We start from the raw sequence: 44,579 nt of genomic DNA on the forward strand, positions 1-44,579 counted from the left end.
CGAAGGTGGGTTCCGCTGCGCTGAAAACTGCCCAGTTCGTCGTCATACGGCGAGTGTCCCGCCGATACCCGACACCTTCTGTCCGGCATGGCGCACCTATTTCCGCCCGGCCTCGCGCCCCGACTGCGCACTCTCTTCACAGGCAGCCCCTGTCTTCCTGCGCTGACCGGCGGTAACTTCCGCTCCGTACAGCCAGAGATGGAGGACACATGCAGGCGCCCACACCGATACCCGTCGAGCGGTTGCAGTTCGCGATGCCGCCGGTGCACGACTCGCCGGCGGACGAACGGCGCCACCGCAAGGAACGGCTCGCCGGAGCGCTGCGGATCTTCGGGCGGCTCGGATACGAGGACGGGGTGTCGGGGCACATCACCGCGCGGGACCCGGAGCACGAGGACTGTTTCTGGGTGAACCCCTTCGGTATGCCCTTCAAGCACATCACCGTGGGCGATCTGGTCCTCGCCAACGCGGAGGGCCAGGTCGTCGAGGGCCGCCACCACGTCAATCAGGCCGCCTTCACCGTCCACGCGCAGGCGCACCTGGCGCGGCCCGACGTCGTCGCCGTCGCGCACTGCCACTCGCTGCACGGCCGGGCTCTGTCCACGCTCGGCGAACTCCTCGACCCGATCACCCAGGAGTCCTGCGCCTTCTACGAGAGCCATGCGCTGTACGACGGCTACACGGGCGTCGTCGTGGACGCGGACGAGGGCCGGCGGATCGCCTCCGCGCTCGGCGACCACAAGGCCGTCATCCTGCGCAACCACGGACTGCTCACCGTCGGAGACTCCGTCGACGCCGCTGCCTGGTGGTTCCTCACGATGGAACGCTCCTGCCAGGTCCAGCTGAGCGCCCGGGCCGCGGGCCGCCCGATCCTCATCGGCCACAAGCAGGCGGTGGCGACCCGCGAGCAACTCGGCAGCGATCTCGTGGCGTGGATCAACTACCAGTCCCTGTGGCAGGACATCAGCCGCAGCGAACCGGATCTGCTGGCCTGAGCCTGTTACCGAGCCGACAACTCCCGCCGTCAACACGCGTACGGCTGAATCACCCTCGCTGACCTGACCCGAGGAACCTGATCGTCTCCTAGTACGGCACAATCCCCTTTCATCGCAAGGAAGTTCACGTTTCGGTGGTCGAACCAGGGTGGGAAAGGCGGCGTACGCGGTGGCGGTGCAGGAGGCGCGCGACGGCGCACACGGGGGCGGCTGCACATGTGGCGACTGCCCACACGGCGCGCGTGAGGGGCATCGGCGTGCCGTGGCCGCATTCCTCGCCAAGCGCGACGAGCTCGCGGCGGGACAGGGGTTGCCCGCGGCAGTCGCCCATTCGGCGGGCGCTTCCCGGCAGTGGGTGTCGGACGAGCTGACCCAGTCCGCGTACGACGTAGCCGAACGCGGCAGGGCCGAGGGCCAGGCCTGGCTCGCCCACCTCTGGCGCCGCACGGCCGCCGTGGTCTGGGTGGGCGTGGGCGTCCTGCTCCTGGTCCAGGCGCTCACCGCGATCGGCGCCGGGTGGACCCTGGCCCGGACCGCCGGCGTACTCGCGGCCGCGGTCGTCGCCGCTCTGCTGACCGGCGCCGGATACGCGCACCGAGCGCGCGGCGGCATCCTCGCCCCACTGATCGGTGAGGACAACCGCCTCTCCACCTCCCGTGCCGTGGCCGCCTGTTGGGTCCTCCTCCTCGTCTTCGCCGTACTCGTCCTCGTCGGCGAACTCGCCGGGGCGTCGGGCCACCGGGAGCGGGACGAGCTGATCGCCGGGCTCGACCTCTCCCGCGCCGCCGGTGCCGTGACCGTCCTCGCCGTGGTCTGCGGGGTCGCCGTGCTCGTACGTCGCGTGGTCGGTCTGCGCGTCCTCGGCCAGCGGCTGCAGAAGGTGCCCGCCGACCGGCCCCGGGCCGCCGATCTGCTCACCGACGACGCGGGCCGCGGCAGCTTCGCGGACGCGCAGTACGTCCTGGTCAGCGCCGTCGCCATGATCTTCGCCGCCGTACGCCTCGCGCGCCGTTCCGAGCAGCTGCCCGACCTGCCGTGGGGTCTCGCCCTCCTGGTCCTGGTGTCGGCGGCGACATACCTCGCGGGCAAGTACGCCGAGGGCGGCCGGCCCGTGATCCTCTCCGTGGTGCGGGCCCGGGAGGCGGGCGATCTCGACGCCCCGATCCGCACGGGCGATGACATCGAGATCCGCGGCGCCGGTTTCGTGCCCCCGGGCGGGCAGACCGCCGATCGTCTCGCCCGGATGGTCGTTCGCATCGGGACCGTGCACGTCCACGTGCCGCTCGTTCCCGTGCCGGGCGGGTTCACCAACCCGACCGACGCTTCCTTGACCGTCCCCGTCCCGGTCGACGTGGAGCCCGGGCGCGTCGACGTCCAGGTGATCACGGCCGCGGGCGTGGAGACGAACCGCTGCACGATCGACGTCACGGACTGAGTGCCACCACCCGGCTTCGGGCCGGGCATCGCGAATTCGGTGCAAGCCACTGAGCAGCGCCCCCTCTTCGTACGTATCGTCAGATGACGGGTCAATGGGCGAGGCGGGTCACGGGAGAGGCGGCGAGAGCGATGGCACACGGCATGCGTACCGACAGCCACACCAGCTACGTCAGAAGCAGCGGCTGGCGGGAGAGCGCCTCCCGATACGCCCTGCTGCCGCTCCGGATCTTCCTCGGCGTCACGTTCATCTACGCGGGCCTGGACAAGCTCACCGACAGCGCCTTCATGTCCGCCAGCGGTGACGGTTCCATCGGCCAGCAGATGGAGAGCATCCGAGACATCTCCGCCATCCCCGAACTCGTCGACCTCGCCCTCAAGAGCCCTGTCGGCTTCGGCTACGCCATCGCCCTCGGTGAACTGGCCGTCGGCATCGGCACCCTCATCGGCCTGTTCGCCCGGATCGCCGCGCTCGGCGGAGCGCTGATCTCGCTCAGCCTCTGGCTGACCATGAGCTGGTCCACCGAGCCCTACTACTACGGCAACGACCTGATCTACCTGATGGCCTGGCTCCCGCTGATCCTCGCGGGTGCGTCCGTCTTCTCGGTCGACGCGATGCTCGCGGAACGGCGCAGGCACGCCTCGGGACTCGCCTGACCACCGCCCGGACGGCTAGGCATCCGTGGAGCCGCCAGCCGGGCGGTCCGCCGCACGAGCCGTGGGCCGGCCGCGTATGCCGTACGACACCGCTGCCGCCGCGCCGCCGAGGAGCAGACCCGCCAGCAGGAGCGGGAAGGCCAGGAACCACGGGGTGTCCCATATGCCGCCCGCGTCGCCCGCGTAGGCGATGGCCGCTATCAGCAGGAACAGGCCAAGGACCAGCTTGCCGGGATGGAACTCATGGCGTAGCACGGGTCACGTCCACCTGTCCGATGCCCACTTCGACGTGCAGCTCGAGCGTGCCGCCGTCCTTGCTGCCCGCGACCGGGTCCAGCGTCACAGACTTCTCCTTGCCCGGAGCGATGTCGACGTCCTGCTTGCCGTCGTCCGGCAACTGGATGTCGCCGACGCCCACTTCCATGTCCAGCTTCACCGTGCTGTCCTTCGGCACGATCACCTTCAGCTGCCCCGCTCCCACCTCGGCACGGGTGCTCACGGTCTGCCCCTTGCCGGGGCCGGCCCGGGTCAGGTCGAGCGTGCCGACGCCCGTCCCCAGCTCGTACTGCGACTGGACCTGTCCGGCCGCGGTCGGTGCCCACTCGGTCTCCGCCCAGGTGGTGCTGATGTCCTTGGGCAGCGCGGCCGAGCCTGCGAGCAGTCCCGCCGTGATCACCGCGAGGATGATCGAGCCCACGCCGGTGCGCCCGAGGAAGGCACTGAGGGCGATGCCTGCGCCGAACACCCCGAGCGCGAGGGCGAGGCCCGTCTGCAGGCTGGTGCCGAGCGACTGCTCCTCCCATGTGAGGCCGGTGCCGAGGCCTCCGGCCAGCAGCGCTGCCAGGAGGACGAAGCCACCGATCCAGCGTGGACCCCGCGGCTTGGGCTGTGGGGGCGCCTCGGGGGCCCGCTGCCGCGGCTGCCCGTGCGGGGGATCGGGCTGGTACTGGACGGCCACTCCCTCGGGCCCCCAGAAGTAGCCCGAGATCCCGTCATGCGTGCCGTCCTTGATGATCGGGTCCCGCCACCATGAGGGGGCGCCGGCCACCGGCGGTGCCTTCGCCTCGGGCGGCGCGTCCGCCACGGCCTGGGCCGCCACCGGGTCGGGATCGGTCGTGCCGCGCTGCTGCGACCAGTACCCCGCGCCCGCGAGGAGCAGCGCGAGGACGGCCGCGAAGGTGAGCGCGCCGCCGTTGTTCAGCAAAGAGAGGAAGACTCCGCAGCCGACGAGCGCGAAGAGCACGGCCGTCAGTGCCTGACCGTCCACCCGGCCGGAGAGGAGCCTGCGCGCCTCGTTCTCCTCCTCGTCGTCGAAAGGGACGAACAGCCACGCGAAGCCGTAGAAGACAAGGCCGAGACCGCTGGTGAGGGAGAGGAGCGCTAGCCCGATCCGGAAGATCACCGGATCCATGTCGCAGTGCTGACCGAGCCCCGCACACACGCCGCCCAGCCTTTTGTGCCGGCGGTCGCGGCGGAAGGCCAGCACGACCATCGGCCCGCCCGGCTCGTGCGCCGAGGCGTACTGAGGATCGCGGGGTGCGGCCTGCGGGCCCGACCCGGCGGGCTGCTCGTCTGTCATGTGTCCATGGTGACGGGCCGGAGGCCGCCGCGGCAGTCGGGACAACCCTGGCCGAACCCTGAGATCGCCCCTGACACACCCCTGCCCTGACCTCCGCGGCCTGACGTCCGGGGCGGAGATCAGGGACGTCTCGGGGGTCGACCCTGATGCCCGTGCCCGCGTACGCGTGTGAATATCGGAGACATGCCGGAAGCCGCAGCAGTATCCATCGAAGACGAGCGGCCGCTGCGAAAGCTCTATCGCAGCGGTGACGGCCGTTGGCTCGGCGGTGTCGCGCGCGGCCTCGCCGGTCATCTCGGTCTTCCCGTCGTCTGGGTGCGGCTGATCTTCGTCGGCCTGTTCATGGCGGACGGGCTCGGCGGCTTGTTGTACGCGGCGTTCTGGTTCTTCGTGCCGCTGGGCGTCGGCGGGGTCGACGCGATGCGCCCGCCCTCGGCCGTCACCACCGAGACGGCGCCCGACGGACGCCGCAGACTCGTGGCCCGCAAGCCTGACAAGGGCCAGCTCGTCGCGCTGCTCGCGATGGTCATCGTCGCCATGGTCTTCGTCGGGAACGTGGACCTGGGCAGTTCGACCAAGGCCTATCTCTGGCCGACCCTGCTCGTCGCCGCCGGCGTCGCGCTGGTCTGGCGGCAGGCCGACAACGCCCGCCGGGCCCGCTGGATGGCCGTCGGCCGCCGCAGGCGCACCCTGACCATCGCCCGCGCGGCGGCCGGAGTGCTGCTGGTCGGCGCCGGCGTCTCCGGCATCGTCGTGCTGCAGGGCTCCACCTCGCACCTCAGCTCCGTGCTGCAGGCGGCGCTCGCCGTCCTGGTCGGCGTCGCGTTGCTCGCCGGCCCCTATCTCGTGCGCATGATGCAGGACCTCTCCGAGGAGCGGCTGATGCGTATCCGAGCCCAGGAGCGGGCGGAGGTCGCCGCCCATGTGCACGACTCGGTCCTGCACACCCTGACCTTGATCCAGCGCAACGCCGAGAACGCCTCCGAGGTGCGCCGCCTGGCCCGTGCCCAGGAGCGCGACCTGCGGCAATGGCTCTACAAGCCCGAGGGCACGGGCAAGGACGAGGCGGACGAGCCCGACACCCTCGCCGAAGCGGTCCGGCGCGACGCCGCCGAGGTGGAGGACAAGCACGGCGTCCCCATCGAGGTCGTCATAGTCGGCGACTGCCCGCTGGACGACCGCCTCACGGCGCAGACCCAGGCCGCGCGGGAAGCAATGGTGAACGCCGCCAAGTACGGTGGCGAGGGCGGTGCGGTGCAGGTCTTCGCCGAAGTCGAGGGGGAGACGGTGTTCGTGTCCGTCCGGGACCGTGGCCCCGGCTTCGATCTGGATTCCGTGCCGGACGACCGCATGGGCGTACGAGAATCGATCATCGGCCGTATGCAGCGCAACGGCGGCACGGCGCGGCTGCGCGCGGTGCCGGGGGGCGGCACGGAAGTCGAGCTGGAGATGGAGAGGACGGCGACGACATGAGCGACGCGAGCGAGCCCGTGGAGCCCAGGGGCGGAACGGAGGGCGCGGCCGAGTCGGCTCAGCCCGCGGAAGCGACGGACCCCGCGGCCGAAGCGGCCGGTGCCGCCGCGGGCGGTGCCCCGGAGGGCCGCCGCGCGCGCGTCGTCCTCGTCGACGACCACCGGATGTTCCGCACGGGCGTCCAGGCGGAGATCGGCAGGACCGCGATCACCGGGGTCGAGGTGGTCGGAGAGGCCGCGGACGTCGACCAGGCGGTCACGGTGATCACGACGGCGCGACCCGAGGTCGTGCTCCTGGACGTGCACCTTCCGGGCGGCGGTGGCGTCGAAGTGCTGCGCCGCTGCGCCCCGTTGATGTCCGACGCGGAGAGCCCCGTGCGGTTCCTCGCGCTCTCCGTCTCGGATGCCGCCGAGGACGTCATCGGAGTCATCCGTGGCGGTGCCCGCGGTTACGTCACCAAGACGATCACCGGTACCGACCTGGTCGACTCCATCTTCCGGGTGCAGGACGGCGACGCGGTGTTCTCGCCGCGCCTGGCCGGGTTCGTCCTCGACGCCTTCGCGTCGACCGACGCGCCGCCGGTCGACGAGGACCTGGACCGCCTGACGCAGCGCGAGCGGGAGGTGCTGCGGCTCATCGCGCGCGGGTACGCGTACAAGGAGATCGCCAAGCAGCTGTTCATCTCCGTCAAGACGGTCGAGTCCCATGTCTCGGCGGTGCTGCGCAAGCTCCAGCTGTCCAACCGGCACGAGCTGACGCGGTGGGCGACGGCGCGGCGGCTGGTCTGACCCACGGGCCGGCTCCGGCCCGACGGCCCGGCCTCGGGTCGCACACGGTCCCTCGGGGTGCCCCGGGGCCCCTCACGCCACTCGCGTCGCCCCCGCGAACGGCATCTGGCTGATCGGTGCGAGGCGGACCGGCGCGCTCGGGTTCGGGGCGTGAATCATCTGGCCGTTGCCCACATAGAGGCCCACATGGCTGATGCCCTGGTAGAAGAAGACCAGGTCACCCGGCTGGAGTTGGGAGCGCGGGACCCGCTCGCCCGCGGCGATCTGCGCGTACGTCGTGCGCGGCAGACCCACGCCCGCCGACCGGTACGCGGCCTGGGTGAGCCCCGAGCAGTCGAATGCGTCGGGCCCGGTGGCTCCCCACACGTAAGGGCTGCCGAGGGCCTTGTAGGCGTACGAGACGGCCGCCGAGGCGCGGGAGTTGGGTGCCTTGCCCCGGGCGTCCGGGAGGCCGTCACGGCCCGCGTCACGGGACGCCCTGCCCTCGCCCGCGAGCTCCGCGCGCTGATCGCCGGTGAGCTGTGACAGGAGCCGCTTGGCCGCACCGAGCTTTCCGGTGACCGTCTTCTTGTGCTTCTTCAGCTCCGCCTGACGGGACTTGAGGTGCGTGAGGGTGTCGTCGGCCTCGGTGCGCAGTTGGTCGATCTCCCGGAGCTGCTTCTGCACGCCGGTGACGGCCGCCGCCTGGCGGCTGTCCGCGCGGTCGGCGATCGCGGCGCGCTCGAGGTACTCGTCCGGGTCGGAGGAGAGCGCGAGCTGGACGGCGGGGTCGATGCCGCCGCTGCGGTACTGCGCGGCGGCGATCGAACCGAGTCCTTCGCGTGCCGAGTTGAGCTTGTCCGTCTTGCGGGCCGCCTCGTCACGCAGCTCGCCCAGGGACTTCTCGGCGCCCTCGGCCTTCTCCTTGGCTCCGTTGTACTTCTCGGTGGCGATCTCGGCCTCGCGGTAGAGCGCGTCGACCTTGGACTTCACCTCGGCCGGGCTGAGCCGTGGGTCCGCGTGCCCGGTGCCGTCGAAGGCGGTGGCCGTGGCGGCTCCCGCGAGGGCGATGGTGGCGGCGGTACGGGCCGTATGGCCACTGAGCGAGCGCTGTTTCGGCTTGCGGTGCGCTGCCACGAAGGGGGGCTCCTTTGGGTTCCGGCGACGGCCCGCACAGGGGGAGCGGGCCGCCGCCGGATTCTCGGCGGTGGTGGCCGACTGCCGCCCCGGGTCCGGGCGGCGGTGGGGAGCCGGTCACCTGACGAAGGACGCTAAACCTGACCGTCACGGGTTGGTGACGGATTGTGCGCAACTGCCGCAAGTGTGCTGTTCGGTGACCGCAAGTGACTGCGTGATCTGCCGGACCGGAGCCCTTCGGAGGCGCGCGTGACCGATGCGGCGTTCGGGGCCCACCTGGCTACGGAGTGGTGATAAGGCCCCGGCTAGGCTCCGGAGCCATGGACGTTCTCACCCATCTCTTCGTCGGCCTGCACATCATCGGCATCGCCTCCCTCCTGGGCGGCTTCCTCACCCAGATGAAGCAGATGGGCCAGGGCACGGCCCGCTTCAACCCCGCGATGCTGCACGGCGCGCTCACGATGCTCGTCACGGGCGTGATCCTGGTGGGCCTCAACCAGGCGGACGACAACCCCGTCAACAACGTCAAGATCGGCATCAAGATGGCCGTCCTGATCGTGATCCTCGCGCTGGTCTACGTGAAGCGGGACGACGAGAAGGTGGACAAGGGGATGTTCGGCGCCGTCGGCCTGCTGACCGTCGCGAACATCTTCATCGCCGTGCTGTGGACCTGAGCCCGCAGATCCGACCGGCCCACCACGCGCGCATGGCCCGCATCCCCCCGGGAATGCGGGCCACGCGCGCGTAGGGGCTCCTCCGCCGGTGATCAGGCGGGGCGCACCACACTGTGGATCGGCATGTAGTAGATCGATTCCACGCGGACGTTCGTGCCCGGCTTCGGGGCGTGGATCATCTTGCCGTCGCCGATGTAGATCCCGACGTGGCTGATGTCGTCGTAGAAGAAGACCAGGTCGCCGGGCTTGGCGTCGGCCGTCTTCACGGTCGTGCCGACCTTCACCTGGTCCCACGTCGTACGCGGCAGGGAGATCCCCGCGGCCTTCCACGCGTCCTGGGTGAGCCCGGAGCAGTCGTAGGAGTCGGGGCCGGTCGCGCCCCACACATACGGCTTGCCGATCTGCGCCTCGGCGAAGTTGATCACCTTCGCGGCCTTCGTCGCGTAGCCACTGTCCGTGTCGCCGGAGCCGGTGCCGGAGCCTGTGCCGGAACCCGAGCCCGAGCCCGTGCCCGAATCCGGGGTCTCCTTCTCCTTCTCGCGCTCCTTGGCCGCGGCCTCTTCCGCGGCCTTGCGCTTGGCCTCCGCCTCGGCCTCCTGCTTGCGCGCCAGCTCGGCAGCCTTGCGCTTGGCCGCTTCTTCCTTCTTCTTCTCGATCGCCGCGAGCCGCGCCTTCTCCTCGGCGGTCAGCTCCGAGAGCATCGTGCGCGCTGCGCCCAGCTTCTTCTGGACGGTCTGCTTGCTCGTCCGCAGATCGTCCCGCGAGTCGCTCAGCGTCTCCAGGCTCTTGGCGGCCTTCGTGCGTTGCTTCGTCGCCGAGGCCTGCTGCGTCTGGTAGTCGTCGACCGCCTTCTTCTGGCGCGCGGTCAGCCGGTCCGACAGGTGGTTCTGGTCGAAGAACCCCTGCGGGTCGTCGGCGAGCATCATCGTGGCGGTCTCGGAGGCGCCGCCGGTGCGGTACTGGGCCGCGGCGAACGTGCCCAGCCGCTGCCGCGCCTCGTTCAGCTTGTCGGTGCGCTTGGCCACATCGTCGAGAAGGGTGTCGACCTTCTTGCGCTGCTTGTCGGTGCGCTCCTTGACCGAGTTGTACTTCTGGGTGGCCACGCCCGCCTGGTGGTAGAGGTCGTCGACCTTCTTCTGCACCTCTTCGAGGCTGGGCTTCTGGGGCGCTGACGGTGCCGCTTGCGCGCTCTGTGACAGGAGAGCCACGGAGGTGAGGGCTGCCGTCGTGATGCCGAGGGCCGGAGCGGTGCGTAGGCCGGCGATGCGGGCCCGCGGCTTGCGGTGCGACGCCAAGGGAGGCGACTCCTTCCGTAGACCGCCTACCGGGTTAGCTGTCGGGTTCGGGCGGGTGGTTCCGGAAGGTTGCCCTACGGTCCCGTACTGCGTACGGGATCGATTCACCCCAAGTTCTTGGTGGGTCCCCGGCTCCGAGGAGATCGAACTCGGCGGAGGCCACCCGTTCCCGGCGGGGTTCGCCGGTGGGAGTACGAGCAGCCCGCGGAGCACGGTAGCCAACTCGTGTGGTCCGTGTGAAGGTTGATGTTCGATATGCCCGATACGTTTTCGTTACTTTACGAAGCTCTTGACGCGGACACGCAGGGTCGTCGCGGAACGTGACGGTCCGCGGGCGGGGTGTATGCGGGCCGGGCGTGTGCGGGTGGACCTGGCCGGAACCCGGGGCGGGTTGTCAGTGGGGCCGCCTAGACTCGGGAGGCGATGAGCAGCCTCTTTGATGACAGCTTCCTGGCGGACCTCAAGCCCTCACGGGCTTCCGATGAGGAGCCCCCGCCGCCGCCCGAGGACAGTGCCCCGGAATCCGTTCCGGATGATCTGTTCGACGGGAAGTTCGACGCGCCCACGCCCCGGGACGCGCACTACCGCGGCGGCGCCCCGCGCCCCGTGATCGACCCGGCGGCCCTGCTCGACGGCCTGAACGAGAACCAGCGCGCGGCCGTCGTGCACGCGGACTCCCCGCTGCTCATCGTCGCGGGCGCGGGCTCCGGCAAGACCCGGGTCCTCACGCACCGCATCGCGTATCTCCTGGCCGAGCGCCACGTGCACCCGGGGCAGATCCTGGCGATCACGTTCACGAACAAGGCCGCGGGCGAGATGAAGGAGCGCGTCGAGCAGCTCGTCGGGCCGCGGGCCAACGCGATGTGGGTGTCGACGTTCCACAGTGCGTGCGTCCGCATCCTGCGCCGCGAGTCCAAGAAGCTCGGCTTCACCTCCTCCTTCTCGATCTACGACGCCGCCGACTCCAAGCGGCTGATGGCGCTGGTCTGCCGTGACCTGGACATCGACCCGAAGAAGTTCCCGCCGAAGTCCTTCAGCGCCAAGATCTCGAACCTGAAGAACGAGCTGATCGACGAGGAGACCTTCGCAGGACAGGCCGCCGACGGCTTCGAGAAGACGCTCGCCCAGGCGTACGCGATGTACCAGTCGCGGCTGCGCGAGGCGAACGCCCTCGACTTCGACGACCTGATCATGACGACGGTCCACATGTTCCGCGCGTTCCCGGACGTCGCCGAGCACTACCGCCGCCGCTTCCGCCACGTGATGGTCGACGAGTACCAGGACACCAACCACGCGCAGTACGCCCTGGTGCGCGAGCTGGTGGGCCCCTCCGGAGGCGAGGGCGACGACCCGGCCGAGCTGTGTGTCGTGGGTGACGCGGACCAGTCGATCTACGCCTTCCGCGGCGCGACGATCCGCAACATCCTCCAGTTCGAGGAGGATTACCCCGACGCCACCACGATCCTCCTGGAGCAGAACTACCGCTCCACGCAGACGATCCTGACCGCGGCCAACGCCGTCATCGAGCGCAACGAAAGCCGCCGCCCCAAGAACCTGTGGACCAACGCGGGCGCGGGCGCGGGCATCACCGGCTATGTCGCCGACACCGAGCACGACGAGGCGCAGTTCGTCGCCGACGAGATCGACCGGCTCACCGACGCGGGCGACGCGAAGGCGGGCGACGTCGCGATCTTCTACCGGACGAACGCGCAGTCGCGTGTCTTCGAAGAGATCTTCATCCGCGTCGGCCTGCCCTACAAGGTCGTCGGCGGCGTCCGCTTCTACGAGCGCAAGGAGGTCCGGGACGTCCTCGCGTATCTGCGGGTGCTCGCCAACCCGGAGGACTCCGTCCCGCTGCGGCGCATTCTGAACGTGCCCAAGAGGGGCATCGGTGACCGCGCGGAGGCGATGATCGACGCCCTCTCGCAGCGCGAGAAGATCTCCTTCCCGCAGGCCCTGAAGCGCGTCGACGAGGCGTACGGAATGGCGGCCCGCTCGGCGAACGCCGTCAAGCGTTTCAACGTGCTGATGGAGGAGCTGCGGACCATCGTCGAGTCCGGCGCGGGGCCCGCCGTCGTCCTGGAGGCCGTGCTCGAACGGACCGGGTACCTCGCCGAGCTGCAGGCATCGACCGACCCGCAGGACGAGACGCGCATCGAGAACCTCCAGGAACTCGCCGCCGTGGCCCTGGAGTTCGAGCAGGACGCAGGTGCGGCCGCCTCCGAAGGCGAGGGCGAGGGCGAAGGTGAGACCGAGGGTGAGGCCGAGGACGTAGCCGAAGGCGCGGACGCGGGCGCAGGTGTGTCGGGCACGCTCTCGGAGTTCCTGGAAAGGGTCGCGCTCGTCGCTGACTCAGACCAGATTCCGGACGAGGAGGACGACGGCTCCGGAGTCATCACGCTGATGACGCTGCACACCGCCAAGGGCCTCGAGTTCCCGGTCGTCTTCCTGACCGGCATGGAGGACGGCGTCTTCCCGCACATGCGCTCCCTCGGCCAGGTCAAGGAGCTGGAGGAGGAGCGCCGCCTCGCGTACGTGGGCATCACGCGCGCGCGTGAGCGGCTCTACCTGACGCGGTCCTCGATGCGCAGCGCCTGGGGACAGCCCTCGTACAACCCGCCCTCACGCTTCCTGGAGGAAATCCCGGAGGCGCACCTGGACTGGAAGCGGAAGGGTTCCGTCGGCGCGCCGGCGACCTCCGGGCCCGCAGCCGGGATCGCCTCCTCCTTGTCGTCGTCCCGCTCGCGGACCGGGGGCGCGCAGGGCTTCGCCACGCGCCGCGCATCGGAGAAGCCGGTGGTCGCGCTCGCGGTCGGGGACAGGGTCACGCACGACCAGTTCGGCCTCGGGACCGTGGTCGGGGTGAAGGGGACGGGCGCGAACGCCGAGGCGACGGTGGACTTCGGAGAGCCGAAGCCGAAGCGGCTCCTCCTGCGGTACGCACCGGTGGAGAAGCTCTAGGGCCGCGGGGCGGCCGGAGTTACGTCGGGTCGAGGCCGTGGCTGCGCAGCCACGGCAGCGGGTCGATGGCCGAGCCGCCCGCGGGGCGCACCTCGAAGTGCAGGTGCGGGCCCGTGGAGTTGCCGGAGTTCCCGGAGAAGGCGATGGGGTCGCCCGCCTTGACGGGGCCGCTGGAGATCTTGTGCGTGGAGAGGTGGCAGTACCACGTCTCCGTACCGTCCTTGGCGGTCACGATCGCCATGTTGCCGTAGGCGCTGTTCCACTTCGTGGAGACCGTGCCGTCGGTGGCGGCGAGCACCTCGGTGCCGTACGACACCGGGAAGTCGATTCCGGAGTGCGCGGACATCCAGTTGACGCCTGCCTGGCCGTAGTACGCGCTCAGACCGTGCTGTTTCACCGGCAGCGAGAACTTCGGGCGCAGGCGCTCCTTGCGCGCGGCGTCCTCGGCGGCCTTCTTCTCGGCGGCGGCCTTCTCCGCCTTGAGGTCGATGCGCTCCTGGGTGCGGCTCGCGCGGTCGGCGAAGTCACCGGCGTCCGCCGAGAGGTTCGCCAACTGCGTGTCGAGCTTGTTGTTGGCGGCGGAGGGCTGCACCGACGCGGGGTCCGGGGCCGTTGCCGCCTGCGTCTCCTTGCCGTCGTCACCGCCGAAGTCGCCCACGGACGCGGCGGCGATACCCGCGACGCCCATCACACAGGCGGAGGGCACGGCGACGGTGAAGAGCGCGGAGCGCTTGGCGGGGGAGCGGCGGCGGGCCCGGGAACGGGAGCCGTGCGAACGGTCCATGAGCGGAGGTTCGTCGTCACCCGCGGAAGCCCTGCGGGTCGGCTCGACCGGGCCGAGTGAATCGGCGGGAGCCTCGTCGGGCGTGAACTCGTGCTCTGCGGGAACTGGTTGGGCGTAGGCATCGGGGGAAGGAGGACCGGAGTCGTACGAGGCGGTGGCGTAGGACCCGGTGTCGTAAGGCGAATGCTCGTACGGTTCGGGGGCCTCGTACGTGTCGGGCGCTCCGGGCGTGTCCTGGGCCTCGTACGTGCCGTGTGCCTCGTGCGCCTCATGTGTCTCCGGGGTGCCGTACGCCTCGTGCGTCGCGGTGGTCCCGTACGTCATGTCCTGGCCGGCGGAGTTCCACGCGGTCGCGTCATAAGCGCCGGTGTCGAAGGCCTGGGTCTCCCACTGGCCGGTCTGCTGCGGCTGGTCCCAGGTGCCCGCGTCCCACTGGCCCGTGGCGTCGGGACCCGATTGCTGCGCCGGGATCTCGGCGGAGAGGTGCTGATGGCCGCCGGTCGACCACAGGGCGCCGGTGTCGTAACTACCGGTGTCGTAGGCGCCGGTGTCATACCCACTGGTGTCGTACGCGGCCTGGTGCTGCGCGGCGTACGGGTCGTGGTTCAGCGTCTGTTGGGTACCCGTGGTGGACCACTGGCCGGTGTCGTACGAAGTGCCGGGCATGTCGCCGAAGAGCGGGTCGGACGCAAAGCTTCCGGTGTCGTGACCGGCCGTCGCATAGCTGCCCGTGGTGTCGAGGCTTCCGGTGGAGTAGCCGTCGTAACCGGTGTAGGCGCCGTGCTGGATGCTCTGCGGGTCATACGCCGCGTAGGGCGCATGGTCGGCGGGTGCCGAGGCCGGGGGTGTCGAGCTCCCCGACGGGTGACGGTCGTTCACCAACTTCTCTTTCGCCTCGGCAGCAGGGGGCAGAGCAGTGCGGCGACTGTACCCGGCGGTATGCGGGCGCGACAATCTTCGGCAGGTTTCGTGCTTTCAGGAAACGGGCATTCGGCCGTCTTTCGGCGGACGGCGGGCACAGCTTTGGCCCTGCGTTCGAGCTCCGTTCGACAAATTTTCCTGGCCGCGGGGTGCGCGAGCTGGTCCTCAGGCCACGGTGAGTCCGTTCTCGGCACCCTTCGCGGGGGTCCCCGGAGCAGCCAGATCGAGGGCCTGGCGGATTCCGGAAGCGACCGCGGGGTGCACGGGCAGGGCGAGATGACCGATACCGGAGACACGTACGTTCTGGGCGATCAGGTCGGGGTGGTTGACGCAGGCCGTCTCGAGCGGGGCCATCAGCTGGTCCAGATCGCTCCAGAAGCTCACGAAACGGGTCCGGCAGCCCGGTGCGGGCTCCCGCAGCTCCTCGATCACATCCGATCCGGGGCGCATCTGGCGCACGATCGGGTGCGCGTCGGCGAGCGGCACGACCCGGGTTCCCTCGTGCGGGGTACCGAGGGTGACCAGCGTGCGAACGCGCTCGTCGCCGCCCAGGCGCTGCGCGTAATAGCGGGCTATCAGGCCGCCGAGGCTGTGCCCGACGATGTCGACCTGGTGGTGGCCCGTGCGCTCGCAGATCTCCTCTATATGGCGGCCGAGCAGCTCGGCCGCCGTGCGGATGTCGCAGGTGAGGGGGGAGTAGTTGAGGGATTCCACGTGTTGGCCGCCGTGCTGGGCCAGGGAGCGGCGCAGGAGGACGAAGACCGAGCGGTTGTCGATGAAGCCGTGCAGGAGGACGACCGGCGGCCGGCTCTCCGCGGGGAGCCGGGGGGCGTCGGGAGGCGGCAGTTCGGCGGCGATCCTGCGTTCCTGCGCGATGCCCGAGGGGTAGAGGAGGAGGTGGCCGGCGAGGATCGCCACCTCCAGCGCGGTCGCCTTCAGCAGGGCGATGGAGAGCCCCGCCAGTCTTGCGGGCAGCAGAGAGCAGGGCGGGCGAAAGGGCAAGACCCTCGTGATGGTCATGGTCGACCTCCCGGTCGGCACGCCGGGGGACGGCTCTGACCCCCGTGTGCCCGTAGCGGGGAGGCGTGGCCGAGGTCGTGCGGCGGTGCGTGGTCAGCGCCGACGGCGCGCCCTGTACCGGCGCGATCGCCGATGCGCCGCATCACCACGGCGCGCGGCGGACGGCGCGGTGGCACGGCGACCTCGTTGCGGCTCCCCTTGCGCCGTCCCGCGGGCGGTCCCAAGGCCGCTGGACACGGGAGTGGCGCGCAGCGAACGTGTCCCTTCGTGTGATTTCCCCCTCGCTCTCCACCGTGAAACTGCCGGGTGCGAGATGCTGGAGATAACGTTCGTTCACTTCCCCGGCCGGTGCGGCACGGGATGCCAGTGCTTGGACAGATGGATATCGGTACATGGAGGCAGTGATGGGTGTGGCAGCCGGTCCGATCCGCGTGGTGGTGGCCAAACCGGGTCTCGACGGTCACGATCGCGGAGCCAAGGTGATCGCGAGGGCACTGCGTGACGCGGGTATGGAGGTCATCTACACCGGCCTGCATCAGACGCCCGAGCAGGTGGTGGACACCGCGATCCAGGAGGACGCCGACGCGATCGGTCTGTCCATCCTCTCCGGCGCCCACAACACGCTCTTCGCGCGCGTGATCGAGCTTCTCAGGGAGCGCGACGCGGAGGACATCAAGGTGTTCGGCGGCGGCATCATCCCCGAGGCGGACATCGCGCCGCTCAAGGAGAAGGGCGTCGCGGAGATCTTCACTCCCGGGGCCACGACGGCTTCGATCGTGGACTGGGTCCGGGCGAACGTCCGTCAGCCGGCGGGCGCCTGACGGCCGCCGGGCCGTGGTGGGGCCGCCCGGCCGCCTGGGCCTCGCGATCGGTCCGTCGCCCGGCCTCTCGATGGGGGTGCCTAAGATGACGGCACCCCCGGATCTTCCGGCGCCGCGCCCGGTTTCACCGGCTCTGTGCCCGGCCCGACCGGCTCCGCGCCCAGTTCCGCCCGCATCGCCGCGCGTAGACGCAACGTACTGACAAGCCGCTGGAAAGCCTCCGACCAGTAGCCGCCGGCGCCGGGCGACGCGTCCTCCGGCTCGTCCGGTATCGCCGTCAGTACGTCGAGCCGGACCGCCTCCGCCGGGTCGAGGCAGCGCTCCGCAAGACCCATCACCCCGCTGAAACTCCAGGGATAGCTCCCGGCGTCGCGTGCGATGTTCAGCGCGTCCACCACCGCCCGGCCCAGCGCCTCCGACCAGGGCAGTGCGCACACGCCGAGCAGCTGGAACGCCTCCGAGAGGCCGTGCGTCGCGATGAACCCGGCCACCCAGTCGGCCCGCTCCCCGGCCGGCAGCGCGGCGAGGAGCTTCGCGCGCTCGGCGAGCGAAGCCGCACCGGGCCCCGCCGCGTCGGGGGACGAGGGGGCCCCGAGCAGTGCCCGGGACCAGACCGCGTCGCGCTGCCGCACGGCCGCGCGGCACCACGCGGCGTGCAGCTCGCTCTGCCAGTCGTCGGCCACGGGAAGCGCCACGATCTCGGCGGGCGTACGGCCGCCGAGCCGTTCCTGCCAGGTGCCGAGCGGGGCCGCCTCCACCAACTGACCCAGCCACCACGACCGTTCGCCCCGGCCGACGGGCGGCTTCGGGATGACACCGTCGCGCTCCATGCCCGCGTCGCACTCGTGCGGCGACTCGACGGTGAGCGTCGGCATGTGCTTCGTGCCCTGCGCATGGTCTATGGCCACGCAGGACGCCGCCCGGTCCGCCATCCGCGCGGCGAGAGCCGACGAGGGGAGGGCGGAGAGGAGCTCGGCCGCGGTGGCGCGGACGTTGCGGCTCCGGTCGGTGAGGGCCTGTTCCAGGAACGGCTCATCCGCGGTGTGCAGATGGGTGCGCAGGGAGTCGAGGAACATCAGGCGATCCTCCGCACGCTCCGTGCTCCAGGTGGAGGCGAGCAGGTCCCGTGCGGCGGCCGGGTGGTGCGCCCGCACGGCGCCGAGCAGGGCGACGCGCTCGGCGAACAGACCCTCCTCCCAGAGCTGTTGGACCTGCGCTGTGTCCTCGGGGGCGGGCAGTGCCACACCGCCGCCCGGAGTCGAGCGGAGCGCGAACTTCCAGTCCGGGTTGAGCCGTGCGAGCCACAGGGCCCGCGGGCCCGCGAAGGCGAGGGCCTGCGGTCGGAGGTCGGTGCGCCCGCGGGCCGCGTTCAGCAGGGCGGGAAGCAGCTCGGGGGGCGCCGCGAAGCCGCGATCGTTGGCCAACGCCAGCCACTGGGGCAGCAGTTCCATCAGGTCGGGCACCGCGCCCCGGCGCCCGCCGCCGCCCGCCCCGGGGTGATCGGTGAGCAGAGTGGCGAGCCTGCGCCGCGCCGACGGCGGCACCAGGGGCCGCGGGTCCTGAGCGGCAGGCTCGGGAGGTGTGGCCGCGGGCGCGGGGGACAGCCCGGCTCTGCGCCGCACGGTCTGCACCGCGGCCGCGTCGAGCAGGGCGGTCGGTGCGTCCTTGTCCTGGGTGCGTACGGGGGGCGTGCGGCGGTCGGTGCCGAGGAGCGCGGCGGTGACCAGGTCCTCCCAGGGGGTGGCGGTCGCTTCGGTGAGTGCGGTGGTGCCGGTCATGTGGACTCCTCACCCGGGCGGGACTCTCGGGCCTTCTCGATCTTCGGATCTCTACGGGCTCTCAGGGCTCTGCGTGCTTCAGGGCTCTGCGTGCTTCAGGGCTCTACGGGCTTCTGGTCTCTGCGTGCTTGAGGTCTGTACGAGCCTCAAGGCTCTACGGGCTTGCTGGTCTCTCACGTCCTTCGTGTCTTTTGCTTCCCTCGGGCCTTCGTCCGGCGGTGCTGACTTGGATGGGATCTGCCGGGCCCCTCCGGTCTGCCGCAGAGCGGTCAGCACAGGGCGACTGCCTCTCCCGCTCCGCGCGGCCAGGCAGTCAGAGGGGTGAAGCCCTCGTGACCACACTCGCCGAAGACCGTCACCGGAGCGCCTCCGGAAAGTGCCACCAGCCGCCACAGGCCCGCTCGGGATGCCGCGGAAGGGGTGATGGGCAGCGCCATGTCACCTTCCGCATCCACCAGTTGCCAGCTGTCGGACGCGGGCCCCGGGTGAGGGGTCGGTATGACGTCGCTCAACGTCACCGGCCAGGAATCCAGCCAGGGGTCGTCCCGCAGCATTTCCCCATAGCGTCGCGCGGCCTGTTCCGTTTGCACGCCCGGCGGCCGGACGGCAGTGGGAGCGGGGGCACCGAACTGCTCGCCCAGGTCGGCCCGCAACTGCCCGGCGCCCGGATACGAGACCAGCTCGGCGTCCAGCGCGAGGCCCACCGGCAGCGCGAGAGCCGGTGCGCGACCGGCGGCTCCGTACGAAAGGAGCAGGGCCGTCCGCCCGGACTCCGCGCCGTACAGCCATATCCGGCGGGTGGTGAGCTTGCTGTCCGCCGTGTCGTACTGCGCGAGCACCAGCCAGTGGTCCCGCGCCGGCGGGCCCTGCGCCGGTGTGGGCAGGCCGATGCGGGAACGGACCGTGGCCGCCAGGGCCTCCGGCAGTCGCTCGCGGTGCAGCCAGCCCTGGTCGAGGAGGTGCAGGAGCGCGCACTCCTCCAGCATCCGCACCGGCCAGCCGGGGCCCGAGGACGGAATGGCGCCCAACTCCCGCACGCGCGAAGCCAGTCCGGGCGCCTGGGCGTCCACCATGCGGGCGGCCGTCTCCTCCCACAGGCCGTACCCCGCCTGCTCGGCGGTGGCTATGCCGCCCCGCAGCAGATCGGAGAGCCGCTGCTCCAGCTCCGTCACGCCCGCCGTGACCCGCTCGGCCCGTCGCTCCGCCCTGCGGCGTGCGCCCTCGGGATCGGCGACCGGCGGGCCCTGCCCGGTGTCTGGAGCCTGTTTCGTCTCCGCTCTCTTACGGCGCCCCGTCAGCCACTCCTCGGCCCAGTCCGGCGCCTGCGTGTCCGGCACCGCACCGACCGCTCCGTCCTCGCCCGACCAGAGCAGCAGCAGCCCGAGCGCGTGTTTGCACGGGAACTTGCGGCTCGGACAACTGCACTTGTACGCCGGGCCCGCGGCGCCGGTGATGTCCGCGATGTCGACGACCGTCTGATACGGCTTGCTGCCACTGCCCTTGCACAGTCCCCACACCGCCCCCTCGCCTGAACTGCCCGCCTCCGACCATGGGCCGGCGACGCCGAGTTTGCTTCCCGCCGTGCGTGACGGGGCGTCAGGCGCCAGTGCCAGCACCTGATCCGCCGTCCAGCGCACCCCCTGCTGAGTCATGTCATCGAAGGTAGATCCCGCCACTGACAATCGACCTCGCGTTGGGTGTCCGTGCAGGTCAGCGGCGTGCGAGAGGTGATTGTCAGTGGCGTGGTGCACGGTGGAACCACATCCGGGCCAGATGCGCCCGGACGAGTTGGAGGGGGATCGCTCCATGACCGTGTCCGTCGACTCGACGACCTCGTCGACCGAGAACCAGCCCGCGTCCACGACCACCGCGTCCGCTGTAAATACGGCCGCGCCCGCGGGGGACGCTCAGGCGCTGCGGCCGCACGCCGAGCAGGCCTTCGCCGCCGAACTCACCGCGCTCGCCGCGCAGGACGACCGCCCGAGGCCCGCTCGCTGGCGGCTCTCGCCATGGGCGGTCGCGACGTATCTGCTCGGCGGCACGCTGCCCGACGGGACGGTGATCTCGCCGAAGTACGTGGGGCCGCGCCGCATCGTCGAGGTCGCCGTCACCACCCTCGCCACGGACCGCGCCCTGCTCCTGCTCGGCGTGCCCGGCACCGCGAAGACATGGGTGTCCGAGCATCTGGCGGCCGCCGTCAGCGGGGACTCGACGCTGCTCGTGCAGGGCACGGCCGGCACGCCGGAGGAGGCGATCCGGTACGGCTGGAACTACGCGCAGCTGCTCGCGCACGGCCCCAGCCGCGACGCGCTCGTGCCGAGCCCCGTCATGCGGGCCATGTCCGACGGCATGACGGCGCGGGTCGAGGAGCTGACCCGCATCCCCGCGGACGTACAGGACACGCTGATCACGATTCTGTCGGAGAAGACCCTTCCCATACCGGAGTTGGGCCAGGAGGTGCAGGCCGTACGCGGCTTCAACCTCATCGCCACGGCCAACAACCGCGACCGCGGGGTCAACGACCTGTCGAGCGCGCTGCGCCGCCGCTTCAACACGGTGGTCCTTCCGCTGCCCGAGACCGCCGAGGCCGAGGTCGACATCGTCTCGCGGCGCGTCGACCAGATCGGTCGCTCGCTCGACCTGCCGTCCGGGCCCGAGGGGATCGACGAGATACGCCGTGTCGTCACCGTCTTCCGTGAGCTGCGGGACGGGGTGACGGCTGACGGGCGCACGAAGGTGAAGTCGCCGAGCGGCACGCTCTCGACGGCCGAGGCGATCTCCGTGGTGACCAACGGCCTTGCTCTGGCCGCTCACTTCGGGGACGGCGTGCTGCGGCCGGGGGATGTCGCGGCGGGCATCCTCGGTGCGGTCGTCCGTGACCCGGCGGCGGACCGGGTGATCTGGCAGGAGTACCTGGAGGCGGTGGTCCGTGAGCGTGACGGATGGAAGGACTTCTACCGCGCGTGCCGCGAGGTGAGCGCGTGACGAACGGGGGCGTGGGTGTGGCTGTGGCCGTGGGTGTGACGGTGGCTGGTTCGCGGGTGACGGGGAGGAGCGGGCATGAGCGGCGAGGTGCGGGGGACGACGACACGGGTTGGCGAGGGGCCTTTGCTGCTGGGAGTGAGGCATCACGGGCCGGGTTCGGCGCGTGCGGTGCGGGCCGCGCTTGAGGCGGGCGCGCCGCGTGTGGTGCTGATCGAGGGGCCGCCGGAAGCCGACGCGCTGGTGGCCCTCGCGACGGACGAGGGGATGCGGCCGCCGGTCGCGCTGCTCGCGCATGTGGTGGACGAGCCGGGCCGCTCGGCGTTCTGGCCGCTGGCGGAGTTCTCGCCGGAGTGGGTCGCGATCAAGTGGGCCGCGGGGGCCGGGGTCCCGGTCCGGTTCATGGATCTACCCGCGGCGCATTCGCTGGCGCGATCCGAGGGGACGGAGGGAGCCCAGGACGACGCGGAGGGGGCGCCGGGCGAACCCGGGTCGACGGAGGACACGGAGGTCGACGCGGTGCGGATCGATCCGCTGGCGGTGCTCGCCGAGACCGCCGGGTACGACGATCCGGAGCGGTGGTGGGAAGACGTCGTCGAGCACCGGGCCGGGGGCGGGGACGCGTTCGCGCCGTTCGACGCGCTGGGCGAGGCCATGGGGGCGCTGCGCGAGGAGTACGGGACGGGCGGGCACGACCGAGACCTGGTGCGCGAGGCGTACATGCGCCTTCAAGTGCGTGCAGCGCAACGGGAGTTCGGGGCGGACGAGGTCGCGGTCGTGTGCGGGGCCTGGCATGTGCCCGCACTGCGGCAGAAGGTGGCGGTCGCGGCCGACCGGGCGCTGCTCAAGGGGTTGCCGAAGGTCAAGGTCGACATGACCTGGGTGCCCTGGACACACCGCCGCCTCTCCCGGGCCAGCGGTTATGGCGCGGGGATCGCGTCACCGGGTTGGTACGGGCATCTGTTCGGAGCGCCCGACCGCCCCGTCGAGCGCTGGCTGACCAAGGTCGCGCGCCTCCTCCGGGACGAGGACAGGATGGTGTCGTCCGCGCATGTCATCGAGGCGGTGCGGCTCGCGGACACGCTCGCCGTGATGCGGGGCCGCCCGTTGCCGGGTCTCACCGAGACGACGGACGCGATCCGTGCGGTGATGTGCGAGGGGTCGGACGTGCCGCTCTCCCTCGTGCACGACAAGCTCGTGGTCGGCGATGTTCTGGGGGAGGTGCCGGACTCCGCGCCGGCGGTGCCGTTGCAGCGGGATCTCACGCGGCTCCAGCGAAAGCTCCGGCTCAAGCCCGAAGCCCTGGAACGGGAGTTGGAGCTCGACCTGCGCAAGGACACGGACGCGGCACGCAGCAGGTTGCTGCATCGTCTGCGGCTGCTCGGCATCGGCTGGGGCGAGCCCGTGCGGTCGCGGGGGAGTACGGGGACGTTCCGGGAGACGTGGCGGCTGCGGTGGGAGCCGGAGCTTTCCGTGCGGGTGGCGGAGGCGGGGGTCTGGGGGACGACCGTGATGGCGGCGGCCACCGCGCGTGCGGAGTCCGACGCCGTCGGGGCCAGGGCGCTGTCCGATGTCACCGCGCTGGCCGAGCGGTGCCTGCTGGCCGAGTTGCCGGACGCACTGCCCGTGGTGATGCGGGTCCTCGCGGACCGGGCGGCGCTGGACGCGGATGTCGGCCACCTGGCGCAGGCGCTGCCCGCGTTGGTGCGGTCGCTTCGGTACGGGGATGTCCGGGGCACGGACACCGTCGCCCTCGGTGAGGTGGCTGTGGGCCTTGCCGAGCGGGTGTTCGTCGGGCTGCCTCCCGCGTGTGCGGGGCTCGACGAGGACGCGGCGCTCGAGATGCGGGGGCACGTGGACGCCGTTCACCAGGCGGTGGGCTTGCTGGGGGAGTTGGGCGAAGGCAGGGCGGGGGAGGGGGAGCCGGGGCCGCTGTCGTCACCTGGAGCCGGTATGCGAGGGCGGTGGTACTCCGTCCTGAGGGTGCTGGGGGAGCGGGACAGCGTCGCCGGGGTGGTCCGTGGGCGGTGTGTGCGGATCCTCACGGACAGCGGGGAGTTGGCGGAGGACGAGACCGCCCGGTTCATGGGGCTCGCCCTGTCACGGGGCACCGAACCTGCCGAAGCCGCGGCCTGGATCGAGGGCTTCGTGGGGGGTGGCTCGGGGGGCGGCATGCTGCTCGTGCACGACGAGCGGCTGCTCGGGCTGGTCGACGACTGGCTGACAGGGGTCCCCGACCGCGCCTTCACCGACGTACTCCCACTGCTCCGGCGCACTTTCTCGGCGTACGAACCGGGAGTGCGGCGGACGCTGGGCGAACTGGTGCGGCGCGGCCCGGCCGCGGGCAGCGGCGCGACCGTCGCCGGCGGGATACCCGGCTTCGGGACGGAACTCGATGCGGAGCGGGCGGATGCGGTTCTGCCGGTGCTGCGTCTGTTGCTGGGGATCGGGGCCGGGATCGGGGCCGGGGCCGAAGGCGGGCCTGAGGACGGACCGGGGGCAGGGGCCAATGACGGAATCGATCTTGTGGGGGTGGCCCGATGACGTACGACGTCGCTCAAGGCAGGCCAGGGGGCGCTGAGGCAATGGCGGCCGGGAGTGCGGCCGGGAGTGCGGCCGGGGGTGTGGAAGGTGCGGCGGCCCAGGGGGCCGCTCGGGGTGGACAGGCTGCGGCAGGGGAGCGGATGCGGCGGTGGCGGCTTGTGCTGGGCGGGGGCGAGGGCGAGGGGACCGGGTGTGAGCTCGCCGGGCGGGACGCGGCGATGGACGGCGCGCTCGGGGCGTTGTACGGGGGAGAGGGAAGGGACGGAGGGAAGAAGGAGCGGTCGCGGGACCGTTCGGCGGGGCTCGGGGCGTCCGCGCCGTCCGTGTCGCGCTGGCTCGGGGACATCCGGAAGTACTTCCCCGCGTCCGTCGTCCAGGTGATGCAGCGCGACGCCATCGAGCGGCTCGGCCTGTCGACGCTGCTCCTGGAGCCCGAGATGCTGGAAGCCGTAGAAGCCGACGTACACCTGGTGGGGACCCTGCTCTCCCTCAACAAGGCCATGCCGGAGACCACCAAGGAGACCGCGCGGGCCGTCGTGCGCAAGGTGGTCGAGGACCTGGAGAAACGGCTCGCCACGCGTACCCGCGCCACCCTCACCGGCGCGCTCGACCGCAGTGCCCGGGTCAGCAGGCCGCGCCACCACGACATCGACTGGAACCGCACGATCGCGGCCAACCTCAAGAACTACCTGCCGGAGTACAAGACGATCGTGCCCGAGCGCCTCATCGGGTACGGGCGGGCAGCGCAGTCCGTGAAGAAGGAGGTCATCCTCTGCATCGACCAGTCCGGCTCGATGGCCGCGTCCGTCGTCTACGCCTCGGTGTTCGGTGCCGTGCTCGGGTCGATGCGGTCGCTCAACACACGGCTCGTCGTCTTCGACACGAACGTCGTCGATCTGACCGACCAGCTCGACGATCCGGTGGACGTCCTGTTCGGCACGCAGCTGGGAGGCGGTACGGACATCAACCGGGCGCTCGCGTACTGCCAGTCGCAGATCACCCGGCCCGCGGACACCATCGTCGTCCTCATCAGCGACCTCTACGAAGGGGGCATACGCAACGAGATGCTGAAGCGGGTCGCGGCGATGAAGGCGTCCGGCGTGCAGTTCGTGACGCTGCTCGCGCTCTCCGACGAGGGGACACCCGCGTACGACCGTGAGCACGCGGCGGCGCTCTCGGCGCTGGACGCACCGGCCTTCGCCTGCACGCCCGACCTTTTCCCGGAGGTGATGGCAGCGGCGATCGAGAAACGCCCTCTGCCCATACCGGACATGAATACGCATCGGTAACGGGGGACTTGCGCGAGGGCGGGCAGCCCGTGCGAGGATCGGCGGGCTTCACTCCCGGAGCGGGCGTCGTGCGTGTCGTGCATGTCGTGTGTCCGGCCCCGCCCGGCTCAGCATCCGGGACCCCGGCCCAGCATCCGGGAACTCCCCCGGCCCAGCAGAGGAACCCCTCGTCTTGACTCCCGCAGCAGTCGTTCTGCCCGATGCCGCTGTGCGCACGACGCGCGCCGTGGCCGGGCGGCGTGCGCTGCAAGTGGTGCTGTTGCTGGCCGGGTTGCTCGCACTGGGATTTCTTTGCGGCGAGCGCGCGCAAGCGGCGGACGGTGTGCCGGCTCCGGAACGCGTGGGGTCGGCGCGGTCGGCGGAACCAAGCCTGTCTGCCGAACTCAGCCTGTCTGCGGAACCCAGCCTGTCTGCGGAACCAAGCGGCTCGGCGGAACCGGCGCGGTCTGTGCGACCGGCGCGGGAGCGGGTGGCCGAGGCCGCGCGGGACGGGCGCGACGCCGTGCGTCGCGCTGCGGTCGAGCCCGTGGTGGAGTCTGGAGCCGCCCAGTCCGTGGCCGATGCCGCCGAGCCCGTGGCGCGGACCGCGCGAGGTGTTGTGCGGCCGGTTGTGGACGGGGTCACCGGAGTTGCCGAGGGCGCGCCGCAGCGGGTCCTCCCCGAAGCCCCCGATTTCTCCGGCGTTCCCGGCATGCCCGGCGTTCCCGGATCACCCGGCGTTCCCGGCCTGCCTGAGCTGCCGCAGCCTGGCCCTGGCCCTGGCCCCGGTGCGGGAGACGGCGAAGGCACCGGCGCGGATGACGACGCCGAGCCCCAAGCCGGGCAGGGCGAGGCGGCTTCCGGGACACGCGAGGCGCGGGACAAGTCCCCGTACGGCACAGGCGCGCACGCGCACGCCCGCGCCCTCGCTCTCACCTTCGCCGGAACCGGCGAGGCGTACCCGCCCGGTCAGCAGGTGAGTGACGCCGACGCGGGTGGCGCGAACCGAACCGGGCAGGAGCCGCTCCCGTCCGTGCCCGGCGACCCGGCGCGGACGTTGGGCGGGCAGTCGGCCGGTGACGGCGGTTCGACGCGGCACGGTGATCCGTGTGCCGCCTCGTCCGACAGCCGCGCGCCGGTGCGGCTTCTGCGGGGCGTCGAGGCCGCTCAGGTTTCCGCGCCGGTCCGCGAACGGCACCGGGACATTCCCGAATTCCCTGGCTAGGGCAGCCCTTTCCCCGCGAAGACCTGCCGCGCGGGGGTGGCAAAGGTCTGCCCGCCGACCGGACGCATGTACGTGTCCAGGTCGGATTCACAGCCAGAATCCGAAGGATCTGAAGCACGCATGAACAAGAACATTCGTCGTTCCATCGTCATAGCCGCCGGTGTCACGGGCGCCTGGGCGCTCGGTTCCGCCGTGGCCAGCGCGGACGAGCTGCCGCAGCACTCCGTCGCCCTGCCGGACAACGCGTCCGACGCGGTCGCCGACGTCACGGGAGACGTCGCTGACGTCACCGACGCCGCCGGTGTCGCCGACGTACGGGGCAAGGCGAAGGCCACCGTCACCGAAGCGAAGTCCACCGTCACCGAAGCGAAGACCGCCGCCCCCGAGGTCACCGCCCCCAAGGCCCCCGAGCAGGTCAAGACCCCCGAGGTCAGCACCCCCGACGTCAGCACCCAGGACGTCCGCACCCCCGAGGACTCCGTCGACTACCTCTTCGGGCCGCTCTCCGCCTTCGCCCCGGACCTCGACGACACCAGGGCGACCGCCGGCCCCATCGTCGACGAGACCGCCACGGCCGTGCTGCCGCCGGTCGCCGCCACCGCGGTCGACGGTGTCGTGCCGGTCGCCGGGCAGGCGGTCGGCGACGCCGGTTACCTGGCGCAGGGCGTGGTCGGCGACGTCCAGCCGTTCGCCGGTGGGGTCGTCGGCGAGGTCCCGCCGTTCGCGCAGGGGGTCGTCGGCGACGACGTGCGGCCCTTCGCGGACGGAGTTGTCGGCTCGGTCTCGCCGCTCGTGCAGACCGTCGCCGACCAGGTGCGGCCGGTCGTGCAGGGCGTCGGCGGCAGCGCGGGCGAGCTCGCGTACGGCGTCACGGGTGACGTCCGGCCGTTCGCCGGTGGGGTCGTCGGCGAGGTCTCGCCGTTCGCGCAGGACCTGACGGGCACCGTCGCCCCCGACGCGCGAACTCTCGCCGGGAACGCCGTCTCGGGCGTCCAGGGCGTGGCCGGCTCGGTCACCCCGGACTACCTGCCGACGTACGAGCAGGCGTACAACGCCACGACGTACGCCGTCTGACGCTTCCACCGTCCGACGCGTACGCCGTCTGACGCTTCCACCGTCCGACGCGTCCGCCGTCTGCCGCGTCCGCCGTCTGACACCTGAAAAACAAAGCTGTATCAGCCGTAACAGCAGCAAACGGGCGGCCCCTGTCACCACGGGGGCCGCCCGCTCCGTCCCCGGGCCCGTGATCTGTGACAGTCATCACCGCCCAAATGTGATCTGCGATTTAGGGACCTACGGCCCACGGCGATAACCTGCGAGACGGACATGCCGCGTTTCGGACTCCGTCCTACGCCTCCCTTGTGACAGCGCAGTCACGTTGCCCTCCGCGGCACGCCCACGCAGACAGCTGACCACAAAGCAGCGAGATCGCAGCGAGATCACGGAAAAGGGACGGACGCGCGTGGACCTGTTCGAGTACCAGGCGAGGGACCTCTTCGCCAAGCACGGTGTACCGGTGCTGGCCGGTGAAGTCATCGACACGCCTGAGGCGGCGCGCGAGGCCACCGAGAAGCTGGGCGGCAAGTCGGTCGTCAAGGCACAGGTGAAGGTCGGTGGCCGCGGCAAGGCCGGCGGCGTGAAGCTGGCCGACAACCCCGACGAGGCCGTCGCTCGCGCGACGGACATCCTCGGGATGGACATCAAGGGCCACACGGTCCACAAGGTGATGATCGCCGAGCTGTCCCCGGAGATCGAGGCGGAGTACTACGTCTCGTACCTCCTCGACCGCACCAACCGCACCTTCCTCGCCATGGCGTCGGTGCAGGGCGGCATGGACATCGAGGAGGTCGCGGAGAAGACCCCCGAGGCGCTCGCGAAGGTCCCGGTCAACGCCGTCGAGGGCGTGAACATCGAGAAGGCCCGCGAGATCGTGGCCCAGGCGAAGTTCCCGGCCGAGGTGGCCGAGGGTGTCGCCGAGGCGATGGTGACCCTGTGGGACACCTTCGTCGCCGAGGACGCGCTCCTCGTCGAGGTCAACCCGCTGGTCAAGACCAAGGACGGCCGCATCCTGGCCCTGGACGGCAAGGTCTCGCTCGACGAGAACGCCGACTTCCGCCAGGCCGACCACGAGGCGCTCGAGGACAAGGACGCAGCCAACCCGCTCGAGGCTGCCGCCAAGGCCAAGAACCTCAACTACGTGAAGCTCGACGGCGAGGTCGGCATCATCGGCAACGGCGCGGGCCTGGTCATGTCGACCCTGGACGTCGTCGCGTACGCCGGTGAGAACCACGGCGGCGTGAAGCCGGCCAACTTCCTCGACATCGGTGGCGGCGCCTCCGCCGAGGTCATGGCGAACGGCCTGGAGATCATCCTGGGCGACTCGGACGTCAAGTCCGTCTTCGTCAACGTCTTCGGTGGCATCACCGCGTGCGACGAGGTCGCCAACGGCATCGTGCAGGCTCTGGAGCTGCTCGCCTCGAAGGGCGAGAAGGTCGAGAAGCCGCTGGTCGTGCGCCTCGACGGCAACAACGCGGAGCTGGGTCGCAAGATCCTGAGCGACGCCAACCACCCGCTCGTGCAGCGCGTGGACACCATGGACGGCGCGGCCGACAAGGCCGCCGAGCTCGCGGCTGCGAAGTAAGGGAAGAGGTTAAGACACCACCATGGCTATCTTCCTCAACAAGGACAGCAAGGTCATCGTCCAGGGCATGACCGGTGCCACGGGCATGAAGCACACCAAGCTCATGCTGGGTGACGGCACCAACATCGTCGGCGGCGTGAACCCGCGCAAGGCGGGCACGAAGGTCGACTTCGACGGCACCGAGGTACCGGTCTTCGGCTCGGTCAAGGAGGCCATGGAGGCCACGGGCGCCAACGTGTCCGTCCTCTTCGTGCCGCCGGCCTTCTCCAAGGCCGCCGTCGTCGAGGCGATCGACGCCGAGATCCCCCTCGCGGTCGTCATCACCGAGGGCATCGCCGTCCACGACTCCGCCGCCTTCTGGGCGTACGCGAAGTCGAAGGGCAACAAGACCCGCATCATCGGCCCGAACTGCCCCGGTCTCATCACCCCGGGTCAGTCGAACGCCGGCATCATCCCGGGCGACATCACGAAGCCGGGCCGCATCGGCCTGGTCTCGAAGTCCGGCACGCTGACGTACCAGATGATGTACGAGCTCCGTGACATCGGCTTCTCCTCGGCCGTCGGCATCGGTGGCGACCCCGTCATCGGCACGACGCACATCGACGCCCTCGAGGCGTTCGAGGCCGACCCCGACACCGACCTGATCGTCATGATCGGCGAGATCGGCGGTGACGCCGAGGAGCGTGCGGCGGACTACATCAAGGCCAACGTGACGAAGCCGGTCGTCGGCTACGTCGCCGGCTTCACCGCGCCCGAGGGCAAGACCATGGGCCACGCCGGTGCCATCGTCTCCGGCTCCTCCGGTACGGCTGCCGCCAAGAAGGAGGCCCTTGAGGCCGCCGGTGTGAAGGTCGGCAAGACGCCGACCGAGACGGCGAAGCTTGCGCGGGCCATTCTGGCCGGCTGAAGCTTGGGCTGAGCTTTTGAAGGTGGGCCCGCATCTCCCTTGTGTGAGATGCGGGCCCACCTTGTTTGTCTGCGGGCCGACTGTGGCTGGTCGCGCAGTTCCCCGCGCCCCTAAAAGCCTGCGCCGTTCCCCGCGCCCCCTGAAGGACTGCGCCGTTCCCCGCGCCCCCTGAAGGACTGCGGAGTTCCCCGCGCCCCTTTCGGGGCGCCGCCTCATCTCGCCAGGGGTGTCAGTCTCTCCGGGCCGCTTGACAGGTCCTCGCGGAGCTTCTTGTGGAGGATCTGGTCCTCGTATGTCAGGTGGGCCGGGCCCATCCGGGGTGGGACGCCGCTGATGGCCTTGCCCGGGGACTGGGGCGGTTCGTAGTGCGTGGGGGCCGATCTCAGGGTGAGGGCCGTCGCGCCGACGATCAGGGCGGTGAAGGCGATCGCCGCGCGGGTCCAGAAGCGGGCGCGGTGCTCGCTGCCGGTGCGTACCCGTGCCGCGTTCGGCGGCCGTAGTTTCTCCGCGCCGCACAGCTCGCCGAGGCGCTGGTGCAGGGCTTCGGGTGTCGACGCCTGGTCGGGGAGCTTCTCGGCGATCGTCTCGCGCGCGTGCAGCAGCCGGTTGGCCGTCGCGGGTGTGCTCGCCTCCGTCTCGGCCGCGGTCTCGGGCAGGTCGAGGCCGACTCCGTCGTAGAGCAGGAGGGCGCGGCGCTGCGCGGGCGGCAGGCTCATCAGAACCTTGAGGAAGGCGCGGTCGGCCGCCTCGGCGGGCGGGGCGTCGGGGTGCCGGTGGGTGGGGCGGAGGCGGTGCCAGGGGGACATCGCGTACTCGTAAGCCGCCGCACGCACCCAGCCCGCCGGGTCGCGGTCCACGGCGACCTCGGGCCAGCGCTGCCAGGCGAGCTGGAAGGCGCGTTCCACCGATTCCTGGGCGAGGGTGCGGCGGCCGGTGAGGAGGTAGGTCTGGCGTACGAGGCCGGGGGCGCAGGTCACGCAGAGCGTGTCGAAGGCTTCGGCCGGGGTGGTGGCTCCGGTGGCGGGCCTGGACGGTTCGGGCACGGCCTCGGGCGGGGCGGCGGCCGGTGTCCGTACCACCGGGTCGGGCCGGGGGTGACCGTTCATCGCCGCGCCCACCGGGATGCGGGCGGGGGCCTTGCCGTCCTTGGCGTCGATGGCGGGGGGCGCGTCCCGGGCCCAGCTGGGGCGCCGTACGGAACGCTCGCCCGCGACGGTCTGCTCGTTCGCGAGCTCGGCCAGCAGCTTCGCGTAGATGTCACGCTTGCGGCCGCGTGGCTTCGAGCGGCCGGCCTCCCAGGAGCGGACCGTCTCCCGGGTGACGCCCACCCGCGCGGCGATCTCGGCCTGGCTCAGGGACTTCGCCTCGCGCAGACGTCGGCGTTCCTTCGGGGACGGCAACGGTGTGGCAGGGCTCTGGGTCATGTCGGACTCTCCGCGCCGTGGGCCGTGGGCGTTCGTGCGGCGGGCAGCCGGGCGCGACCGGTCCGTCGAACGAAAAAGTACATAAACGTATCTTGTGCGACACATCGGGTATTCGCCTGTTACAGGGAGAAAGCGCGTGTCGTTGGGAGCATGGCCGGTGTGACTCACCTCACCGACCGCAGCTCACCGTTGCCGTCCCTCAAGTCGCTCGTCGAACGGTTCCGGGACCGCTCACCCGGACTGGCGACGTGCCTGTTCGGCGGCGCTGTCGCGGCCGGGCTCGGCCTGGGCTCGTGTGCCGTCCTGGTGATGGTCCTCTGGATCAGCTCGCCCTACCCCGACAGCGGGCCCGACGGGGCGCTGCACGTCGCGGCCGCGGTGTGGCTGGTCGCCCACGGCACGGAACTGATCCGCACGGACACGGTCTCCGGGGCCCCGGCGCCGGTCGGCGTCACGCCCCTGCTCCTGATGGTGCTGCCGGGCTGGCTCGCGCACCGCGCGGCGCGGGACGCGGCGGACCCGGAGGAGCGCGGCATGGCGCCTCGGACCGCGTGGTGCGGGGTCGTCGGCGGCTATCTGCTGGTCGGCACCGCCGCGACGCTGTACGCGGCCGGGGGCGAACTGCGGCCGTCGTGGCCTAGCGCGGTGCTGCACCTGCCGATGGTCGTGGCCTGTGCGGCGGCGGTGGGGGTGTGGACCGCGGTCGGGCGGCCCCGGAAGCCGCTGCCGGGTGTGGTGCGGGGCGGTCTGCGCGCGCTGCCCACGGCGGTACGTCCCTTCCTCGTACGGCGGCACGTCCGCGCCGTCACGCGGGCCGCGTCGGCCGGGACAGTGGTGCTCGTCGGCGGGGGCGCGCTGCTGGTGGCGGTGTCGCTCGCGCTGCACGGCGGCTTGGCGAGGGCGTCGTTCGCGCAGGTCACGGACGTGTGGTCGGGCCGGTTCGCGGTGCTGCTGCTCGCCGTGGCGCTGGTGCCGAACGCGGCGGTGTGGGGTGCGGCGTACGGCCTCGGCCCCGGCTTCGCGCTCGGCACGGGGAGTGTGGCGGGGCCGCTCGCCGTGAGCTCGGCACCGATGCTGCCGGAGTTCCCGCTGCTCGCGGCGGTGCCGACGCAGGGGCCCGGTACGCCGTTGATGTGGGCGGTGGGCGCCGTGCCGCTGGCCGGGGGGCTCGTCCTGGCGTGGTTCACGGCGGGGGCGGCGGCGCCTGCCTCCGGTGAGCGGGGCGAGGCGTGGACCCGGAGCCGGACGGCGCTGGTCGCCCTGGCGGCGGCGGCGCTGTGCGGGGTGTTCATGGCGGGCCTCGCGGCGCTGGCGGGCGGTCCGATGGGGGTGGCCGTCCTGGCCGAGTTCGGGCCGGTGTGGTGGCAGACGGGGGCGGCGACGCTGGGGTGGACGGCGGCGGTGGGGGTGCCGTTCGCCTTGGCGGCACGGTCCTGGCGCCTGCGGAAGCGCAGGGCCACGCCTCGCTGGAGGTGGCTCCGATTGCCGAAGCCGCGGGTCCCTCGGCTGCGGCTGCGGGCTCCCCGGCTGCGGCTGCCTAGCCTCCCGCGGATTCCCCGCCGCCGCCAGGAGCCGCCGCCTCCGGTGCCGCCCGTGGTGGATCCGTTCGAGCCGTACGACTTCCTGCCGCAGTCGTCCGCGGCGGAACCGGCGCCGGTGGCGGACTGGCATGACGACGCGTCACGCGAGGCACGCTGGGCGGCCCTGCGCGAAGCGAACGGGGAGCGACCGCCGGGGGCTTGAGGGGGTGGCGCTCGTTCCCGCCCTCACCGAGCCATCCCGGCGCGGAACTCGACCGCCGCCTCCCGCGCCTGCCGCAGCGCGATGCGCGCGAAGACCGCCGCTTCACGGCATTCCCGCTCGCCCCATCCACCCGTCACCCGGCGGGACAACCGAGTGGGGGGCGGGAGAGGTTCACCGCAAGGTGAGGGCTTCGCCGCCGAGCGCCGCCGAGCGCCGCCGAGCGGCCCAGAGCACGCGACGCAAAGCCAGCGACAGTCGCCCCAAGCCCCAAGCCCCAAGCCCAAGCCCAGGCCCAAGCCTCAAGCCCCGAGGCCCAAGACCCCCGGCCCAAGCCCCAAGCCCAAGCCCCAAGCCCCAAGGCCAGAATCAGTCCCGCTCCTCCAGAAGCGGGCGCAGCTGCTTTGGCAGGAGGTCGTTGCACTCCTGCTTCGACTGGCTGGTGAGGGCGTCGTTCACGCACGTGTAGTAGTCCCGGTACACCAGCTGCGCCGCGAACGTCGCCGCCACCATCGCGAGGGCGAGCGACGCCGTCACCAGGCCGCTGACCGCCGCCGTGGTCTGCGGCTTCGTGCCGGCGGGATCGGCCGCCGGCTGCTGCGTGGCCGGTGCCGTCGGGTCCGGCTGCTTCGGCTTCGACCGCAGCGAGCTGATGCCCCAGTGCAGCGCGAGCGCGCCCAGGAGCAGGGCCACGTACCGCCAGCCGAAGAGGGCGAAGAAGAAGGCCCACATGCCGGAGAGCAGGGCGTACCGAGCGCGGCGCTGGGCCGGGTCGGTCGGGTCCCAGCGCATGCCGGAACCGGGCCCGGAGTTGCCGTCGGGACCCTGGCCCCCGCCTTCCTTGCCGGGACGCTCGCCGAAGCCGCCGCCCTGGGAGCGGCCGGGCTGGCGGTCGCTCCATTGGCTGCCCCAGGGGGAACGGCCCTTGTCGTCGGAGCTGTCGCCGCCGTTGCCGGGACGGGGGCGCCACGGCTGGTCAGGGGTTCCCTCCGGCGGCGGCGCGAAGGGATTGTCGTCCTTCGAGGACCCGGAGTTGCCCGAGTCGGCCGAGTTGCCCGAGCCGCCCGAGGAGTCGGAGCCCCCGGAGCCCTGGGAGTCCTGCGGCGGGGACGACGGGCGGCCGTCGCGCAGCAGCGTCGAGCCGCGCCCCCCTGCGTGCGTCAGTCCGAACGCGAGGGACAGCGGAAGGCGGAGGCTACGGTCCGGCATCAGGTGTGCGTCTTCCCCTTGGTCGAGCAAGCTTCTGGACGGTGTGACGTCATGTGACGTCTTGGTGCAGACGCTACCTTCCGGCCGCGCCCCCGTCCCGTGAGGGGCCGCACCGTGTGCCGGTATCGTTGCTGACGGTCGGCCGCTTCGTAGAGTTCCCCGTATCGGAAGATGCGAAGCCTTTGTACGACCCTACAAAGACGCACCTCCCGAGAAAGGGCCCCGCTGTGGCCAAGAGCCCTGTGGCCAAGCGCCTGGTCGTGCTGGTCTCCGGATCAGGCACGAATCTGCAGGCTCTGCTCGACAAGATCGCGACGGACGGGACGGCCGGCTACGGCGCCGAGATCGTCGCCGTCGGCGCCGACCGCGACGGCATCGCGGGGCTCGAACGCGCCGAGCAGGCCGGGATTCCCACCTTCGTCTGCCGGGTGAAGGACCACGCGACCCGCGACGAGTGGGACGCGGCGCTGGCCGAGGCGACCGCCTCGTACGCGCCCGATCTGGTCGTGTCGGCCGGGTTCATGAAAATCGTGGGGAAGGAATTCCTCGCACTGTTCGGCGGCCGGTTCGTCAACACGCACCCCGCCCTGCTGCCCAGCTTCCCGGGGGCCCACGGCGTGCGCGACGCGCTCGCGTACGGCGCGAAGGTCACGGGATGCACCGTCCACTTCGTCGACGACGGCGTCGACACCGGCCCGATCATCGCCCAGGGCGTGGTCCCGGTCGGGGATGAGGACGACGAGAGCGCTCTGCACGAGCGCATCAAGGAAGTCGAGCGAAGGCTGCTCGTCGATGTCGTGGGGCGTCTGGCCCGTAACGGCTACCGCATTGAGGGACGAAAGGTACTTATCCCGTGACCGCCACCGCCAACGCCACCGCCGAAGGTACGCACGGTTCGCAGCGCCCGATCAAGCGCGCGCTCATCAGCGTCTATGACAAGACCGGGCTCGAGGAGCTCGCGCGCGGGCTTCACGAGGCCGGCGTCGAGCTCGTCTCGACCGGTTCGACCGCCGCGAAGATCGCCGCCACCGGGGTGCCCGTCACCAAGGTCGAGGAGCTCACCGGCTTCCCCGAGTGCCTGGACGGCCGGGTCAAGACGCTGCACCCGCGCGTGCACGCCGGGATCCTCGCCGACCTGCGCCTGGACGACCACCAGCGCCAGCTCGCCGAACTCGGCATCGAGCCGTTCCAGCTGGTCGTCGTGAACCTCTACCCCTTCAAGGCGACCGTCGCGTCCGGCGCCACGCCCGACGAGTGCGTGGAGCAGATCGACATCGGCGGGCCCTCGATGGTCCGCGCCGCCGCCAAGAACCACCCCTCGGTGTCGGTCATCACGAGCCCCGACCGGTACACCGACGTGCTCGCCGCCGTGCGTGACGGCGGCTTCGACCTGACCGCCCGCAAGCGCCTGGCCGCCGAAGCGTTCCGCCACACCGCCGAGTACGACCTCGCGGTGGCTTCGTGGTTCGCCGATGACTACGCGTCGGACGGCACGGACCACCCCGAGTTCCTCGGCAGCGCGTACGCCCGCAAGAACGTCCTGCGCTACGGCGAGAACCCGCACCAGGGCGCCGCCCTCTACGTCGACGGCACTGGCGGCCTCGCCGAGGCCGAGCAGTTGCACGGCAAGGAGATGTCGTACAACAACTACACGGACACGGACGCCGCGCGCCGCGCCGCGTACGACCACGACGACCCCTGCGTCGCGATCATCAAGCACGCCAACCCCTGTGGCATCGCGATCGGTTCGAACGTCGCCGAGGCGCACCGCAAGGCGCACGCCTGTGACCCGCTCTCCGCGTTCGGCGGCGTGATCGCGGTGAACCGCCCGGTCTCCAAGGAGATGGCCGAGCAGGTCGCCGACATCTTCACCGAGGTCATCGTCGCGCCCGAGTACGAGGACGGCGCCCTCGAAGTCCTCACCAAGAAGAAGAACATCCGCGTCCTGCGCGCCCACCAGGCCCCGTCCAACACGGTCGAGGTCAAGCAGATCGACGGCGGCGCGCTCCTCCAGGTCACCGACCGTCTGCAGGCCGAGGGCGACAACCCCGCCAACTGGACGCTCGCCACGGGCGATGCCCTGAACGCGGGCGAGCTCGCCGAACTGGCCTTCGCCTGGAAGGCGTCGCGCGCGGTGAAGTCCAACGCGATCCTGCTGGCCAAGGACGGCGCCTCGGTCGGCGTCGGCATGGGTCAGGTCAACCGCGTCGACTCCGCGAAGCTCGCCGTCGAGCGGGCGGGCGAGGAGCGCGCGCACGGAGCGTACGCCGCCTCCGACGCCTTCTTCCCGTTCCCCGACGGCCTGGAGATCCTGACCGCCGCGGGCGTCAAGGCCGTGGTGCAGCCGGGTGGTTCGGTCCGTGACGAGCTGGTCGTCGAGGCCGCGAAGAAGGCGGGCGTGACGATGTACTTCACGGGTACGCGGCACTTCTTCCACTGAGCAAAACCCACGGGCCGTGTCCCCCTGTCGAAGGGGGCACGGCCCGTGGGTGTGAACAGCCTCAGTAGCGGGGGCGGTTGAACCACGCGGTGCCGCTGGGCACGACCGGGGCGATCGTGATGATGACGGCGAAGGTGACCCAGATCAGCGGGCCGATGATGGCGGTCGCGAGGCCCGAGTCGAGGCCGACGAAGAGGGCGATCAGGCCGACGATGCCGCCGAGCGCGCCGTAGACGACCGTGGTGATCCGGACACCCTGGCCGCCGCGGCTGAACTTCACGCCGAGCATGATCGAGAGCACCGCGAGGGCGCCGGCGATCAGCGCGCCGATGATCGCGATACCGGCCACGGCGTCCCCTGCTTCACCCATGCCGCTGAGACCGAGGTCCTCGCCGCTGTCGCCGGCGTCGCTGGCGATCGCACCCACGTAGAGGTAGATGATCGCGAAGAGTATCTGCACGGCCGAGATCAGGAACAGGAAGACGCGCGCGGTGACCAGGAGCCCCGGCATCGACTGCTGCATCATGTTGCCGCCCGGGTAGCCGGGGTAGGCCGGCTGCTGCGGGTAGCCGTAACCCTGCTGCGGCGGGACGCCGGGCGGGGCCTGGGGGTAGCCGTATCCGGGAGCGGCCGGGGGCTGCTGGGGCGGCTGCCCGTAAGGGTTGTTCGGGTCGCCGTAACTCATGGCGGTCTTCCTCCGTCGGGTAGTGCGGGGACGACGCGGCACATCACGGAGGAAAGTTCTACAGATGCGGTCCGTCCCCCCGACACTGCCCGCGGCACTGTGCCGCATATCGTTCTTTAGGCCAGGCTTATTTGTCCAGCCGCATTCCCTATGCGTTGTGCAAGTGCAACAGAGCTGGTCAGGTCTCGGGACACAGCTGAGACACAGTCGGCCCGCGCGGGCGACCTGATTGGTCCCGGGCGGGTCTCATCCGGGAAGATGGAGTCATGACCGCCCAGATTCTCGATGGCAAGGCCACCGCAGCCGCGATCAAGTCCGAACTGACCGCCCGCGTGGCGGCCCTGAAGGAGAGGGGCTACACGCCCGGCCTCGGGACTGTCCTGGTCGGTGACGACCCGGGCAGCCAGAAGTACGTCGCCGGGAAGCACCGCGACTGCGCGCAGGTCGGCATCGCCTCCATCCAGCGCGAGCTGCCCGCGACCGCGACGCAGGAGGAGATCGAGGCCGTCGTCCGCGAGCTCAACGACGACCCGGCCTGCACCGGCTACATCGTGCAACTCCCGCTGCCCAAGGGCATCGACGAGAACCGCGTCCTCGAACTCATGGACCCGGACAAGGACGCCGACGGCCTGCACCCGATGAACCTCGGCCGCCTCGTCCTGAACGAGCCCGCGCCCCTGCCCTGCACGCCCTACGGCATCATCCAGCTCCTTCGCCAGTACGGCGTGGAGATCAACGGCGCCGAGGTCGTGGTCGTCGGCCGCGGTGTCACGATCGGCCGCTCCATGCCGCTCCTGCTCACCCGCCGCTCGGAGAACGCGACGGTGACGCAGTGCCACACCGGTACGCGCGACCTGTCCTCGCACCTGAAGCAGGCCGACATCATCGTGGCCGCCGCGGGCGTCCCGCACCTCATCAAGCCCGAGGACGTGAAGCCGGGCGCCGCGATCCTGGACGTCGGCGTCTCGCGCGACGAGTCCGGCAAGATCGTCGGCGACGTGCACCCGGGCGTCCGCGAGGTCGCGGGCTGGATCTCGCCGAACCCCGGCGGTGTCGGCCCGATGACGCGTGCCCAGCTGCTCGTCAACGTCGTCGAGGCAGCCGAGCGCGCCGCGTCCGCCGCCGCGAGCTGAACCGGGAAGGGGTGAGCCCATGAGCGCCGAACCTGATCAAGGGGCGTCACCGGCCGACGTCACGGAGGCCGACGTCACGGAGGCCGACGTCACAGAGGCCGAGGCCGTGGAGGACACCGAGGCCAAGGGTGCCGTCAGCGCTCCCGGTCCCGACGGGCCGAAGAAGACCACGCGGCGCTTTCCGCTCCTGACCCGCGACACCGCGCGGCCCGAGGGCGGCGGCCGGGCCGCGGGCGGCGACGCCCCCGCGCCCGCCCGGCAGTGGCCGCTGCTCACCGTGCTCTCGATGGTGGGGCTCGGGCTGCTGCTCACGGCCTTCGACGTGTTCCGCGTCGGCACGATCCTGATCGGGCTCGCGCTGATCACGGGCGCCGTCATGCGGTGGGCGCTGCCGGGTGTCGGCATGCTGGCGGTGCGGTCGCGCTTCACCGACATGGTCACGTACGGCGCGCTCGGCGTCGTCATCGTGCTGCTCGCGCTGATGGCACAGCCGAACCCATGGCTGCAGCTTCCGTTCCTGGGCGACGCGTTGCACCGGACGATCGACACCTAGCGGTGGCGGCACGCTGACGTGACGGTGGCCCGTCCTCTCCCCCGGGGAGGACGGGCCACCGCCTTGCTCGGGGCTGCTCCGGATGGGACCGGCTGTCTCAGCAGCCGGGGTTCTTCAGGGCACGCCAGGTGTTCTTGCCGACGATGCCGTCGTCCTTCAGGTTGCAGTACTTCTGCTGGAACTTGATGACCGCCTTCCTGGTGTCCTTGCCGAAGTCCCCGTCGACCCCGCTCGGTCCGACACTGAAGCGCCAGTGCTTCAGCAGGCACTGGGCCTGCTTCACGGCCTTGCCCTTGCTGCCGAGGCTGATCTCCGGTGTGGCGGAGGTGTAGTTGCAGCCGTACTCCCCCCTGGTGCCCACGGAGCCGGCGTCCGAGGCCACGGCGGCCGTCGGCACGATGGCGACGCTGCCCAGCGCTGCGGTGGCGAACAGGAGGCCGATGCGCTTACGCGTGATCATGGTTCCCCTTTCGTGGCCGCGGGCCGGGTCCCCCCGTTGGGTCCCCCGACGGCCCGCGATCCGTGTGGCGCCGGTGGTCGGCCGGTGCCGTGGTGCTGGAGCAAGAAGTTACGGAGACGGGGCGAAGGAGTCGTCCCGTGCAGGGTTGAGGTTTGGGGGCACCCCGTGGAGTACCTCCGCGGTTCCTGCAACTTCCGCGGTACCGCGGTAGTTTGACGTTGCGGTGCCCGCACCCGGGCTACGCTGCGGCGATGCGGATCCGCCCCCTCGTCGCCGATACGTCGATCGCGGTCGCCCTGACCACGGTCGCCGTACTCCTCGGGCAGGAGTCGGCGCGCCAGGGGTGGCCCGAACTCGACGCGTGGGGCTACCTGTTGGTGGCCCTGGTCAACGTGCCGATCGCCGCCCGGAGCAAGGCACCGCTCACCGTCCTTCTCGCCGTGCACCTGGCATGGATCGTGTACGTCACCGCCGGCTACTGGCCCGTGGTGAACACCTTCGGCCCCATGCTCGCCGTCTACACGGTCGCCGCCCTGAAGCCTCCGCGCACCTCCCTGCCCTGCGCCGCCCTGATGAGCGCCGTCTGGATCTACTCGGGCATGGTGAGCGAAGGCGCGGCCATGGCCTCCGTGGTCGGGCAGGCCATCGGCTTCCCCCTGGTGATCTGGCGGTTCGGGCACGTCGCACGCCGGTCCGCCGAACTGGCCAGGCAGCTGAAGCGCGAGCAGGACGAGCGGGCGCGGCGCGAGGTGGCCGAGGAACGCGGGCGCATAGCAAGGGAGTTGCACGACGTGGTCGCCCATCACATGTCGGTGATATCCGTGCAGGCGGGCCTCGCGAAGTTCGTCTTCGCCTCGGACCCGGCCACCGCCCACGCCGCGCTCTCCACCATCTCCGGCACCAGCGGCGAGGCGCTGGAGGAACTGCGCCGCATGCTGCGGGTGCTGCGCGCGCGCGAGGAGGACGACAACGCGCCCGATGCCCCGATGCCGGGGCTCGCGCGGCTCGGCGAGATGGTCGAGCGGATCAGGGCCGGGGGAGTCGACGTGGAGCTGCGCGTCGAGGGGACTCCGCGGCAACTGGCCCCCGGGGTCGAGCTCTGCGCGTACCGCGTGGTCCAGGAGGCGCTGACCAACGTACTGAAGCACGCGCACGGCGCCGCGACGGTGGTCGAACTCCGCTATCGGCCACACCACGTGACGGTTTCGGTCACCAATGACGGGGAGGGGGTGATTCCGGACAGAGTGGGCACAGGGAGCGGCCATGGGTTGATTGGGATGCGGGAGCGGGCCAAGCTCTACGGCGGGACGATCAGCATCGGCCCGCGGAGCGAGGGAGGGTTCGCCGTGCGTCTGACTCTGCCGACCTCCGCGCAGGCCGCACCGCAGGGGGACGGCGCGACTTAGATGACCAGGGTGCTCGTGGTCGACGACCAGTTCCTCATCCGGGCCGGGTTGGTGGGGCTGCTGCGTGCCGCGCCCGGCATCGAGGTCGTCGGCGAGGCGGGAGACGGCGCGGAAGCCGTCGAGCTCGCCGCGACGACGCGGCCCGACGTGATCCTGATGGACATCCGGATGCCCGGCATGAGCGGCATCGTGGCCACCGAGAAGATCCTCGCCGAGGCGCCCGAACCGCCGCCGCGCGTCCTGGTGCTGACCACGTTCGATCTCGACGAGTACGTGTACGGGGCGCTGCGGGCCGGGGCGTCGGGCTTCCTGCTCAAGGACTCCGGGCCCGAACGCCTGCTCGCCGCGGTGGCCGCCGTGGGCGGCGGTGACGCGCTCTTCGCGCCCAGTGTCACCTGCCGGCTCGTCGAGGCCTTCGCCCGGCAGGCCGGAGCCGGGTCCGGCGACCGTGCCGAGCCGCCGCCGGACCTGCGGGCGCTGACCCTGCGCGAGGTCGAGGTCCTGAAGCTGATCGCCACGGGTCTGTCCAACGCGGACATCGCCGACCGCCTGTACATCAGCGAGGCCACCGTCAAGACCCACCTCAACCGCACGATGTCCAAACTCGACCTGGACAGCAGGGCGCAGGCGGTGGTGGTGGCGTACGAGACGGGTCTCGTCACGCCGGGCGGCGGCGGTCGCTGAGGGGCGTCCGACGGCTCCTGCCGACTCCCGCCCGCGACCGCGAACAGGTGACGGCGCCCGTCCTCACCCCCGTGGGAGGACGGGCGCCGCCGGTCTGTGGGGGGCCGCTCCATCGGGAACCAGCGTCATGCCCCCGCCAATTCCGTTCAAGGGATGCCTTGCCCCTGTGGCACGGAGGTGACCATTCCGCAACGCTGTTCCCAGCCCGCAACAGGGCGCGACGGAGTGCGACGGAGTGCGACAGGGCGCGACGGGGCGCGGAGGGAACCACTTCGGGTCGCCCGGCCGTCATGGGGGAAAACTGGGGGCAAACTGGGCACATGCTGGGGGTGAAGCATGAGTGCTGCCTGGCAGCCGCTTCCGGAGGCACTTCCGCCGGAAGTACGGCATTTCGTGGAACAGCTGCGGCTGCTCAAGGACCGCACCGGCCTGAGCCTGATCGCGCTCGGCGAGGAGACGGCCTACAGCAAGTCCTCCTGGCAGCGCTACCTCAACGCACGGCAGCCACCGCCCCGGCAGGCGGTCGCGGCACTGTGCCGGGTGGCGGGCGCGGACAGCGAACGGTACTGCGCGCGCTGGGAGTTGGCCGTCCGCGTGTGGCCTCGGGGCGCCGCTGTGGAGGGTGCGAGAGCCGCCCCGGGCGTCGTCCTGAGCAAGCCGGTCGAGGACATGACCCCGACGCCTGCCCGGCCGCACGTGCCACGGCGGCCCTCGCGCGCCCGCTCGTCGTGGACGTGGCGCTCCACCGTCGGCGTCAGCGCGTTTCTCGTTCTCATGGTGCTGTTCGAGGGGCTGATGCGCTTCCTCATGCGGTAGGGCCGCCGTCGCCGGCGGCCCTGAGCGGGGGTGCGGGTGTGGAACCCGGGACTGTGGAACCGGGATCAGCCGCGCCAGTTGTACGCGGCCTTCTTCCACTTGCCGTCGATCTTCACGTAGTACGTGCCGGAGAGGCGCTTGAAGCCGACGTCGTGCTGGTAGCCGCTGTAGGTGACGTGGCCGCCGCCGCCCGGGCCGTTCAGGAAGTCGTCCGCGACACCGAACGTCTCCTTGCCGACGATGCCGTCGACGTCCTCCACGTCCTCGCGCTGCTGCCAGTACTTGGTGGCCGACTCGGTCTTACGGCCGAAGCTGCCGTCGATGTCCCACTTCTTGAACGTGTGCCGCTTGCCGCTGCTGTCCTTCCACTTGGCCCCGTCCGCGTACAGAACGTTCTGCCAGAGGCGGGTCGCGTTGCTGTTCGCGTGGCTGTGGCGGGACAGAGTGCCCTCGTCGCCCCAGTCGTTGTGCGCGGACCCCTTGCCGTCGACGACGTGTGGCCCACTGGCCTGTGCGAGCGACGCGGTCCCGCCCAGCGCGATCGCCGCCCCCGCCGTCACGGCTACCGCCGCGCCGAGCAGCCGCTTCGGCCTGCCCTTGCTGATGCGCATGTGTTCCCCCTAGGTGGTGCGTTGACGTCTCCGATGCTTCCTCCTGGAGGCGTTTCGCAAAAGGGTCAAGCGGCGCAATCGGGATGGTTTGGGACGTCCCAGGCCGCTACCAGGGGTTCCGCATCGTGGAGCGGGACAGCGATGGGACACTGGACGCAGGACCGCACGGAGTGCGACGGTGCACGCCAGTGGCCCGAATGCTCCCGTGCGCCCCCGGTCCGGGAACTGACATCCTGACTTTTGGCATCCCTCTGGGTAGCCCATGACAGGAGCAGCGGGGGCTGCCTCATGGGCAGAGCGGGGGGAACCACGCGCGGGGGCACGTTGGCACGTACGGGGGGATGAGGGGGAGTAATGCCTCGTTGGAAGGCACTACCGGATGAGCTGGATCCGCAGGTCAGGGAGTTCGCCAGTCAGCTGCGCAGGCTCGTCGACCGCAGTGGTCTCAGCATTGCCGCGGTGTCGGACCGCACCGGGTACAGCAAGACGTCGTGGGAGCGGTATCTGAACGGGCGGCTGCTCGCCCCGAAGGGTGCGATCGTCGCGCTTGCCGAGGTGACGGGCACCAACCCGGTGCACCTCATCACCATGTGGGAGCTCGCCGAGCGCGCCTGGAGCCGCTCCGAGATGCGGCACGACATGACCATGCAGGCGATCCGGATCTCCCAGGCGCGGGCCGCGCTCGGCGAGCTGGGCCCGAACCCGCCCAACGGCAAGGGCAAGGGCAAGGAGAACGGCGGCGCGGTGCGCGGCGGCGGCGGTGCCGCGGTCGGCACCGGTGTCGACGCCGCCGACCGCCCCGCTCGCCCGGGCGGGAGCGTCACCGGGGTCGCGGGCCCCGCGGGTGTCTCGCCGACGGTGCCCCCGCAGGCCCCCTCGTACGCGGGCGGGGGCGGCGTCGCGGCGCCGCCCGGCCCGGCCCGGCCGGCCCGTGGCGGAGATTCGCCCGACCGGCAGCGGCGGCGCAGGAAGCTGACGATGTTCCTGGCGGGCATCGTCGGGGCGCTCGTCGTCATAGCCGCCGCCGTCTTCCTGACCGACTTCGGCAAGGGCGACAAGGGCAACGAAAGCACCAAGCCGCCGGCCTCGCCGAGCACGAGCGACAAGGACCTGCCCGCGGGCGTCGAGTGCAGCGGCAAGAGCTGTACCGGCAAGGACCCCGAGACCATGGGCTGCGGCGGCGAGCTGGCCACCACGACGACGCGCGCGACCGTGGGCAAGGCCCTGGTCGAGGTCCGCTACAGCAAGACGTGCGGTGCGGCGTGGGCGCGCATCACGCAGGCGGCTCCGGGCGACAAGGTCACGATCACCGGAGACGGCGCCAAGCAGAACGGCACCGTGAACGCCGACTTCGACGCGTACACACCGATGGTGGCCGTCAAGGACGGTGCGTCGGCGGAGGCGTGCGCGACCCTCAAGGCCGGCCAGACCGGCTGCACGAAGTAGCTGACACAGCGAACCGGCCGCACCTGAATCAGGTGCGGCCGGTGTCGTGCTCGGGTCATCGCCGGTTAGCTCGACGGCCACCAGGGCCCCGGCATCACGCACACGCCGA

The 44,579-nt window shown here is 71.2% G+C and carries 38 protein-coding genes and 1 riboswitch (1 of these 39 only partly in view); of the genes, 24 read left to right on the forward strand and 14 right to left on the reverse strand.

Going from position 1 to position 44,579, the window contains the following annotated elements:
• Positions 1 to 46, reverse strand: partial view of a pyridoxamine 5'-phosphate oxidase family protein gene (locus ACWD02_RS40235; protein WP_451221093.1) — the start only. 434 nt of this gene lie to the left of the window's left edge; the window shows 46 of its 480 coding nt (coding positions 1-46); it begins with the start codon at positions 44 to 46; the stop codon falls past the left edge of the window.
• Positions 47 to 209: 163 nt separating this feature from the next.
• Here ACWD02_RS40235 and ACWD02_RS40240 point away from each other — a divergent pair, with 163 nt between their 5' ends.
• From ACWD02_RS40240 to ACWD02_RS40250, 3 genes are all read left to right on the forward strand, one after another.
• Positions 210 to 995, forward strand: a complete 786-nt coding sequence (locus ACWD02_RS40240) for a class II aldolase/adducin family protein (protein WP_451221096.1) — start codon at positions 210 to 212, stop codon at positions 993 to 995.
• 169 nt (positions 996 to 1,164) lie between these two features.
• Positions 1,165 to 2,430 (forward strand): hypothetical protein, encoded by a 1,266-nt coding sequence (locus ACWD02_RS40245; RefSeq protein ID WP_451221202.1) that lies wholly within the window; start codon positions 1,165 to 1,167, stop codon positions 2,428 to 2,430.
• A 131-nt stretch (positions 2,431 to 2,561) separates the two neighbouring features.
• Positions 2,562 to 3,086, forward strand: coding sequence for a DoxX family protein (locus ACWD02_RS40250; RefSeq protein WP_451221099.1), 525 nt, complete (start codon positions 2,562 to 2,564; stop codon positions 3,084 to 3,086).
• Between the two features lie 15 nt (positions 3,087 to 3,101).
• On the opposite strand, the gene ACWD02_RS40255 is transcribed toward ACWD02_RS40250, so the two are convergent.
• Positions 3,102 to 3,341: a hypothetical protein gene (locus tag ACWD02_RS40255; protein ID WP_451221102.1), complete on the reverse strand. Its 240-nt coding sequence runs from the start codon at positions 3,339 to 3,341 to the stop codon at positions 3,102 to 3,104.
• The gene (locus tag ACWD02_RS40260; protein ID WP_451221104.1) at positions 3,328 to 4,665 is read right to left on the reverse strand and encodes a PspC domain-containing protein; all 1,338 of its coding nucleotides are present in this window, start codon (positions 4,663 to 4,665) and stop codon (positions 3,328 to 3,330) included. The genes ACWD02_RS40255 and ACWD02_RS40260 overlap by 14 nt, the downstream gene beginning before the upstream one ends.
• A gap of 183 nt (positions 4,666 to 4,848) precedes the next feature.
• Between ACWD02_RS40260 and ACWD02_RS40265 the strand changes: the two genes are divergently transcribed.
• Complete coding sequence (locus tag ACWD02_RS40265; protein WP_451221107.1) at positions 4,849 to 6,138, forward strand: PspC domain-containing protein; 1,290 nt, start codon at positions 4,849 to 4,851, stop codon at positions 6,136 to 6,138.
• Positions 6,135 to 6,926 (forward strand): LuxR C-terminal-related transcriptional regulator, encoded by a 792-nt coding sequence (locus ACWD02_RS40270; protein WP_451221110.1) that lies wholly within the window; start codon positions 6,135 to 6,137, stop codon positions 6,924 to 6,926. The genes ACWD02_RS40265 and ACWD02_RS40270 overlap by 4 nt, the downstream gene beginning before the upstream one ends.
• A 72-nt stretch (positions 6,927 to 6,998) precedes the next feature.
• Here the strand turns inward: ACWD02_RS40270 and ACWD02_RS40275 are convergent, their stop codons facing one another.
• A complete protein-coding gene (locus ACWD02_RS40275; protein WP_451221113.1) occupies positions 6,999 to 8,042 on the reverse strand; it encodes an NlpC/P60 family protein in 1,044 nt (347 codons plus the stop codon).
• Positions 8,043 to 8,362: 320 nt separating this feature from the next.
• Here ACWD02_RS40275 and ACWD02_RS40280 point away from each other — a divergent pair, with 320 nt between their 5' ends.
• A complete protein-coding gene (locus ACWD02_RS40280; protein WP_363208776.1) occupies positions 8,363 to 8,716 on the forward strand; it encodes a hypothetical protein in 354 nt (117 codons plus the stop codon).
• 92 nt (positions 8,717 to 8,808) lie between these two features.
• On the opposite strand, the gene ACWD02_RS40285 is transcribed toward ACWD02_RS40280, so the two are convergent.
• Positions 8,809 to 10,011, reverse strand: a complete 1,203-nt coding sequence (locus tag ACWD02_RS40285; RefSeq protein ID WP_451221115.1) for an NlpC/P60 family protein — start codon at positions 10,009 to 10,011, stop codon at positions 8,809 to 8,811.
• 8 nt (positions 10,012 to 10,019) lie between these two features.
• Positions 10,020 to 10,176: riboswitch (cyclic di-AMP (ydaO/yuaA leader) on the reverse strand.
• Between the two features lie 258 nt (positions 10,177 to 10,434).
• Between ACWD02_RS40285 and pcrA the strand changes: the two genes are divergently transcribed.
• A complete protein-coding gene (pcrA, locus tag ACWD02_RS40290) occupies positions 10,435 to 12,972 on the forward strand; it encodes a DNA helicase PcrA (protein ID WP_451221118.1) in 2,538 nt (845 codons plus the stop codon).
• 19 nt (positions 12,973 to 12,991) lie between these two features.
• Here the strand turns inward: pcrA and ACWD02_RS40295 are convergent, their stop codons facing one another.
• Together ACWD02_RS40295 and ACWD02_RS40300 are read right to left on the reverse strand one after the other, a co-directional pair.
• Positions 12,992 to 14,635: a peptidoglycan DD-metalloendopeptidase family protein gene (locus ACWD02_RS40295; protein ID WP_451221121.1), complete on the reverse strand. Its 1,644-nt coding sequence runs from the start codon at positions 14,633 to 14,635 to the stop codon at positions 12,992 to 12,994.
• Positions 14,636 to 14,842: 207 nt separating this feature from the next.
• Positions 14,843 to 15,697, reverse strand: coding sequence for a lipase family alpha/beta hydrolase (locus ACWD02_RS40300; protein ID WP_451221124.1), 855 nt, complete (start codon positions 15,695 to 15,697; stop codon positions 14,843 to 14,845).
• A gap of 404 nt (positions 15,698 to 16,101) precedes the next feature.
• Between ACWD02_RS40300 and ACWD02_RS40305 the strand changes: the two genes are divergently transcribed.
• Positions 16,102 to 16,518, forward strand: coding sequence for a cobalamin B12-binding domain-containing protein (locus tag ACWD02_RS40305; protein WP_451221127.1), 417 nt, complete (start codon positions 16,102 to 16,104; stop codon positions 16,516 to 16,518).
• A gap of 80 nt (positions 16,519 to 16,598) precedes the next feature.
• Here ACWD02_RS40305 and ACWD02_RS40310 read toward each other — a convergent pair whose 3' ends face one another.
• Positions 16,599 to 18,296 carry a DUF5691 domain-containing protein gene (locus ACWD02_RS40310; RefSeq protein WP_451221130.1) on the reverse strand — a complete coding sequence of 566 codons (1,698 nt, stop codon included), beginning with the start codon at positions 18,294 to 18,296 and terminating at the stop codon, positions 16,599 to 16,601.
• A gap of 269 nt (positions 18,297 to 18,565) precedes the next feature.
• The gene (locus tag ACWD02_RS40315; RefSeq protein WP_451221133.1) at positions 18,566 to 19,948 is read right to left on the reverse strand and encodes an SWIM zinc finger family protein; all 1,383 of its coding nucleotides are present in this window, start codon (positions 19,946 to 19,948) and stop codon (positions 18,566 to 18,568) included.
• A gap of 154 nt (positions 19,949 to 20,102) precedes the next feature.
• Between ACWD02_RS40315 and ACWD02_RS40320 the strand changes: the two genes are divergently transcribed.
• The 7 genes from ACWD02_RS40320 (at position 20,103) to sucD (ending at position 29,863) form a co-directional block, all read left to right on the forward strand.
• The gene (locus tag ACWD02_RS40320) at positions 20,103 to 21,281 is read left to right on the forward strand and encodes an ATP-binding protein (RefSeq protein WP_451221136.1); all 1,179 of its coding nucleotides are present in this window, start codon (positions 20,103 to 20,105) and stop codon (positions 21,279 to 21,281) included.
• A 75-nt stretch (positions 21,282 to 21,356) separates the two neighbouring features.
• The gene (locus ACWD02_RS40325; protein WP_451221139.1) at positions 21,357 to 23,822 is read left to right on the forward strand and encodes a DUF5682 family protein; all 2,466 of its coding nucleotides are present in this window, start codon (positions 21,357 to 21,359) and stop codon (positions 23,820 to 23,822) included.
• 140 nt (positions 23,823 to 23,962) lie between these two features.
• The gene (locus ACWD02_RS40330; RefSeq protein WP_451221142.1) at positions 23,963 to 25,111 is read left to right on the forward strand and encodes a vWA domain-containing protein; all 1,149 of its coding nucleotides are present in this window, start codon (positions 23,963 to 23,965) and stop codon (positions 25,109 to 25,111) included.
• 526 nt (positions 25,112 to 25,637) lie between these two features.
• Positions 25,638 to 26,315: a hypothetical protein gene (locus tag ACWD02_RS40335; protein WP_451221145.1), complete on the forward strand. Its 678-nt coding sequence runs from the start codon at positions 25,638 to 25,640 to the stop codon at positions 26,313 to 26,315.
• Between the two features lie 120 nt (positions 26,316 to 26,435).
• On the forward strand, positions 26,436 to 27,389 hold the full coding sequence (locus ACWD02_RS40340) for a hypothetical protein (RefSeq protein ID WP_451221148.1): 954 nt from the start codon (positions 26,436 to 26,438) through the stop codon (positions 27,387 to 27,389).
• Positions 27,390 to 27,777: 388 nt separating this feature from the next.
• Complete coding sequence (gene sucC / locus ACWD02_RS40345; RefSeq protein WP_451221151.1) at positions 27,778 to 28,956, forward strand: ADP-forming succinate--CoA ligase subunit beta; 1,179 nt, start codon at positions 27,778 to 27,780, stop codon at positions 28,954 to 28,956.
• A gap of 22 nt (positions 28,957 to 28,978) precedes the next feature.
• Positions 28,979 to 29,863 carry a succinate--CoA ligase subunit alpha gene (sucD, locus tag ACWD02_RS40350; RefSeq protein WP_160506736.1) on the forward strand — a complete coding sequence of 295 codons (885 nt, stop codon included), beginning with the start codon at positions 28,979 to 28,981 and terminating at the stop codon, positions 29,861 to 29,863.
• A 212-nt stretch (positions 29,864 to 30,075) separates the two neighbouring features.
• On the opposite strand, the gene ACWD02_RS40355 is transcribed toward sucD, so the two are convergent.
• Positions 30,076 to 31,287 carry a sigma factor-like helix-turn-helix DNA-binding protein gene (locus ACWD02_RS40355; protein WP_451221154.1) on the reverse strand — a complete coding sequence of 404 codons (1,212 nt, stop codon included), beginning with the start codon at positions 31,285 to 31,287 and terminating at the stop codon, positions 30,076 to 30,078.
• A gap of 150 nt (positions 31,288 to 31,437) precedes the next feature.
• On the opposite strand from ACWD02_RS40355, the gene ACWD02_RS40360 reads away from it, so the two are divergent.
• A complete protein-coding gene (locus ACWD02_RS40360) occupies positions 31,438 to 33,030 on the forward strand; it encodes a cell division protein PerM (RefSeq protein ID WP_451221157.1) in 1,593 nt (530 codons plus the stop codon).
• Positions 33,031 to 33,396: 366 nt separating this feature from the next.
• Here ACWD02_RS40360 and ACWD02_RS40365 read toward each other — a convergent pair whose 3' ends face one another.
• Complete coding sequence (locus tag ACWD02_RS40365) at positions 33,397 to 34,236, reverse strand: hypothetical protein (RefSeq protein ID WP_451221159.1); 840 nt, start codon at positions 34,234 to 34,236, stop codon at positions 33,397 to 33,399.
• A 227-nt stretch (positions 34,237 to 34,463) separates the two neighbouring features.
• On the opposite strand from ACWD02_RS40365, the gene purN reads away from it, so the two are divergent.
• Positions 34,464 to 35,093 carry a phosphoribosylglycinamide formyltransferase gene (purN, locus tag ACWD02_RS40370; RefSeq protein WP_451221162.1) on the forward strand — a complete coding sequence of 210 codons (630 nt, stop codon included), beginning with the start codon at positions 34,464 to 34,466 and terminating at the stop codon, positions 35,091 to 35,093.
• A complete protein-coding gene (gene purH, locus ACWD02_RS40375) occupies positions 35,090 to 36,676 on the forward strand; it encodes a bifunctional phosphoribosylaminoimidazolecarboxamide formyltransferase/IMP cyclohydrolase (protein ID WP_451221165.1) in 1,587 nt (528 codons plus the stop codon). Before purN ends, purH begins: the two co-directional genes overlap by 4 nt.
• A 61-nt stretch (positions 36,677 to 36,737) precedes the next feature.
• Here the strand turns inward: purH and ACWD02_RS40380 are convergent, their stop codons facing one another.
• Positions 36,738 to 37,361 carry a hypothetical protein gene (locus ACWD02_RS40380; protein WP_451221168.1) on the reverse strand — a complete coding sequence of 208 codons (624 nt, stop codon included), beginning with the start codon at positions 37,359 to 37,361 and terminating at the stop codon, positions 36,738 to 36,740.
• A 266-nt stretch (positions 37,362 to 37,627) separates the two neighbouring features.
• Between ACWD02_RS40380 and ACWD02_RS40385 the strand changes: the two genes are divergently transcribed.
• Together ACWD02_RS40385 and ACWD02_RS40390 are read left to right on the forward strand one after the other, a co-directional pair.
• Entirely contained in the window at positions 37,628 to 38,494 is an 867-nt protein-coding gene (locus tag ACWD02_RS40385; RefSeq protein ID WP_451221171.1) for a bifunctional methylenetetrahydrofolate dehydrogenase/methenyltetrahydrofolate cyclohydrolase, read from the forward strand.
• A gap of 19 nt (positions 38,495 to 38,513) precedes the next feature.
• On the forward strand, positions 38,514 to 39,047 hold the full coding sequence (locus ACWD02_RS40390) for a DUF3017 domain-containing protein (RefSeq protein WP_451221174.1): 534 nt from the start codon (positions 38,514 to 38,516) through the stop codon (positions 39,045 to 39,047).
• Between the two features lie 97 nt (positions 39,048 to 39,144).
• On the opposite strand, the gene ACWD02_RS40395 is transcribed toward ACWD02_RS40390, so the two are convergent.
• Positions 39,145 to 39,507 (reverse strand): peptidoglycan-binding domain-containing protein, encoded by a 363-nt coding sequence (locus ACWD02_RS40395; protein WP_451221177.1) that lies wholly within the window; start codon positions 39,505 to 39,507, stop codon positions 39,145 to 39,147.
• A gap of 251 nt (positions 39,508 to 39,758) precedes the next feature.
• Here ACWD02_RS40395 and ACWD02_RS40400 point away from each other — a divergent pair, with 251 nt between their 5' ends.
• The 3 genes from ACWD02_RS40400 to ACWD02_RS40410 all read left to right on the forward strand — a co-directional run bounded on the left by ACWD02_RS40400 (position 39,759) and on the right by ACWD02_RS40410 (position 42,413).
• Positions 39,759 to 40,913, forward strand: coding sequence for a sensor histidine kinase (locus ACWD02_RS40400; protein WP_451221180.1), 1,155 nt, complete (start codon positions 39,759 to 39,761; stop codon positions 40,911 to 40,913).
• Positions 40,914 to 41,597, forward strand: a complete 684-nt coding sequence (locus ACWD02_RS40405) for a response regulator (RefSeq protein ID WP_451221183.1) — start codon at positions 40,914 to 40,916, stop codon at positions 41,595 to 41,597.
• A gap of 336 nt (positions 41,598 to 41,933) precedes the next feature.
• On the forward strand, positions 41,934 to 42,413 hold the full coding sequence (locus ACWD02_RS40410; protein WP_451221186.1) for a helix-turn-helix domain-containing protein: 480 nt from the start codon (positions 41,934 to 41,936) through the stop codon (positions 42,411 to 42,413).
• Between the two features lie 65 nt (positions 42,414 to 42,478).
• Here ACWD02_RS40410 and ACWD02_RS40415 read toward each other — a convergent pair whose 3' ends face one another.
• The gene (locus ACWD02_RS40415; protein ID WP_451221189.1) at positions 42,479 to 43,024 is read right to left on the reverse strand and encodes a peptidoglycan-binding domain-containing protein; all 546 of its coding nucleotides are present in this window, start codon (positions 43,022 to 43,024) and stop codon (positions 42,479 to 42,481) included.
• Positions 43,025 to 43,378: 354 nt separating this feature from the next.
• Between ACWD02_RS40415 and ACWD02_RS40420 the strand changes: the two genes are divergently transcribed.
• The gene (locus ACWD02_RS40420; RefSeq protein WP_451221191.1) at positions 43,379 to 44,470 is read left to right on the forward strand and encodes an XRE family transcriptional regulator; all 1,092 of its coding nucleotides are present in this window, start codon (positions 43,379 to 43,381) and stop codon (positions 44,468 to 44,470) included.
• The last annotated feature ends 109 nt before the right edge of the window (positions 44,471 to 44,579 follow it).

It is taken from the genome of Streptomyces sp. NPDC002853 (assembly GCF_053591915.1).

Coding starts and splice junctions, on each gene's coding strand:
- ACWD02_RS40380 (WP_451221168.1), bottom strand. CDS start 37,361: ATGAGTTACGGCGACCCGAACAACCCTTACGGGCAGCCGCCCCAGCAG.
- sucD (WP_160506736.1), top strand. CDS start 28,979: ATGGCTATCTTCCTCAACAAGGACAGCAAGGTCATCGTCCAGGGCATG.
- ACWD02_RS40260 (WP_451221104.1), bottom strand. CDS start 4,665: ATGACAGACGAGCAGCCCGCCGGGTCGGGCCCGCAGGCCGCACCCCGC.
- ACWD02_RS40340 (WP_451221148.1), top strand. CDS start 26,436: ATGAACAAGAACATTCGTCGTTCCATCGTCATAGCCGCCGGTGTCACG.
- ACWD02_RS40305 (WP_451221127.1), top strand. CDS start 16,102: ATGGGTGTGGCAGCCGGTCCGATCCGCGTGGTGGTGGCCAAACCGGGT.
- ACWD02_RS40390 (WP_451221174.1), top strand. CDS start 38,514: ATGAGCGCCGAACCTGATCAAGGGGCGTCACCGGCCGACGTCACGGAG.
- ACWD02_RS40420 (WP_451221191.1), top strand. CDS start 43,379: ATGCCTCGTTGGAAGGCACTACCGGATGAGCTGGATCCGCAGGTCAGG.
- ACWD02_RS40415 (WP_451221189.1), bottom strand. CDS start 43,024: ATGCGCATCAGCAAGGGCAGGCCGAAGCGGCTGCTCGGCGCGGCGGTA.
- ACWD02_RS40365 (WP_451221159.1), bottom strand. CDS start 34,236: ATGCCGGACCGTAGCCTCCGCCTTCCGCTGTCCCTCGCGTTCGGACTG.
- ACWD02_RS40325 (WP_451221139.1), top strand. CDS start 21,357: ATGAGCGGCGAGGTGCGGGGGACGACGACACGGGTTGGCGAGGGGCCT.
- ACWD02_RS40270 (WP_451221110.1), top strand. CDS start 6,135: ATGAGCGACGCGAGCGAGCCCGTGGAGCCCAGGGGCGGAACGGAGGGC.
- ACWD02_RS40300 (WP_451221124.1), bottom strand. CDS start 15,697: ATGACCATCACGAGGGTCTTGCCCTTTCGCCCGCCCTGCTCTCTGCTG.
- ACWD02_RS40360 (WP_451221157.1), top strand. CDS start 31,438: ATGGCCGGTGTGACTCACCTCACCGACCGCAGCTCACCGTTGCCGTCC.
- ACWD02_RS40315 (WP_451221133.1), bottom strand. CDS start 19,948: ATGACTCAGCAGGGGGTGCGCTGGACGGCGGATCAGGTGCTGGCACTG.
- ACWD02_RS40400 (WP_451221180.1), top strand. CDS start 39,759: ATGCGGATCCGCCCCCTCGTCGCCGATACGTCGATCGCGGTCGCCCTG.
- ACWD02_RS40240 (WP_451221096.1), top strand. CDS start 210: ATGCAGGCGCCCACACCGATACCCGTCGAGCGGTTGCAGTTCGCGATG.
- ACWD02_RS40355 (WP_451221154.1), bottom strand. CDS start 31,287: ATGACCCAGAGCCCTGCCACACCGTTGCCGTCCCCGAAGGAACGCCGA.
- ACWD02_RS40265 (WP_451221107.1), top strand. CDS start 4,849: ATGCCGGAAGCCGCAGCAGTATCCATCGAAGACGAGCGGCCGCTGCGA.
- ACWD02_RS40395 (WP_451221177.1), bottom strand. CDS start 39,507: ATGATCACGCGTAAGCGCATCGGCCTCCTGTTCGCCACCGCAGCGCTG.
- ACWD02_RS40320 (WP_451221136.1), top strand. CDS start 20,103: ATGACCGTGTCCGTCGACTCGACGACCTCGTCGACCGAGAACCAGCCC.
- ACWD02_RS40250 (WP_451221099.1), top strand. CDS start 2,562: ATGGCACACGGCATGCGTACCGACAGCCACACCAGCTACGTCAGAAGC.
- ACWD02_RS40280 (WP_363208776.1), top strand. CDS start 8,363: ATGGACGTTCTCACCCATCTCTTCGTCGGCCTGCACATCATCGGCATC.
- pcrA (WP_451221118.1), top strand. CDS start 10,435: ATGAGCAGCCTCTTTGATGACAGCTTCCTGGCGGACCTCAAGCCCTCA.
- ACWD02_RS40330 (WP_451221142.1), top strand. CDS start 23,963: ATGCGGCGGTGGCGGCTTGTGCTGGGCGGGGGCGAGGGCGAGGGGACC.
- ACWD02_RS40385 (WP_451221171.1), top strand. CDS start 37,628: ATGACCGCCCAGATTCTCGATGGCAAGGCCACCGCAGCCGCGATCAAG.
- ACWD02_RS40410 (WP_451221186.1), top strand. CDS start 41,934: ATGAGTGCTGCCTGGCAGCCGCTTCCGGAGGCACTTCCGCCGGAAGTA.
- ACWD02_RS40405 (WP_451221183.1), top strand. CDS start 40,914: ATGACCAGGGTGCTCGTGGTCGACGACCAGTTCCTCATCCGGGCCGGG.
- ACWD02_RS40310 (WP_451221130.1), bottom strand. CDS start 18,296: ATGACCGGCACCACCGCACTCACCGAAGCGACCGCCACCCCCTGGGAG.